Below are 57,671 nucleotides of genomic sequence, written 5' to 3'. Positions count from 1 at the left end.
AGTGTCAGCAGCAGCTCGCCACCCACGGCTGGCGCAACCGGGCGCTCTTCCCGACCGGCACGATGATCGCGCCGCTGCTGGACCGGCTCGGGCGGGCCGAGGAGGCGGTCGAGTGCATCGCGGAGGAGCACCGGCTGGCGGCCGCCTGGGGCGCGCCGGCGGCGACCGGCCGCACGCTGCGGGTCTGGGGCGAGCTCAGCCACGGCCGGCAGTCGCTGCGCCTGCTCGACGACGCCGTGGACGTGCTGGAGCACTCCGCCAACGAGCTGGAGCTGGCCCGCGCGCTGCTGGCCCGGGGCACCCGGCTGCTCGCGTCGGGGCGCAGGGGCGCCGGCGAGGATCTGCGCCGCGGCGGGCAGCTGGCGGTCGCGGCCGGACTCTCCTGGCTGATGGAGCCGGCCACCACGGCGCTCGAGGCGCACCACGAGCAGCTGGTGCCCGGGATCAGCTCGTTCACCCCGGGCGAGCGGACCGTCACGGACCTGGTCACGGCCGGGCTGACGAACCACGCCATCGCCACGCGGCTGGGCATCTCCCAGCGGGCCGTGGAGAAGCACCTGACCAACTGTTACCGAAAACTGGGGGTCACCAATAGATCCGCACTAAAGGCGGTTCTCAACCGGGTAGCGGGTAAAATGTCCGATCCACCCGCCGAATAGCTCATTCGCCTCCAAACAACGGAAGATCACCGCGGGTAATAGTCGCACCACTCAAAGCATTCATCGATACGCCTTCGCGGCCGCGAACTCTCAAGTCAATGCTCAAATTTTTCGCAAGATCGATGTCCGCCTGTACGACCTACCCGACGGTCACAACTCGGCCCGAACCGGACTTCGGTCAGGATTCCGTTGCGCTCGGTGCCCAGATCCGGCTCCCGGGGCCGTCCGCCGGCCGTCCGGACACATGTTGACCTGCATGGATGGACCACCGCCGGCACCCATACGGAAACCTTGGCCACCCTGCGTCCCCGTCCGGCCACGCCGCGCCGCCGACTACGGTCCACCACACCGAACTAGGCGCACGCCTACCACAGTCTTTGCTGCCCGATTTGCTCGCGTTGACGCTCGCGGAAAGCCGTGCAAGGCTCCCGATGCGAGTTCAAATTTGGAGCATTTGGGAGACGTGTCGATGCTTCTGGTCGGTAACTTGAAGGCAGACGTTCAAGACGCAACTCGGACCGACCCGCTCCGCAGGCAAAACAGGAGTGAAACATCGTCGGAACAGTGCTGTCCATTTCCGCAGCCCCATCCGGCGCTCGTCGGCGCGAGCGAATACGGCGAGCTGTTTCTGTCCATTGTCGAACGGACCGGGGTCGGCCTCGCCGTCCTCAATCCACAACTGCGCATCCAGCAGACAAACGCAGCATTACTGGAGCACTGCGGCCAGCCGCGCTTCGACCTGCACGGATTCGACTTCTCCGAGCTGCTGCACCCGAGTGTGCGGCAGCACATGCGCCGACAGTTCGACCGACTTCTCACCGGTCGCAGCGGACGATTCGTCGAGCATCTCGCCGCCATTTGGGCGACCCGCACCGCCTTCACCGGATCACTCACCGGAATGGCGGTGCAGGGCGACGCCGGCCAGCTGAAGACAATCGTCGTGCTGGTCGCTCCCGACAAGGGGGAGGACGATCGGCGGGTGCTCATCAGCCCCAACAAGATCTTGACAGAAATCAATGCCAAGATTCTCGAGGGAGTGGCCACCGGTGTCCCTACCGTACAACTGGCCGCAAAGCTGTATCTGAGCCGTCAGGGCATCGAGTACCACGTCAGCAACATGCTGCGGCAGTTCAAGGTGCCGAACCGGGCGGCATTGGTGTCGAAGGCCTACTCCATGGGCCTCTTCGGCGTCGGTTCGTGGCCGCCCAAGGTGCTCAACGAGTACGTGCGCCGCTGAGCGGGGCGCACCACCAGGCAGACGAACGGTGGCCGGGACGATGTCCCGGCCACCGTTCTGTGCACCCGCCACGCGTCAGGTCAGGCCGAGCTCCCGGTCGATCAGGTCGAACATCTCCTCGTCGTCGGCCTCGTCCAGGCCCTCCGCCGCCTCGGCCGCCCCGTCGTCCCAGCGGCGCAACAGGCTCCGCAGCCGGTCCGCGACCTGCCGCCGGGTCTCCGGGTCGACGTCACCGTCGGGCAGCGCCGCCGCGAGCGCGTCCAGCGCCGCCAGCGGGCCGTCGCCGGTGTCCGGGACGAGCGCCGCGTCGAGGTGCCGGGCGAGCGCGGCCGGCGTCGGGTGGTCGAACACCACCGTCACCGGCAGCCGCAGCCCCGTCAGGGCGGTGAGCTTGTTGCGCAGGTCGACGGCGGTCAGCGAGTCGAAGCCGAGCTCGCGGAACGGCCGCGACGCGGCGACCGCGTCCGGGGTCGCGTGGCCCAAGGTGCCGGCGGCGTGGCTGCGGACCAGGTGCACCAGCTCCCGCTGCCGCTCGTCGGCGGTCAGGCCGAGCAGCCGCCGTGCCGGCTCGGGCCGCTGCGACCCGGGCTCGTCCCCGGCCGGAGCCGCGTCCGGGGACGCCGGAGACCCACCGATGTGCAGCTCGTCCAGCAGCGGGCGGTGCCTCGCCATCGAGTACAGGTCCGCGAACCGGGGCCAGTCGACCCGGGCCACGACCACCGCGGCCTCGCCGTGCTCGACCGCGTCCCGCAGCGCCGCGACCGCGTGCCGCGGGTCCATGCCGAGGATCCCGTGTCCGGCGAGCCGGGCGGACTCGCTCGCGTCGACCATGCCGCCCGCCGCCCAGGCGCCCCACGCGACGCAGGTCGCGGCCTGGCCGCGGTGCCGCCGGTGCCGGGCGAGCGCCTCGAGGTAGGCGTTGCCCGCCGCGTACGCCGCCTGGCCGAGGTTGCCCCAGACGCCGGCGCCGGAGGAGAACACGACGAACGCGTCGAGCGGCACGGCGGCCAGCAGCGCGTCGAGGTGCATCGCGCCCGCCGCCTTGCCGCGCAGTACCGCGGCCATGTCCGCCAGGCCGGTCCCGGTCAGGGGCCGCTCGTCGCCGGGCACCCCGGCCGCGTGCACGACCGCGGTGAGCGGCGCGCCCGCCGGCAGGTCCGCCAGCAGCCGGCGCACCTCCTCACGGTCGCCGACGTCGCAGGCCACCACGGTCGCCTCGGCGCCGAGGGCGGCGAGCTCCGCGACGAGGTCCGCGGCGCCGGGCGCCGCCATCCCGCGCCGGCTGGTCAGCACCAGGCGGGTCGCGCCGGCGCCGGCGAGCCAGCGCGCCACGTGCCCGCCGAGCGCCCCGGTGCCGCCGGTGACCAGCACCGTCCCATGTGGACGCCACGGGCGGCGCGGGCCGTCGGCGGCGAGCGGCGCCCGGACCAGCCGGCGGCCGAAGACGCCGCCGGGGCGGATCGCGACCTGGTCCTCGTCGCCGATCCCGGCCAGCACGGCGCACAGCCGCGCGGCCGCGGCGGCGTCCACCGTGGACGGCAGGTCGACGAGGCCGCCCCAGCCGTCCGGGTCGTCGAGCCCGGCGACGATGCCCATGCCCCACACGTGCGCCTGCGCCGGGCGGTGCAGCACGTCGCCGGCGCCGACGGAGACCGCCCCGCCGGTCGCGCACCACAGCTTCGCGCCGACGCCGGTGTCGTGCAGCGCCTGCACGAGCCCGACGTTGCCGGCCAGCCCCGAGGGCAGCTCCGGCACCGTGCGGTGCGGCGTCTCGTCCCAGGCCAGCAGCGACAGCACCCCGTCGACCGGGCCGTCCGCCACGGCACGGAGCCGCTCGGCGATCCTGTCCCGGTCCGCCTCGCCCGCCGGCAGCCGCAGCAGCTGGGCCTGGGCACCGTGGGCGGCGATCGCGGCGAGCACCACGTCCGCGGGACCGTCGAGGGCGCCCCCGGCCGACTCGTCGCCGGCGGCCACGACCAGCCAGCGGCCGGTGAGCCGGGCCTCCGCCGGCGCGGCGAGCGCGTCCCACCGCACCGCGTAGCGCAGCTCGTCGACGGCGGCCCGCACCCGCGACTCGTCGTGCCAGGTCCGCAGCGCCGGCAGGACCGCGGCGAGCGCCGCCGGGTCGGCCGACGTCGCGCCGGCCAGCCCGGTCACGTCGCCGCGCCGGACCGCGTCCCAGAACCAGTCGTCGGCGGGAGCGGCCACGGCGGTGCCCGCGGGCGGCGCGTCGAGCCAGAACCGGCGCCGCTGGAACGCGTACGTCGGCAGGTCCACGACGGCGCGGCCGGCGCCGAGCAGCGGCGTGAAGTCCACCGCGCAGCCACGCACGAACAGCTCCGCGACGGAGCGCGCGAAGCGGTCCGGCCCGCCGTCGCCGCGGCGCAGCGAACCGGCCACCACGTAGGCGCTGTCGGTGGCCGCGTCTGCGATCTCCTGGATCGGCACGGTCAGCACCGGGTGCGGGCTGCACTCCACGAACACCCGGAAGCCGTCCTCGACGAGCCGCTGCACGCTGTCGGCGAAGTGGACCGTCTCGCGCAGGTTGCGGTACCAGTAGCCGGCGTCCAGCTGGGGACCCGCGAGCCACTCCCCCGTCGCGGTCGACAGCATCGGCACCGAGCCGGGCACCCCGCGGACCGGCGCGAGCGCCTCCCGCAGCACCGCCTCGATCGACTCGACCTGCTCGGAGTGCGACGCGTAGTCGACCTCGACGAGCTTCGCCCGCACCCCGTCGGCGGCACAATCGGCCACGAACCGGTGCACTGCGTCGACGTCCCCGGCGACCACGACCGCCGTGGGCCCGTTCACGACGGCGACGCTCAGGCGGCCCGGGCAGGCGGCGATGCGGTCCCGCACGACGGCGACGGGCAGCGCGACCGACGCCATCGCTCCCCCGCCGGCGAGCGCGACGATCGCCTTGCTGCGCTCGGCGACGACCCGGGCGGCGTCGGGCAGGCTGAGCATCCCGGCGACGCAGGCCGCGGCGATCTCGCCCTGCGAGTGCCCGACGACGGCGTCGGGGCGGACGCCGTACGAACGCCACAGCGCGGCCAGGGACACCATCACCGCCCACGACGCGGGCTGCACGACGTCGACCCGGTCCAGGCCGGGCGCGCCGTCCTCGCCCCGCAGGACCGCGGTCAGCGACCAGTCGACGAACGGCGCCAGGGCCTCCTCGCACGCCCGCACCGACTCGGCGAACACCGGCGCGGCGTCCAGCAGCGCGGCGCCCATGCCGGCCCACTGGGCGCCCTGGCCGGGGAAGACGAACACGACCCGCCCGTCGACGTCGGCGACGCCCTGCACGACCGTGTCGGCGCCGCCCGCGAGCGCGGCGAGCCCGCCGGCCACCTCGGCGCGGTCCGAGCCGAGGACGACGGCACGGTGCGGCAAAGCGGCCCGCGTGGTCAGCAGCGACCAGCCGACGTCGGCCAGTGCCACACCATTGGCGTCGGCGGCGTCGGTACCGTGGTGCGCCCCGCCGATCGACTCCAGCAGCCGGTCCGCCTGCGCGGCGAGTGCCTTCGCCCCGTGCGCCGAGACCACGATCGGCACCAGCCCAGCGCTGGGTGCCTCCGCAAGTGCAGGCGAGTCGTCGGTGGGCGGCGGCTCCTCCACGATCACGTGGGCGTTGGTGCCGCTGATGCCGAACGACGACACCCCGGCGCGGCGCGGCCGCCCGCCCGCCGGCCACGGGCGGGCCCGGTCCAGCAGTCGAACGGTGCCGGACGACCAGTCGACGTGCGGCGACGGCTCGTCGGCGTGCAGGGTCCGGGGCAGCAGGCCGTGCTCCATCGCCAGCACCATCTTGATCACGCCGCCGATCCCGGCCGCGGTCTGCGTGTGCCCGACGTTGGACTTCAGCGAGCCCAGCCACAGCGGGTCCGCCGGGTCGCGCCCGGCACCGTACGTGGCCAGCAGCGCCTGCGCCTCGATCGGGTCGCCGAGCAGGGTGCCGGTGCCGTGGCCCTCGACCGCGTCGACCTCGGTCGAGGCGAGTCCCGCGGCGGCGAGGGCGGTGCGGATCACCCGCTGCTGCGACGGCCCGTTGGGGGCGGTGAGGCCGTTGGAGGCGCCGTCCTGGTTCACCGCGGTCCCGCGCACGACGGCGAGGATCCGGTGGCCGTTGGCCCGGGCGTCGGAGAGCCGCTCCAGCACCACCATGCCGGCGCCCTCGGCGAGGCCGAACCCGTCGGCGCCGGCCCCGAACGCCTTGCACCGCCCGTCGCGGGCGAGGCCGCGCTGGCGGCTGAAGCCGACGAACTGGGCCGGGGTCGACATCACCATCGCGGCGCCGGCGAGGGCCAGGTCGCACTCGCCGCGGCGCAGCGACTCCACCGCCAGGTGCAGGGCGACCAGCGACGACGAGCACGCGGTGTCGACGGTGACCGCCGGTCCCTCCAGCCCCAGCACGTAGCTGATCCGTCCCGACGCGACGCTCGACGCGCCGCCGGTGACGAGGTACCCCTCGAGGCCCGATGGGCCGGAAGCGCCGGCCTGCAGCCGGGAGCCGTACGCCTGGTCGGCCATGCCGACGAACACGCCGGTCCGGCTGTCGCGCAGCGACGTCGGGGCGATCCGGGCGTGTTCGGTGGCGTCCCAGGCGACCTCGAGCAGCAGCCGCTGCTGCGGGTCCATGGCGACCGCCTCGCGGGGGCTGATCCCGAACGCCTCGGGGTCGAAGTCGGCGGCGTCGTAGAGAAAGCCGCCGTCCCGCACGTACGTGGTGCCGGCCTGGTCGGGATCGGGGTCGTAGAGGGCGGCGAGGTCCCAGCCGCGGTCCGTCGGCATCGCCCCGACGGCGTCGACCTCGCCGGCGACGACCCGCCACAGGTCCTCCGGGCTCCGTACACCGCCCGGGTACCGGCAGCCGATGCCGACGATGACGACCGGGTCGTCGCGGTCGGCGGCCGTGACCGGCGCGGCGGCCGGCGCGTCCTGGGCCTCGCCGAACAGCGACGCGCGCAGGAACCGGGCCAGGTGCGCGGGCGTGGGGTGGTCGAACACGGCGGTCGCCGGCAGCCGCAGCCCGGTCGCGGCGTTGAGCGCGTTGCGCAGCTCGACCGCCGACAGCGAGTCGAAGCCGAGCTCCATGAACGCCCGGGAGCTCTCGACGGTGGCCGCGGACGCGTGCCCGAGGACCCGGGCGACCTGACCGCGGACCAGGTCGAGCAGGACCCGGTCCCGTTCGGTGCCGCCCGCTCCGGCGAGGTCGCGGGCGAGCGTGCCACCGCCACCCGTCGCGGCCGGTGACGGGGCCGCGTCCGCTAGGCGGCGGATCTCCGGCAGCGCGCCGATGAGCGGGCTGGGCCGGGCGCTGCCGAAGACGGCGGCGAAGCGCTCCCAGTCGACGTCGGCGACGGCGACCGTGGTGTCGTCGTGGTCGAGGACCTGCTGCAGGGCGTGCATCGCCGGCTCGGGGTCGATCAGCGGCACGCCACGGCGGCGCAGCGTGTCGGCGAGGGAGTCGGCGATCATGCCGCCGCCGGCCCACGGGCCCCACGCGATCGAGTGGGCGGCGACGCCGTCGGCGCGCTGCTGCTCGGCGAGGGCGTCGAGGTGGGCGTTCGCGGCCGCGTACGCGCCGTGGTCGCCGACGCCCCAGACCGCCGCGATCGAGGAGAAGTACACGACGGCGTCGAGGGCGGCCCGGTCCAGCAGGGCGTCGAGGTGCAGCGCCCCGGCGACCTTCCCGGCGGCGACCGACGCCATCCCGTCGGCGGTCAGGTCCGGCAGCGCGGCCAGGTCGGCGACGCCGGCGGTGTGCATGACGGTGGTGATCGGCTCGCCCCGCCCGGCGCAGTCGGCGACGAGCGCGGCGACGGCGTCCCGGTCGGCGACGTCGCACGCGACGACCCTCGCCTCGGTGCCCGCGGCGGCGAGCTCGGCGACGAGGTCGGCCGCGCCGGGTGCGTCGGCGCCGCGCCGGCTGGTGAGCACGAGCCGAGGGGCGCCGCCGGCGGCGAGCCACCGGGCCACGTGCCCGCCGAGGGCGCCGGTGCCGCCGGTGACGAGGACGGTCCCGGTCGGCCGCCACGCGCGGGTGGGTGCGGTCGTGCCGGTGCCGGCGTGGACGAGGCGCCGCCCGAAGACGCCGGTGGCGCGCACCGCGACCTGGTCCTCACCACCGAGCCCACCGAGCCCGGCGAGCACCGCGCACAGCCTGGCCGCCGCGCGGGCGTCCAGCGCCGCCGGCAGGTCGACGAGGCCGCCCCAGGTCCGCGGGAACTCCAGGGCCGCGACCCGGCCGAGGCCCCACGTCTGCGCCTGCGCGGGTGCGGCGAGCCGCTCGCCGTCCACGGCCACCGCGCCACGGGTCGCGCACCACAGCGGCGCGGCGGTGCCGAGGCCGGCGAGGGCCTGCAGGAGCAGCAGGTTCCCGGCGGGCGTCGATTCGTCGGTACCGAGCAGCGACAGCACCCCGTCGACGGGCTCCGCCAGTGCGTCACGCAGCGCGTCGGGGAGGTTCGCGAGGCCGGCGGCGAGGGTGCGCACGGTCGCGCCGTGGGCGGTCAGCGCGGCCTCGACCGGAGCGGCCGGCTCCGCCTCGGGGTGCACCACCAGCCACGTGCCGGTGAGGGTGACCGCGGACGGCTCGGGCAGCGCTTCCCAGCGGATCTTGTACCGCCAGCCGTCGACCAGGCCACGGACGGCCCGCCGCTCGTGCCAGGTGCGCAGCGCGGGCAGCACGGCGCCGACCGCGCCGGCGTCGGTGGCGAGGACCCCGGCCAACTCGGCCGCGTCCGAACGTTCGACGGCTTCCCAGAACTCGGCGTCGACGGTCCCGGCCGCCCCGGCCGCCGTGTCCGTGTCCTCCAGCAGCGGCGCGTCGAGCCAGTACCGCTGCCGCTGGAACGCGTACGTGGGCAGGGCGACGGTCCGCCGGCCGGGGCCGAAGACGCCGGTCCAGTCGACGGCCGCGCCGTGCGCCCAGGCGGCGCCGAGCGAGGCGAGGAACCTGTCCCGGCCGCCGTCGTCGCGGCGCAGGGTGCCGGTGACGAACGCGTCCCCGGTGTGGCCTTCGAGGGTCTCCTGGATCCCGACGGTGAGCACCGGGTGGGCGCTGACCTCGACGAACGTGGTCACGCCCGCGTCGGCGAGGTCGCGGACGGCGGCGGCGAACTCGACGGTGTGCCGCAGGTTGCGGTACCAGTAGTCCGCGCCGCCGACGGTGACACCGTCGAGGTCGGCGCCGACGGTCGAGCGCAAAGGAACGGTGGCGGGACCTGGGGCGACCGGGGCGAGCAGCTCCAGCAGCCGGTCCCGGATCGCCTCCACCTGCACACCGTGGGAGGCGTAGTCGACGTCGACGCGCCGCGTCCGTACACCCGCCGCAGCACACACCGCGGTGAACTCGTCGAGCGCGTCGGGCTCCCCGGACACCACCGCGGAGGTGGTGCCGTTGACGGCGGCGACGCCGAGCCGGCCCGCCCACGGCTCGATCCGCTGGGCGACGTCGGCGGCGGGCAGCGCCACCGACAGCATGCCGCCCTTCCCCGCGAGGGCGGACAGCGCCTGGCTGCGCAGCACCACGACGCGGGCGGCGTCGTCGAGCGAGAGGATCCCGGCGACGTACGCGGCGGCGATCTCGCCCTGCGAGTGCCCGACGACGACGTCGGGTTCGACGCCGGCGGCCCGCCACATCCCGGCGAGGGACACCATCACCGCGAACAGCACCGGCTGGACCACGTCGACCCGGCTCAGCGGGGGCGCGTCCGGTTCGCCGCGCAGGACGGCGGTCAGCGACCAGTCCACGAACGGCGCGAACGCCGCTTCACAATGGGCGATCGACGCCGCGAAGCCCGGGTCGGTGTCGAGGAGCCGCACGGCCATGCCGGCCCACTGCGAGCCCTGGCCGGGGAACACGAACGCGACCTTGCCGCCGGGCCGGGCGACCGCGCCGGGCACTGCGCCGCCGGCGATCCGCAGCAGCTGCTCGCGGACGTCGTCGTGGTCGGCACCGACGACGACCGCCCGGTGCGGCAGGGCGGCGCGGGTGCTGGCGAGGGACCAGCCGACGGCGCCGAGGTCGGGCGCGGGGTCGGCGTCGAGGAAGCCGGCGAGGCGGCCGGCCTGGGCCCGCAGCGCCGCGTCCCCGCGCCCGGACACCACGATCGGCACCGGCCCTGACGTGGGCTCGGCGGGGTCGTCGGCGTCCTGCGGTGCCTCCAGGATCACGTGCGCGTTGGTGCCGGAGACCCCGAACGACGACACGGCGGCGCGGCGCGGCCGGCCGGTCTCCGGCCACGCGACCGCGTCGCGCAGCAGCTCGACCCGGCCCTCGGACCAGTCGACGTGGGTGGAGGGCGCCGACACGTGGAGGGTCTTCGGCAGCACGCCGTGGTGCATGGCGAGGACCATCTTGATGACGCCGCCGACGCCGGCGGCCGCCTGGGTGTGCCCGACGTTCGACTTCAGCGAGCCCAGCCAGAGCGGGTCGCCGTCGCCGCGGTCCCGGCCGTAGGTGGCGAGGATCGCCTGCGCCTCGATCGGGTCGCCGAGGGCGGTGCCGGTGCCGTGCGCCTCCACCGCGTCCACATCGGACGGTGACAGCCCGGCGTCGGCGAGCGCGGCGCGGATCACCCGCTGCTGCGACGGGCCGTTCGGGGCGGTGAGGCCGTTGGACGCGCCGTCCTGGTTGAGCGCGGAGCCGCGCACGACGGCGAGGACCCGGTGGCCGCGGGCCCGGGCGGTGGACAGCCGCTCCAGCACGAGCATGCCGGCGCCCTCACCCCAGCCGGTGCCGTCGGCGTCGTCGGAGAACGCCTTGCAGCGCCCGTCGGGCGAGAGGCCGCGCTTGCGGCTGAACTCCATCAGCACGCCCGGCGTCGACATGACGGTGACCCCGCCGACGAGCGCGAGCTCGCACTCGCCGCCGCGCAGCGCCCGCGTCGCCAGGTGCAGCGCGACGAGCGACGACGAGCAGGCGGTGTCGACGGTGACGGCCTGCCCCTCCAGCCCGAGGGTGTAGGCGACGCGGCCGGACGCGACGCTGGTGAGGCTGCCGGTCAGCAGGTAGCCGTGCATGCCGTCGGCGGGGCGGTGCAGCGCCGGGCCGTAGTGGGTGTAGGGCACGCCGACGTAGACACCGCCGGGCCGGCCGGCCACCGACAGCGGGTCGATGCGCGCGGATTCGAGGGCCTCCCAGGCGACCTCGAGCAGCAGCCGCTGCTGCGGGTCCATGCCGAGGGCCTCGCGGGGGCTGATGCCGAAGAACGCGGGGTCGAACTCGGCGGCGCCGTGCAGGAACGACCCGTGCCGGGTGCAGCACTTCCCGACCGCGTCGGGGTCCGGGTCGTAGAGGTCGGTCCGCCAGCCACGGTCGGTGGGGAACGTGCCGACGGCGTCGGAGCCGGCCGCGACGAGCCGCCAGAGGGCTTCGGGTGTGTCGACGCCGCCCGCGTACCGGCAGCTCATGCCGACGATCACGACCGGGTCGTCGGCGCCGTCGGAGGCGGCCCGCGCGAACGTCACCTGTTCCTCGGAGGTCGGGCCCAGCAGCGAGTCGCGGAGGAAACCGGCGACGGCGGCCGGGGTCGGGTAGTCGAACAGCAGGGTCGCCGGGATGCGGACGCCGGTCGCGACCGCCAGCTCCTCCCGCAGCCGGGTGCCGATCGCCCGGTACACGCCGAGCTGGCGGAACGCGAGCCCGGCGTCCACCGGCCCGGGCTTGCCGGTGGCGGCCACGACCGCGGACCGGACCACGTCGAGAAGTATCCGGTCCCGGTCGGCGTCGCCCGCGGCGAGCAGCCGGGCGAGCAGGGACGGCTGGTCGTCGAGCGCCATGAGCGGCACCGCCTTCGCAAGAGGGGGTCTGGTGGAGGAGCGCTCAGGCGCTCTGGTGTTCCATCGCGCGGCGCAGGCTCAGCGGACGCATGTCGGTCCAGACCTCGTTGACGTGGGCGAGGCACTCGTCCCGGGCACCGGTGAAGCCGGCGTCCTTCCAGCCGGCGGGGATGTCGCGGCCCTCGGCCCAGATCGAGTACTGCTCCTCGTCGTTGACCACCACGGTGTAGCGGCGGGTCTCGTCGTCGGTCATGCCACTGTCCCTTCGAAGGCGAGCGTTGCAACAGGAATGTCAGCGCAGGGCGAGCTCGTCGGCGAGCCGGCCGAGGACGAGCTCCGCGTGGCCGAGGACGGCGAAGTGGTCCCCGGGCAGGATCCGGCGGTCGAACCGGCCGGTGGTCACCGCGGCCCAGCCGTCGACGTCCTCGGCGCTGCTGACGGTGTCGCCGGCGCCGACGTACGCGCTGACGGGGCAGGTGAGCGGCGGGCCGGGTTCGGGGACGTACCCTTCGACCATCGCCATGTCGGCCCGCAGCACCGGCAGGTAGATCTCGGCGATCTGCGGGTCGTCGAGCACCTCGGCGGGGATGCCGCCGTGCCGGGCCTGCATCGCCCGGCCGAACTCGAGGTCCGGCAGGTGGCTGAGCGCCGGCATGCGGGCGGCGCCACCCGGCGGTTTCGCCCCGGCCACCACCAGGCGGGTCGGCGACGGCAGGTGGTCGCGGCGCAGGTGCCGGGCCAGCTCGTAGGCGACGAGCGCGCCCATGCTGTTGCCCAGCAGCGCGAACGGCACGTCCAGGGCGGGCAGCAGCGCCTCGGCGAGGTCGGGGACGAGGTCGACGACGCCGGTCGGCAGCGGCTCGCCGAAGCGGGACTCGCGGCCGGGCAGCTGGACCGGGCACACCTCGAGGCCGTACGGCAGGTGCTGCTGCCATGTCCGGAACGCGGACGCGGCGCCGCCGGCGTGCGGGAAGCAGAACACCCGCAGCACGGTGTCGCTCGCCCGCCGCCGGTTCGGCAGCCAGGGGTTGGGCATGAGGTCACTCACCGGCGGTCACCGTCTTCGCTGGAGCTGGAGCTGGAGCTGGAGCTGGAGCTGGAGCTGGAGCGGGAACTTGGGACTGTGGCGTCGTGGACATCGAACGGGCGGCAGCAGCGGGTGCCCGGGTCGGCGACGACCTCGGCGAGCAGCGCCGTGTACCGCTCGGCGAGCCGGGCGACGGTCGCGTCGTCGAACAGGTCGACGCTGTATTCGAGCAGCCCGTCGACGCCGAGGCAGGCGCCGCCGGGGCCGAGCCGCTCGCGCAGCATCAGGTTGAGGTCGAACTTCGCCGTCGTCGACGGGGCCGGCTCGATCCGCATCCGCAGGTCCGGCAGCTCCAGCGCGCCGCGGCCGGTGTCGTCGGCGACGATCATCACCTGGAACAGCGGGTGCCGGGCGCCGGACCTGGCCGGGTTCAGCGCCCGCACCAGGTGGTCGAAGGGCACGTCCTGGTGGGCGTAGGCGTCGAGGTCGGCGTCGCGGACCCGGGCCAGCAGGTCGGTGAAGGACGGGTCGCCGGAGGTGTCGGTGCGCAGCACGACGGTGTTGACGAAGATGCCGACGAGGTCGTCGAGGGCCGGGTCGGTCCGCCCGGCGGCGGGGGTGCCGAGCGGGATGTCGGTGCCGGCGCCGGCGCCGGTGAGCAGCGCCGCGAGGGCCGCCTGGGCGACCATGAAGACGCTGGCCCGGTGGCCGCGGGCGAGCGCCGCCATGCCGTCGTGGACCTCGGCGGGGACGGTGAAGCGGACCCCGCGGCCGGCGGACGTCGGCACGGCGGGCCGGGGCCGGTCGAACGGCAGCGCCAGCTCCGCCGGGGCCTTCGCCAGTGCGCGCCGCCAGTACGCGGTCTGCCGGGACAGCAGGCTGCGGGTGTCGCGCGGGTTGCCGAGCAGCCGCTGCTGCCACAGCGTGTAGTCGGCGTACTGGGCCGGCAGCGGCTCCCACCGGACCGGGTCGCCGGCGACCCTGGCGGCGTAGGCGCGAGCGAGGTCGGTGGCGAGCGGCACCATCGACCAGCCGTCGCAGGCGATGTGGTGCAGCACCAGGCGCAGCACGTGCTCGTCCGGGGCGGCCGTCAGCAGCCACGCGCGCAGCGGCAGGTCCTGCTCCAGGCGGAAGGTGGTGGCGAGGGCGTCGTCGAGGTCCCGGGCGCCGTCGACGACGGTCAGCTCGACGCCGGCGTCCGCCGCCGGCACGATCCGCTGGGCGGCGACGCCGTCGATCTCGACGACCGTGGTCCGCAGGCTCTCGTGCCGGGCGACGACGTCGCGCAGCGCCCCGGCGAGCGCCGCGGTGTCGAGGGCGCCGGTCAGGTGGATCGTCAGCGGCACGTTGTAGGTGGCGCTGGGGCCGGTCAGCCGGTACAGGAACCACAGCCGCTGCTGGGCGAAGGACAGCGGCACGGCATCGGGGCGCGGCGCCGGCACCAGCGGCGGGCGGGTGCTGCCGGTCGCGCCGTCGACGAAGGCGGCGAGCCCGGCCGGGGTCGGCGCCTCGAACACCGCCCGGACCGGCACCTCCACCCCGAGGTCGGCGCGGAGACGGGCAACGAGGCGGGTGGCCAGCATCGAGTGGCCGCCGAGGGCGAAGAAGTCGTCGTCGACGCCGATCCCGGGCCGGTCCAGGACCTCCTCCCAGACCCGCAGCATCGCGGCTTCGGCGGCGGTGCGCGGCGCCACGTAGGTCGCGGCGACGGGCCGCACCGGCAGCTCGGCGAGGGCCCGTTCGTCGGTCTTGCCGCTGGTCAGCTCCGGCAGCGCGGGCATGAGGACGAGGAACGCCGGCACCATGACCGCCGGCAGGACCGCCCGCAGCCGCTTGAGCAGCCCGGCGGCCTGGGGGGCCGGGGCGGCGCCGTGGGCGGCGTAGCCGACGAGCGCGGGTTCGCCGTCGACCGGCCGCACGAGGACCGCCGCGTCGAGGACGCCGGGCAGCTCCCGCAGCACCGCGGCGACCTCGCCGGGCTCGATCCGCACCCCGCGCAGCTTCACCTGGGCGTCGGCGCGGCGCACGAACAGCAGCTCGCCGTCGCCGGTCCAGCGGACGAGGTCGCCGGTGCGGTACAGCCGCCCGCCGGGCGGCCCGAACGGGTCGGGGACGAACGCGGCGGCGGTCAGGCCGGGCCGGTCCAGGTAGCCGTGGGCGAGCCCGGCACCGCCGAGGTACAGCTCGCCGGTCGCGCCCGGCGGGACCGGGCGGAGCCGCTCGTCGAGGACGTAGGCGCGGGCGCCACGGATCGGACGGCCGATCGGGACGTGGCGCGGCAGCTCACCGCGGCGGGTCCGCCAGGCGGTGGCCTCGATCGCCGTCTCCGTCGGCCCGTACAGGTTGAGCAGCTCGACGTCGAGCAGGTCCAGGCACCTGCCGGCGAGCTCGGCGGAGAGCGCCTCGCCGCCGCAGAGGACGCGGCGCAAGGTCGTACACCTGCCGGCGCCGACGACGTCGAGGAACTGCCGCAGCGTGGTCGGCACGAACTTCGCCGACGTCACCGCGAACCGCTCGATCGCGCGGACGAGGTAGTCGGGGTCGCGGTGCCCGTCGGGGTCGGCCAGGACGATGGTGGCGCCGGCGGCGAGGGTGCCGAACAGCTCCAGCAGCGCCGGGTCGAAGGTGAGCGGGGTCTTGAACAGCACCCGGTCCGACGGGGTGACGGGGGCGGCGGCGACGTACCAGCGCAGGGTGTTGACGACGGCCGCGTGCGGCACGACGACGCCCTTCGGGCGGCCGGTGGAGCCGGAGGTGTACAGCACGTACGCCTCGTCGCCGGGCAGCGCCTCCACCAGGGCCTCCATGAGGGCCGCGGGCGCGGGCGGGTCGTCGGCGCCGTCGACGAGCAGGACCGGCACGTCCGGCAGCAGGTCGCGGTGCGCCGCGTCGGTGACCACGACGGCGGGGCGGGCGTCCCGCAGCAGCCGCTCGATGCGGGCCGCCGGGGCGTCGAGGTCGACGGGCACGAACCCGGCCCCGGCCTTGCCGGCGGCGAGCGCGGCGGCGACGAGACCGGCGCCGCGGGGCAGCGCCAGGGCGACCCGCCCGTCCCGGCCCGCACCGGCCGCGCGGAGCCTGGCCGCGAGCGCGCCGGCCCGGGCGTCCAGCTCGGCGTAGGTGACCGTGCCCTCGGCACCGTCCAGCGCCACCGCGTCCGGGGTCCGCCGGACCTGCGCCTCGACGAGCGCGGGCAGCGTCGCGGGCTCCGGTGTCGCGGGCTCCGGTGACGACGGCGGTGCCGTGCCGGTCCAGCGGTGCAGCACCAGGTCCCGTTCGGCGTCGTCCATGACGTCCAGGTCGGCGCAGCGCGTGTCCGGGTCGGCGGCGGCCGCGGCCAGGACCCGCAGCAGGCGGGTGGTGAGCCGGGTGGCGTCGGCGTGGTCGAAGCGGTCGGTGCGGTAGCGCAGCTCGGCCCGGATGCCGTCGCAGCGCCCGCCGGGGCCGTGCCGCTCGCGCAGCACGAGGACCAGGTCGAACTTCGCGGTCGCCGCCGCCAGGGGCTCCTCGGTGACCCGCAGGCCGGGCAGCTCGGCGTGCACCTGCTCGGTGCCGTCGGCGACGAGCATCACCTGGAAGAACGGGTGCCGGCCGTCGACGCGGGGCGGGTTCAGGGCGAGGACTAGGTGCTCGAACGGCACGTCCTGGTGGGCGAACGCGGCGAGGTCGGTGTCGCGGACCCGGTCCAGCAGCTCCCGGAAGGTCGGGTCGCCGGAGGTGTCGGTGCGCAGGACGAGGGTGTTGACGAAGAAGCCGACGAGGTCGTCGAGGGCCTCGTCGAGGCGGCCGGCGACGGGGCTGCCGATCGGGATGTCGGTGCCGGCGCCGAGCCGGGTGAGCAATGCGGCGAGGGCCGCCTGCACGACCATGAAGACGCTGCCCCGCGCGTCCCGGGCCAGCCGGGCCAGGCCGGCGTGCAGCGCGGCGTCGACGGCGAAGCCCACGCCCGCACCCGCACTCTCGCCCGCGCCCTCGCTCACAGTGCCGGGGATGTCGAGGGCGGCCGGCGCGCCGGCCAGGACGGTCCGCCAGTGCGCGACCTGCCGGCTCAGGACGCTGTCGGGGTCGGTCTCGGCGCCGAGCAGCCGCTGCTGCCAGAGGGTGTAGTCGGCGTACTGGACCGGCAGCGGCTCCCACCGTGGCGCCGCACCGTCGCGGCGGGCGGCGTAGGCGGCGGTGAGGTCGCGGGCCAGCGGCGCCATCGACCACGCGTCGGCGGCGATGTGGTGCAGCACCGCGACGACGACGTGCTCGCCGGCGCCGAGCGCGAACAGGTGCACCCGCAGCGGCAGCTCGGCGGTGAGGTCGAACGGCCCGTCCGCGGCGGCGGCGACCGCGGCCGGCAGGTCGGCGGGGTGCACCGACGAGGTCAGGAACGGGACGCGGACCGCGGCGGCGGGCGCGACCTGCTGCACGGCGGTGCCGTCGACGGTGCGCACCGTCGTGCGCAGCGTCTCGTGCCGGGCGGCGACGTCGTGGAACGCGGCCCGCAGCGCGTCGCGGTCCAGGGGGCCGGTGAGCCGCAGCGCGAGGGGGATGTTGTACGTCGCGGCGGGCCCCTCGAACTCGTGCAGGAACCACAGCCGCTGCTGCGCCGGCGACAGCGGCACGGCCGGCGGGCGGACGGCCGCGGCGGTCAGCGCGGGCCTGACCCCGGCGACCACCCGGCCGCGGCCCGCGTCGAGGGCGGCACCGAGGGCCGCGCCGATGCCGCGGGCCAGGCCGGCGATCGTCGGCGTCTCGAACAGCGCCCGGATCGTCAGCTCCAGGCCCAGCGCGGTGCGGACCCGGCTGACCAGCCGCGTCGCCAGCAGCGAGTGCCCGCCGAGGGCGAAGAAGTCGTCCTCGACGCCGATCCGCTCGCGGCCGAACACGTCGGACCACACGCCGGCGAGCCGCTGCTCCAGGTCGGTGCGGGGGGCGACGTACTCGCGCCGGGCGACCTGGACGCCGTCGGTGCCGCGGGCCAGCAGCGCGGCCCGGTCGACCTTGCCGTTGCGGCTGGCCGGCAGCGCGTCGTGCAGCACGTAGCCGTCGGGCACCATGTACCGCGGCAGCCGCCCGCCGAGCTGCTCGTGCCAGCCGGCGAGCTGTCTGCCGGCGTCCGGGTCGCCGGTGGCGACGTGGGCGATGAGCCGGTCGTCGCCGTCGGTCTCGCCCCGGTGCGGCAGGACGACGACCTCGGTCGCGCCGGTGACCGCGCGCAGCGCCGCCTCCACCTCGCCGAGCTCGATGCGGTAGCCGCGGATCTTCACCTGGTGGTCGCGGCGGCCGAGGTACTCGATGGTGAGGCCGTCGCCGCGGCGGCGGTAGCGGGCCAGGTCGCCGGTGCGGTACAGCCGCGCGCCCGGCGTCGACGGGAACGGGTGCGGGACGAACGCCGCCGCGGTCAGGTCCGGGCGGCCGGCGTAGCCGCGGGCGAGGCCGCCGCCGACGTACAGCATGCCGGGCACGCCGACGGGGACGGGCCGCAGCTCGTCGTCGAGCACGTAGGCCTCGGCGTTGGGGTACGGCCCGCCGATGAGGCACAGCGCGCCGCCGTCCGCCGCTTGGTCGTGCACGAGGTAGGTGCTGTCGATCGTGGCCTCGGTCAGGCCGTAGGAGTTGACGACCTCCCCGCCCGGGCCGAGCAGCGCCCGCATCCTGACGAGGTCGTCGGCGTGCACCAGGTCGGAGCCGACGATGAGCAGCCGCAGGTCGGGCAGGCGCGCGCCGGTCGCGGCGGCGTGCTCGGCGAGGCGGCGGGCGACGAGCGGCACGAACTCGGCGCAGTCGACGGCCTCCCGCCGCAGCAGCTCCAGCAGCGGCTCGGGCTGCAGCAGCAGGTCGCGCGGGCACAGCACGAGCCGGGCGCCGTTGCACAGGGCGCGGGTGAGGTCGCCGACGAAGACGTCGAAGCCGAAGTTGGCCATCTGCAGCACGGAGGTGACGCGGCCCGGCAGCCGGTACGCCTGGTCCCAGCCGCGCTGCACGCCCAGCAGCGCGTCGTCGGCGACCATGACGCCCTTGGGCCGGCCCGTCGACCCGGACGTGTAGATGACGTAGGCGAGGGCACCCTCCGGCCGGCGGGCCTTCGCGGGGCTGTCCTCCGCGGTGAGGTCGTCGAGGCGGACGCTGGTGCCGTCGAACTGCGCGGCCAGGGCGGCGGTGGTGACCGCGACGCGGACCCCGGCGTCGGCGGCGACCGCGGCGCGGCGGGCGGCGGGCTGGTCCGGGTCGAGGGCGACGAACGCCGCCCCGGCCTTCCACACGCCGAGGACCGCGACGACCAGGTCGGCACCGCGGGGCAGCAGCACGCCGACGCGGTCCTCGGCCCCGACGCCTTCGCGGCGCAGCCGCCCGGCGAGCGCCCCGGCGCGCGCGTCGAGGTCCACATAGGTCAGTCGCTCGGCGCCGTGCACGACCGCGGTCGCGTCCGGGCTCGCCGCCGCCTGCCGCTCGATCAGCTCCAGGACGTTGCGGGCGGCGACCGGCGCCGTCAGCGGCCCGCGCCCGGCGGCGAGCAGTTCCCGGCGCTGCCCCGGCGGGGTCAGCTCCAGGGTGTCGACGCGGTCGCCGGGGTTGGCGGTCAGGCCGCGCAGCACGTGCTCGTACATGGCCGCGAAGCCCCGCACGGTCACCGCGTCGAACAGGGCGGTGTCGTACTCGAAGACGACGGTGAGGTCGCGCTCGACGACGAGCATGTCGACGAACAGGTCGACCTTCGCGACCGCCGCGGGCGGGGTCACGACGGAGGCGCGCAGCCCGGTCGGGTGCGGCATGACCCGGGCCCGGTCGAGGTTGAAGAACGTCCGCAGCAGCGGCGCGGGGTCGGCGCCTTCGCCGCGGAGCAGATCGATGCTGAAGTCGGGGTGGTCGTAGGCGCCGACGAGCGCCTGCTGGACGGCCCGCACCTGCTCGGCGAACGTGGCGGCGCCGTCGCGGGCCAGCCGGACCGGCAGCACCGTGTTGCAGTGCCCGACGAGCACGTCCGCGCCGGGGTGGTCGCGATGGGCGACCGGGATGCCCACGACGATGTCGTCGTCGCCGGTGAGCCGGTGCAGCAGGTGCGCGTACGCGGCGAACAGCACCGTGAACAGGGTGGTGCGCAGCTCGCGGGCCCGGGTCGCGGCGAGGCCGGCGACGGCCGGGTCCAGGGGCAGGTCGATGCGGGCCGCGCGGCCGGCACCGCGGGCGGGCCGGGGCCGGTCCAGCGGCAGCTGCAGCACGGGCCGCGGCCCGCGGAACCGTTCGGTCCAGTACGACGCCGCCGCCTGCCCGGCCGGGCCGTCACGGCGGGCCGCCTGGCGCGCGACGTGGTCGCGGTAGGCCGGGGCGGGCACCAGTCCCGCGGAGACGCCGGTGCGCAGCTGCTCGTACAGGCGCAGCAGCTCGTCGATGACGACCACGAACGACCATCCGTCCACGACGCTGTGGTGGACGAGCAGGTGCAGCTGATGGTGCTCGGGCGCGAGGCGCAGCAGCGCGGCGCGCAGCAGCGGCCCGCGCGTCAGGTCGAACGTCTCCTGGACCCGGCCGTCGAGCCACTCGGCGCGCCCGGTGCCGGCGTCCACGACGGGCAGCTCCACCGGCGCGGGCGGCAGCACCCGCTGCCAGGACCCGTCCGCGGCGAACACGGTGCGGAGGCTGTCGTGCCGCGCCACCACCGTCTCCAACGCGCGGCGCAGCGTCTCGGGGTCGAGCGGCCCGGCGAGGTCCAGCAGCACGGTCTCGTTGTAGGCCTGCGACGAGGCGTCGCCGAGCTGGTCGAGGAACCAGATCTCCCGCTGCGTCGACGACAGGGGGTAAGGCGCATCGTTCAGCGGCGGCGGCTGCTGTACGGCCACCGCCACCGCCTCAGGTGCGGCTTCGGCCGGTGCCTCACTGATCAGCGCGTACACGTGGGCCATGACGCGCGCGTGCACGTCCAGCAGCCGCTCGACCGATGCTTCCAGCTCGGTCCGTAACGTCCCGTCATCCGTCGGCCGCACAGGTCCCCCGTCTCGATGGTGCCCGCGACTGACCGTAGGCGGTGGGTATTAACAAGTTCCCTAGTCCACGTCGTGTTGCCTGTCTGCAGACGTGGCGTGCCGGCGCCCCGCGCCGCGACGGAGGGGACCCCCGATGAGCACCAGCACCAGCCCGGAGTTCCTGCCGACCGACGTGCGGACCCTGGTGGAGCAGCGGCTGGCGCGGCTCACCGCCGGCCCGCCGAAGCCGGCGATCACACCCGGCAGCGGGCCCCGCCCGGCCTCCCCCGCCCAGCAGCGCCTGCTCTTCCTCGAACAGCTCGACCCAGGCACGCCGACCTACCACGTGATCTTCACCCTGCAAATCGACGGCCCGCTCGACCCGGACGCCGTGGAGGCGTCGCTGCGCGGCATCGAGGAGCGGCACGAGGTCCTGCGCACGACGTACCGGCGCACCGGCACCGGCGAGGAGCAGGTGACCGGGCCGGTCGGGCTCCGGCTGCGCCGCCTGGACCTGCCCGGCGCCACCGAAGCGCGGCTGGACGAGCTGACCCGCGACGAATACGAGCGGCCGTTCGACCTCCGCGAGGGACCGGTGTGGCGGGCCGTGCTCGCCCGCACCGCCGAGGACCGGCACCACCTGGTGCTCACCGTGCACCACATCGCCTTCGACGGCTGGTCCGTCGACGTCTTCGCCCGGGAGCTGTCCGCCGGCTACGCCGCCGCCCTGGGCACCGGCCCGGCGGTCAAGGCCCCGGCGGTCCAGTACGCCGACTACGCCGCCTGGCAGGCGCACCGCCTCGCCACCGGCGGCTTCGACGGTCAGCTGGCGTACTGGACCGGCCGGCTCGCCGACGCCGCCCAGCGCATCGAGCTGCCGTCGCCGGGCCCCGGACCGGCCGGGAACACGGGCGGTGGCCGGCTGCGGGCCAGGGTCGGCGCCGACGTCACCGCCGCGGTCCGGGCCCTCGCCCGCGCCCACGGCGCCACCCCGCACGTGGTGCTGCTGGCGGCCCTGCACGCGCTGCTGCACCGGTACAGCGGGCAGCGCGACATCCTCGTCGGCACCCCCGTCGCCAACCGCGTCCTGCCGGAGGTCGAGCCACTCATCGGCCTGTTCGTCAACACGGTCGTGGTCCGTGCCGACGTCGCGCCGCTGCTGCCGTTCGCGGCGCTGCTGGACCAGGTCCGCGACGCGGCCGCCGCCGCGCAGGCCCACCAAGACGTGCCGTTCGAGCAGGTGGTCGCGGCGCTGCCGGTCGACCGCGACACCGGCGCGACGCCGCTGGTGCAGGTCATGTTCGACTGGAACAGCTCCGCCGCCCGGACCGGCACCACGGTGCGGCTCGGACCACCCGACCGCGCGGCCCGGATGACCCTGGTCGAGCGGTTCCGGCCGGACACCGCGAAGTTCGACCTGGTCGTCGCGGTCAGCGAGCTCGCCGACGGGCTCGAGGTCGAGCTGGAGCACCGCCGTGACGTGTGGGACGAGCCGGCGGCGCGCCGCGCGATGCGCCACTACCTGAGCCTGCTCGCCGCCGCGGCCGCCGACCCTGGGCTGCCGGTGGACCGGCTGCCGCTGCTGGACGACGCCGAGCGCGCGCTGGTGACCGCGGCGTGGCAGGGCCCGGTCAAGGCGCACGCCGACCGGCCCGACCTCACCGCCCGTATCGCCGCCCGCCGCGACAGCGACGCGGTGGCGCTGGTGCAGAGCGGCCGCCAGGTCACCTACCGGGAGCTGATGGCCCGGGTCGACCGGCTCGCCGCCCACCTGCGCGACGCCGGCGCCGCCCCGGACCGGCCCGTCGGCGTGCTGCTGCACCGCGGCATCGACCTCGTCGTCGCGATCGTCGCGATCGTGCGGGCCGGCGCGCCGTACCTGCCGCTGGACCCCGACCACCCGGCCGACCGCACCGCGACCGTCGTGCGGGACGCCGGCGCCGCCCTCGTCGTCACCGACACCACGCTCGCCGGGATCCTCGCTCCTGACGTCACGGCCGTCTGCGTCGACGCCGAGCGCGACCGGATCGCGGCCCGGCCCGACCGGTGCACCGACCCGGAGATCCTGCCCGAGCACCTCGCCTACGTCTTCTACACCTCCGGCTCCACCGGCCGGCCCAAGGGCGTCATGGTCAGTCACCGAGCCGCCCACAACCAGGTGCACTGGCAGGTCGACCGGTTCGCGCTCGGCCCCGACGCGACTGTGCTGTTCAAGACCAACGTCACGTTCGACGACTCGGTGGTGGAGATCTTCGCCGCGCTGAGCAGCGGCGCCCGGCTGGTCATCGCCGAGCCCGGCGGCCACCGCGACCCGGCCTACCTGCGCTCGCTGCTCGCCGCCGAGCAGGTCACCTACGTGCGGTTCGTGCCGACGATGCTCGCGGCGCTGCTGGCGTACGGCGGCGACACCCCGCTGCCCGCGCTGCGGGTGGTCAAGAGCGCCGGCGAGGCACTGACCCCCGACCTGCGAGCCAGGTTCCTCACGTCGCTCGGCGCTGAGCTCTACAACGCCTACGGCCCGACGGAGACCGCGGTCAACGTCACCGCCGACCGCTGCCGGCTCGACGGCGACCCGCGGGTGCCGATCGGCGCCGCCACCACCAACGTGCGCTGCTACGTGCTGGACGCCGACCTCCAGCCGCAGCCCGTCGGCGTGCCCGGCGAGCTGTGCATCGGCGGGGTGCAGCTGGCCCGCGGCTACCTCGGCCGGCCCGACCTCACCGCCGACCGGTTCGTGCCCGACCCCTTCGGTCCGCCCGGCGGCCGGCTGTACCGCACCGGCGACCTGGTCCGGTGGCGCGACGACGGCCTCATCGACTTCCTCGGCCGGCTCGACCGGCAGGTGAAGCTGCGCGGCTTCCGGGTCGAGCTCGGCGAGATCGAATCGGTGCTCACCGAACGCGTCCGGCACGCCGCCGTCGTCGCCCGCGACGACCGTCTCGTCGCGTACGTGACCCCGGGCGACACCCCGCCCGACCCCGCCGAGCTGCAGCGCTGGCTGCGGACCCGGCTGCCGGAGTACATGGTGCCCGCCGTCGTCATGGTGCTGCCGGCGCTGCCGCAGCTGTCCAGCGGCAAGGTCGACCACCGGCAGCTGCCCGACCCGCCGGACGCCGCATCCGACCCCGTCGCCTACGCCGCCCCGCGGGGCGACACCGAGGCGGCGCTCGCCGCGCTGTGGGCGGAGGTCCTCGGCCTCGAACGGGCCGGCCGCGACGACGACTTCTTCGCCCTCGGCGGGCACTCGATCCTCGCGGTGCGGCTCCTCGCCCGGGTCCAGCAGACCCTCGGCGTCGACGCGCCGCTGAAGTGGGCGTTCGACGCGCCCACCCCGGCCCGGTTTGCGGTCCTGCTGGACCGGGCGGCCGCCGCCGGCCCGCCGCTGCCCGCGGTCACCGCCGCGACCGGCCCGGTGCCGGAGCTGTCGGCGACCGAGGCCGGGATGTGGCTCGTCGACCAGCTCCACCCGGCCGACCCGTCCTACGTGGTGCCGGTCGTCAGCCGGCTCCGCGGCCCGCTCGACGCCGACGCGCTCGTGGTCGCGCTGACCGCGCTGCCGAAGCGGCACGAGGCCCTGCGGACCACGTTCACCGCCGACGGCGGCACGCCCCGCCGGGTCGTCGCCGACCGGATCGACGCCACCGTCCACCGGCACGACCTGCGGCACCTGCCGGAGCCGGACCGGGCGGCCGCGCTCGCGGCGCTCGTCGGCGACGTCACCGGCACCGGGTTCGACCTGGCGGCCGCGCCGCTGATGCGGGCGGCCCTGATCGCCGTCGCCGGCGACGAGCACGTCCTGGCGCTCGCGTTCCACCACGCGGTCGTCGACGCCTGGTCGATGAACGTCCTGCACGACGACCTCGTCGCCGCCTACGAGGCCGCCGCCGAGGGCCGGCCGCAGCCGCCGGTGCCGGCCCGCCGCACCCCCGCGGACTACGCGCGCTGGCAGCAGGGCCTCGCCGGCGGCGACCGGCTCGGCGCGGAGCTCGCGTACTGGCGGGACCGCCTGCGGGACCTGCCCGCCGGACCCGACCTGCCCGCCGACCGGCCCCGCCCGGCCGCACCCGACCCCGCCGGATCCGCGCACCGCTTCACCGTGCCCGCGCCGGTCGCGACCGCGCTGCGGGACCTCGCCGCGGCCGAGGGCGGCACCCCGTTCATGGCGCTGCTCGCCGGCTACGTGACGCTGTTGCACCGGTGGACCGGCAGCCGCGACGTCGTCCTGGCGATGCCGGTCGCCGACCGGGCCCGCCCGGAGCTGGAGCAGGTCGTCGGCGCGCTGCTCAACACCGTCCTGCTGCGGGTGCGGGTGTCCGGCGCGGGGACGTTCCGGGGGCTGCTGCGCGACGTGCGGGCCGCGGTCGTCGAGGCGTACGAGCACCGGCAGCTGCCGTTTGCCCGGCTCGTCGAGGCGCTGCGGCTGGACGCGGCGGCGCTCACCCGGTACACCGTGACCATCGACCAGGCGCCGGCCGTGGCGACCCTGGCCGGTGGGGTGACGCTGCACCCGGAGCCGTTCGTGCCGTCCGCGGCGAAGGCCGAGCTCAACCTGTCCTTCGAGGACGGGCCCGACGGGCTCGCGGGGTCGCTGGTGTACCAGACGGCCCGCTTCGACGCCGACCGCATCGCCCGCACCGCCGGGCACCTGCTGACGCTGCTCGACCGCGCCACCGCCGACCCCGACACGCCCCTGTCCCGCCTCGACCTGCTCGACCCGGCGCAGCGGGAGGCGCTCACCGGCGAGGAGCCCGCGGAGCGGCCCACGCCGACCTGCCTGCACACCCTCGTCGACGACGAGATCGCCCGCCGCCCCGATGCCGTCGCCCTGTGCACGGGCGCCGGCGCGGTCACCTACCGGCAGCTCGGCGAGCGCGCCGCCGACCTCGCGGGACGGCTGCGCGCCAACGGGGTGCGCGGCGGTCACGTCGTCGGCATCGCGCTCCCCCGCGGCGCGGACCAGGTCGTGGCCGTCCTCGCCGTGCTGCGGACCGGCGCCGCGTACGTCGCGCTCGACCTGCGCCACCCCCAGGCCCGGCGGGACGCCGTCCTGCGCGACAGCGGCGCCCACAGCCTCGTCACCGAGGGCCTCGCCGTGCGGCGCCTCGACCCCGCCGCCCCCGCCCTGTCCGGTGACGGCCGGCCGAGGCCGCGGTCGGTGGCCTACCTCGCCTACACCTCCGGGTCGACCGGGACACCGAAGGGCGTCCGCACCCCGCACGCCGCCGCGGCCGGCTACCTCACCGGCTACCTGCTGCCGACGTTCCGGCTCGGCCCCGGCGACACCGTCCTGCAGCTGCCGGCGCTCGCGTTCGACGCGTCGGTCCGGGACCTGCTCGGGCCGCTCGCCGCCGGCGCCCGCGTCGTGCTGCCCGCCGACGAGCAGGCCACCGACCCGGCCGCCATCCTCGACGCGATCGACCGCGACGGCGTCACCTGCCTGCTCAGCGTCGTGCCGACCCTGCTGCGGGCGCTGCTCGCCGAGGCCGCGTCCCGGCCCGGCACCGGGGAACGGCTGCGGCTGGTCCTCACCGCCGGGGAGGTCCTCGACCGGCACGACGCCGCCCGCACCCGGGCCCTGTTCGCCGGGCGGCCCGCGGTCGTCAACCAGTACGGGCCGACCGAGGCCACCATGACCACCACCTGGCACCCCGTCGATGCTTCGCCGGACCAGCGCGGCGGCGCCCCGATCGGCCGGCCCGCGCCCGGCGCCCGGGTGTGGCTCGTCGACGCCGCCGGTGACCTCGCCGCCACCGGCGTGCCCGGCGAGGTGTGGATCGGCGGCGACCGGCTCGCCGACGGCTACCACGGCCGGCCGGACCTGACCGCGGCGAGCTTCGTGCCCGACCCGTTCTCCGGGGTGCCGGGCGCCCGCGCGTACCGCACCGGCGACACCGCCGTCCGCGACGCCGACGGGGTGCTGCACTTCGTCGGCCGCGACGACGACCAGGTGAAGATCCGCGGCAACCGGGTCGAGCCCGGCGAGGTCGAGGCGGTCCTGCGCGGCCTGCCCGGCGTCGCCGAGGCGGCCGTCGTGGTCACCGGGTCGCCGGCCCGGCTGGCCGCCTTCGTGGCACCCGCCGGGGTCGACGCCGTCGCGCTCCGGGCCGCGCTGCGCGAGCTGCTGCCGGAGCACCTGGTGCCCGCGACCCTGCACGCCGTCGCCGCGCTGCCCCGCACCACCAACCAGAAGGTCGACCGGAAGGCCCTGGCAGCGGTGCCGCTCCCGGCCCCGGTCGCCGACCCGCCGCGGACCGAGACCGAGCGCCGGGTCGCCGCCGTGTTCCAGGAGGTGCTCGGCACCGAGCTGCCGGACCGCGGGCCGTGCGGGCGCGACGACGACTTCTTCGCCCTCGGCGGGCACTCGCTGCTCGCCGCCCGCCTCGCCGCGGCGCTGCGGGCGGCGTTCGGCCGGGACGTGCCGCTGCGGGCGGTCTTCGACCTGCGCACCGTCGCGGCGATCGCGGCCGCCGTCCCGTCCTCCTCCACTGTGGACATCCACGGTTCCACAGTGGAGGGCGGCACCGGCCGGCCGACGCCGGCACAGGAGGCCATGCTGCGGCACAGGGACAGCGGCGCGGCGTACCACATCGGCTTCGCCGCCCGGCTGCACGGCGACCTGGACGCCGTCGCCCTGGCGCGGGCCGTCGACGCCGTCGTGGCCCGGCATCCGGCGCTGCGCACCAGGTTCCCGGTCACCGGCGGGCACCTGAGCACGGTCGTCGAGCCGGTGCTGCCGGCCGAGATCACGGTCCACCAGACCGGCGACGCGGCATTGCTGGAAGCCGATCTGCGCCGCCCGTTCGACCACCACGACGGCCCCATGCTGCGGGCCACCGTCGTCCGCGGCGGCGACGGCACGCACCTGTTCGGCATCGCCGTGCACCACGCCGTCGCCGACGGATGGTCGCTGAGCGTCATCCAGCGCGACATCGTCGCGTACTACGCCCACTTCACCGGCGGCGCCCGGCCGGCGCTGCCCCCGGTCGCGGGCTTCTCCCCGCGCGTCGCCTCGGACCTCGCTTTCTGGGACGACCGAATCGGCGGGATACCCGTCGACGTGGCCGCCGCACCCGACCGGCCCCGGACCGCGACCTGGTCGCTGGCCGGCGCCACGCACCGCTTCACGCTCCCGGCCGAGCTGTCCGCGGCCGTGCGGGCGGCGGCCGACGCGACCGGCGCCACCACCTTCATGGTGCTGTTCGCCGCGGTGCAGGTGTGGCTGGCCCGGCAGTCCGGCGCCGAACGGTTCCTGGTCGCGGTGCCCGTCGCCGGCCGGGACACGGCGACGCAGGACGAGGTCGGCCCGTTCGCCGATGTCGCGCCGGTGCCGGCGGACGTCACCGGGGCACCCACGTTCCCGGAGCTCGTCGCGCGGGTCCGCGCCACGATGCTCGCGATCTGGGAGCACCAGGGGACCCCGTTCGAGGTGCTCGCCGACCGCCACGACCCGGCCGCGCGCGCCGGCGACCGGCCCCCGCTGTGCCGGTTCATGTTCGCGATGCAGAACCTGCCGCCGGGCGCGGAAGACCTGCCCGGGCTGCGGCTCGAACGGGTCGACGTGGACCGCGGCACGTGCCGCTACGACCTGCACCTGCGCTGCCGCGAGACGGCGGACGGCATCAGCGGCTGGATCGAGTACAGCACCGCCCTGTACGACGCCGCGACCGTGGCACGCCGCCTCGACGACCTGTTCGCGCTGCTCGGCGACCTGACCTCGGAAACGGAAGGTGCCTGACATGCGGCTGTTCCACGTCCTCTGGGCGGGCCAGGCCGTCTCCCTCATCGGCTCGTCGGTGACCGCGTTCTCCGCCGGCATCTGGGTGTACGACCAGACCGGCTCACCGGCGGCGTTCACGTTCATGGTCCTCGCCGCGACGCTGCCCGGGATCGTGCTGCTGCCGCTCGCCGGCGCCCTCGTCGACCGGTGGGACCGCCGCCGGGCCATGCTGCTCAGCGACGCCGGCACCGCCGCCGTCACGCTCGTCGCCCTGATCCTGGTCAGCACCGGCATGTTCGCGATCTGGATGGTGTACGTCGTCGCGGTCCTGCTGTCGGTGTTCAAGGCGATCCAGTGGCCGGCGTTCTCCGCGCTCGTCGCCGAGATCGTGCCCCGGGAGCACCTGAGCAAGGCCAACGGCCGGGTCGGGCTCGCCGAGGCCGTCGGCGAGGTCCTCGGCGCCGTCATCGCCGGCAGCCTGTACGGCGTGCTCGGGCTGCGCGGCCTGCTGCTGCTCGACGTGCTCACGTTCACGGCCGCGCTCGGCACGATGCTGTGGTCGCTGCGGCGGATGCCGCCCCCGCCGGCCCGGGAGCGCCAGGCGAAGCTCACCGGCGAGCTCAGCGCCGGGTGGCGGTACATCCGGGCCCGCCCGGGCCTGTCCGGCCTGCTGCTGTTCTTCGCGGTGCACAACTTCGGCATGCAGTGGGTGATCGTGCTGGTCCCGCCGCTGGTGCTGAGCCTCGCCGGGGCGGCCGCCTACGGGATCGTCGAGGCCGTCGGCTGGGCCGGGATGGTGCTCGGCGGCGCCGTCATCAGCGTCACCCGCGAGCCACGGCACCGGATCCGGGCCGTGCTCATCGTCGCCACAGTGCAGGCGGTCCTCGTCGTCGCCATGGGCGCCGGGCACGCCGTGTGGACCGCCGCCGCCGGCATGTTCGGCATCCTCGCCGGGTACGCCGTGACGAACGCGGTCACCGCCACCCTGTGGCAGCGCAAGACACCGCATGAGGTGCAGGGCCGGGTCTTCGCCGTCCGGCGGATGATCGCCTGGTCCGCGCAGCCGCTCGCGTACGCGACCGCGGGCCCCCTCGCGCAGTACGCGGCAACGCCGCTGGTCGACGCGGGCGGGCCCCTGCACGGGACGCTCGGGCGCGTCACCGGCGGCGGCACCGCGGGCGGGATCGCGCTCGTCTTCCTCGCCGCCGCCCCGCTGCTGCTGGGCATCGTCGCGTTCACCGCACTGCGCCCGCGGGTGCGGCTCCTCGAACGGGAGCTGCCCGACGCCCCCGCGCCGTCGCCATCGCCATCGCCGTCGCCATCGCCATCGCCGTCGCAGTCGCCATCGCCTTCGCCTTCGCCTTCGCCTTCGCCGGAGCCTTCGCCCGAGCCGCAGCCGGCGGCGGCGTGACCGGCGGCGACCCCGAGACCGGGGAAACCCCCAGACTTCGTCTGAGTGCGGCGCCGACCCGCGACGCCTGCCGCAGGATGGCAGCACGCGCTGAGGAGGCCGTCATGCACTCGACCGGACCCACCCGCGATCCGGCGCCGCACGCGGTGGTGTTCGGTGCGACCGGGTTCGTCGGGCGCAACGCGAGCGCGACGCTGCTGGACGCCGGCTGGCGGGTCACCGCCGCCGTCCGCGACCCCGGGACCGCCGGCGAACAGCTCCGACCCGGCTGCCGGCCCCTGCCCCTGGACCCGGTCCGCGACCGCCCCGAGGACCTCGCCGCCGCGCTGCGGGCGGCCGCGCCGGACCTCGTCGTCAACGCCGCCGGCGCGCTGTGGGGCGCCGACGGCCGCGACGAGCGCCGGCTCCACGACGGCAACGTGCTGCTGGTCGAGCGTCTCGTCGGCGCCCTCGCCGGACGGACGGGCGTCCGGCTGGTGCACATCGGGTCCGCGTACGAGTACGGCGACCAGCCGGCCGGCACGCCGCTCACCGAGGACCTCGCCGAGCGCCCCGTCAGCCGGTACGCGCAGACCAAGCTGGCGGGGACCCGTACCGTGGCAGCCGCCGCCGACGCGGGACGCCTCGACGCGGTCGTCCTGCGCATCTCCACCGCCATCGGCCCGTGGGCCCCCACGGACAGCCTGCTCGGCGGGATCGCGCGCCGGCTCGCCGCCGACCCCTCGGATGTCGTGCTGCCGCCGCTGGCTGGGCACCGCGACTTCGTCGACGTCCGCGACGTCGGCGACGCCGTCCTGTGCGCCGCCACGGCCAGCCGGGTGCCGTCCGTCGTCAACGTCGGCGGCGGGCGGCTGACCGCCGTCACCGACCTCGTGGACCTGCTGCTGCGGTGCGCCGGGGGCACCGCCCGGGCCGCAGGTCCGGCCGCGCCGGGCGAACGCCGGGACGCGGGCATCACCGCACAGCCGCTCGACCTCCGCACCGCCCGGCGCGCCCTGTGCTGGGAGCCGACCCGGCCGCTCGCTGACGCCGTCGCCGCACTGTGGCTGCAGGCGCGGGCGCACGCGACCGCCTTCCATTGAAGCTCTGCACCGAACGGAGATCCCACGCATGGCTGACGAGGTCAAGCAGCTCATCCTGGAGCAGACCCGCAAGCTCCACCGCGACCGGGCGGCGGCCGATCAGGGCTTCGTGCCGGGCGTCACCCACATCATGCCGTCCGGCGCGGTCCTCGACGAGGACGACCGGGCCGCGCTGGTCGAGCAGGCGCTGGAGATGCGCATCGCCTCCGGCGCGACCGCGCTGCGCTTCGAGCGGCTCTTCGCCCGCACGATCGGCGTGCGCAAGGCGCACCTGACGAACTCCGGCTCCTCGGCCAACCTCCTCGCCGTCGCGTCGCTGGCCGCACCGGAGCTCGGCGACCGGCGACTGCGGCCCGGCGACGAGGTCATCACCGTCGCGGCCAGCTTCCCGACGACCGTGAACCCGCTGCTGCAGCACGGTCTCGTCCCCGTCTTCGTCGACGTCGACCTCGGCACCTACAACACCACCGTCGAGCGGGTCGAGGCGGCGCTGAGCCCGAAGACCCGCATGGTGATGATGGCGCACACGATGGGCAACCCGTTCCCCGTCGCGGAGATCCGGCAGCTGTGCAAGGACCGGGGCCTGTTCCTCGTCGAGGACAACTGCGACGCGGTCCTGTCCACCTACCAGGGGCAGACCACCGGCACGTTCGGCGACTACTCGACGGTCAGCTTCTACCCCGCGCACCACCTGACGATGGGCGAGGGCGGCTGCATCCTGACCGACAGCCTGGAGCTGGCGCGGATCACCGAGTCGATGCGCGACTGGGGCCGGGACTGCTGGTGCGAGCCGGGGCAGGACAACAAGTGCCTCAAGCGGTTCGACTACCAGATGGGTGACCTGCCGTACGGCTACGACCACAAGTACATCTTCTCCCACGTCGGCTACAACCTGAAGGCCACCGACATCCAGGCCGCGCTGGGCCTGACCCAGCTCACCAAGCTCGAGGACTTCGTGGCCGCCCGCCGGCGCAACTGGCAGCGGCTGCGCGACGGCCTCGACGGCACGCCGGGCCTGCTGCTGCCGGAGGCGACGCCGGGCAGCGACCCGAGCTGGTTCGGGTTCGTCATCACCCTCACCGCCGACGCGGGCTTCGAGCGGCGGGCGCTGGTGGACTTCCTGCAGTCGCGCAACATCGGCACCCGGCTGCTGTTCGCCGGCAACCTGGCCCGGCAGCCCGCATACCGCGACGAGCCCTACCGCGTCAGCGGCACCCTGGAGAACAGCGACGTCATCACCGAGCGCACCTTCTGGATCGGCGTCTTCCCGGGCGTCACCGCCGAGATGATCGACTACATGGTCGCCTCGATCCGCGAGTTCGCCGAGCGCCGCCACTGACAGGCTTTAACCGCTTGCGCGGTGGCCGGTCCCCGGGATACCACCGTCGCCGTGGACACGACGTGGGAGACGCGACTGGGCTGGACCGCCGGCCTGGTCGCCGACGACCCCGTCGTCCGCACCCGGGCGCGCCGCCGGCTCGTGGCCATGCGGCGGCTCATGCACACCGCGCTGCGGCGGTACAACGAGGTGTGGAGCCGGCAGGACGACCCCGAGCGGCAGTCCCGCTGGGAGCACTACCGGCTGCGGCAGAGCTTCTCCTTCCCCGAGGGCCTGGGCCTGAAGGAGCCGCTCGGCACGTGGCCGGGTCTGCCCTACCTGATCCGGTACCTGGAGTGGGAGGTCCGCTACCCCGACGAGTGGTTCGCGACCGCGAAGAACTGGACGGCCAAGGAGGTGCTGCTGCGCCACCTCACGCGCGAGTTCGCGGACCTGCCGGTGGCGGCCAAGCGCCATCTCGTCGAGCTGATCGTGCTGGTGATCCGCCGCGACTACCACGTCGAGGACGTCAGCTGGGCGCGGCTGGCCAGGGCCGTGGACCTGCCGGACTTCCGGCAGCGGCTCGCCGGCGTCGACGACGGCTCCTCGTCGATCCCGGCGAAGCGGGCCCGGTTCCTGCTCTGGCTGCTCGACCACCCCGAGGCGCCGCAGCTGCGGCGCACCCACTGGCACCACGGCCGCTATCCCCAGCCGCGCAGGCACAGACGGCGCTAGTGCGGTGTCCACGAAACGTTGACCGGACTTTCTGTCGTACCCCTGTGCTTGAGTGTTCGCATGCCTCGCCGTCGTGATCCTGCTGCTGCTCGGGTGGTGCGTCGCGCACCTGCCGGGTCGGGTTGCGGACCACCCGTGGTCAGCGGGAGCGGTGTGGGCCGAGGTCACCGCCGAAGTCCCCGTCACCGTGCACCCGGCAGGCGACGGTCCGGACCCGGCCCGGGTCGCCGGCGTCGACCTCGGCGTCATCCCTCCTACGCCGTCGGCGGGCCCGACGGGCACGGGCTACTGGTGTCCGGGCGAGCAGTCCGCGCCGAACACCGCATGCACCTCACCGACACAGAACGCCGCCGCCGCGCGACCGCCGCCCAGGCGCCGAACCCGGGCAGCGTGGATCGCGACGGTGGCGCAAGACCCGCCGCCGGGCCCGCCTCGTCGAGGGCCGGCATCACCGTCCACCTCGTCGACGAACGGGGTACCTCCTAAACCTGCCCCACCTGCCGCAGCAAGGTCACCAAACCGGCCGGGCGGACCATGCCCTGCCGGCACTGCAACCTGTTCGCGGCCGCCACCATCACCACCCACCCCCTGGACACACCGGGACTGCCGTGGGCGACGGCACCAGCACCCCGACAGCAGCGGTGCCGCCGCAGGTGCTCACGCACCGTCGAGCAGGACGACACCTCCCCGGTGCCGGACTGTCCCGGCGTGACCCCGCCAACCCCCACCACACTGTCACGCCGCCACACCCGGCGACGCGACGGTGAACACGATGGGAGGGGCGACAGGGCCCGTTGGCCGACTGAGGCCCGCCCCACCAGCACGGTGGGGCGTCGCTCGACGCGGCAACGCGGCGAGGAACCACAACACCACCTACCCCGGTGAACGTAGTGGTCACCGCGCTAGCCGGCGGCCAGCTTCTCCAGGCGGGGCAGCAGTTCGACGGGGGTCGGGCGGTTGACGGCTGACCGGCGCAGGGCGGCCGCGGCCCGGTGGTGGCGCTCGTCGTCCAGCAGCGCGGCCACGGCGGCGCGGATCGTCGCCACTGTGGCGGTGTGGCCCGGCAGGTGCAGGCCGGCGCCGGAGGCGGCGATCCGGGTGGCGAGGCAGGCCTGTTCGCTGGCGAACGTGATGGCCAGCTGCGGGGTGCCGCTCACCATCGCGGTCATGGCGCTGCCGGCCCCGCCGTGGTGGACGACCGCGTCGCAGTCGGGCAGCAGCGCGTACAGGGGGCACCGCTCCAGCAGGCGTACGCCCGGCGGGACGGGGCCGAGCGCCTCGGCGTCCTCCCTGGTGGCTGTCAGCACCGTTTCCACGCCCAGGGTGCTCAGCGCCTCGACGATCGCCGGCAGTGCGTACGAGCGCGGGCCTGTCATCGTGCTCAGCGCCGTGGACCAGGTGACGCACACGCGCTTGCGTGAACCGCGCGGCAGCCGGAGCGGTGGGACGCCGGGGCCGTTGTAGGGCACGAACCGCACCGGGAGCCGCTCGCCGCCGACCGGTGGGGCCACCTCGTCGGGGCACGGGTCGAGCACGTGGCGGATCAGGTCGGGGCCGAACGGGTCGAAGCCGTGGCGGGCGAACGAGTCGCCGAGGTCGTCGGGCAGGATGCGGACCGGCGGCGCCTCGTGCGTGCCGACCGGGCCCCAGAGGGCGAGGATCGCCGGTACACCGGCCGCCAACGCCGCGAGAAGGCCCTCGGTGCTGACCGGGTCGTGGACGACGAGGTCCGGGCGCCACTCGCGGGCGAACGCGACGGCGGCGTCGTGGCCGGCCGCGGACGCCTCGGCGAACCGGGCGCCGTCGGTGCGCGCGTAGGCCTCCGCGTCGAAACCGTCCAGTGTGGACATCTGCGCGCCGGTGACCGGGTGCAGGGGCGTCCACGGGTACGGCCACTGACCGGCGAGCGCCTCCCGCACGTAGGACAGTCGATTGTGGACGGCGACCTCCATCCCGCCCAGCAGCGGCACCGGCGGCAGCCCGGCCCCGGCCACCGCCGCGGTCTGCGACGGCGCGCATAGCACCCGCAGCTCGTGCCCGGCGGCCTGCAACGCCCAGCCGAGGGGCACCATCGACGAGTAGTGCGTGGGCCACGACGACACGGAGAACAGCACGCGCATCCGCCCAGGATGCCGCAGGGTCTGGTCACGGGCCGGACACGACGCAAGAACCCGGGAAACCCCCAGACTTCGGGTGGATCGAGGGACCTGGGCCTGGCCGGTGCTGGATAGTGACCGTCGTCCGCGGGTGCCTTCCCAACGCTCGAACGGCAGGAGTCGCGATGCCTGAACCGACCGGCACGCTCACGTACCCCGGCGGGATCGCACCGGCCGGGTGGCGCCGACCCGTGCGGCCGCGCGTCGGGCACATCGAGTTCCTCAACTGCGTGCCGCTGTTCTGGGGGCTCGCCCGCACCGGCAGCTTGCTCGACCTCGACCTGTGCCGGGACAGCCCGGACGGGCTCAGCGACGCGCTCACCGCCGGCACGCTCGACATCGGGCCGATCAGCCTGATGGAGTTTCTGAAGCATGCCGGGGACCTGGTCGCGCTGCCCGACATCGCGGTGGGCAGCGACGGGCCGGTCATGTCGTGCCTCATCGTGAGCAGGGTGCCGCTCGACCAGCTCGACGGCGCGCCGGTGGCGCTCGGCTCGACCAGCCGCACGTCGGTCCGGCTGGCCGCGCTGCTGCTCAGCGACCTCGTCGGGGTGCGGCCGCGGTACTTCACGGCCCCGCCGGACCTGGACGTCATGCTCCGCGACGCGCCGGCGGCGGTGGTCATCGGCGACGTCGCGCTGCGGGCCGCGCTCGCCGACGCGCAGCGGCTCAACCTGCACGTCTACGACCTCGGCGAGATGTGGCGGGAGTGGACCGGCCTGCCGTTCGTCTTCGCGGTGTTCGCCGCCCGCCGCGACTTCGTGGCCCGCGAACCCGAGACCGTCCAGCGGGTGCACCGGGCGTTCCTGGCGTCGCGGGACCTGTCGCTGCTCGAGGTCGACGCCGTGTGCGAGCAGGCGGCCCGCTGGGAGCCGTTCGACGCGGCGGTCCTTCGCCGCTACTACATGACGGCGCTCGACTTCAGCCTCGGCGCGCGGCAGCTGGCCGGGATCGCCGAGTTCGCCCGCCGGGTCGGCGGGCCGGACGCCGGCTTCCCGCCGGACGTCGAGGTGCGCCTGCTGTCAACGCCGTGACCCACTTCATGAAAGGCTCTGCCATGCTCCGATCTGCCAGCGCGGTGCTCGACCGAGCCGCCGCGGGCGAACGCATCACCCCCGAGGAGGCGCTGGAGCTGTACCGCTCGGCGCCGCTGCACGCCCTCGGCGCCGCGGCCGACACGGTGCGCCGCCGCCGGTACGCCGGTGTCGAGCACATCGCCACGTACATCATCGAACGCAACATCAACTACACCAACGTCTGCGTGACGGCGTGCAAGTTCTGCGCCTTCTACGCCCCGCCGAAGAGCGACAAGACGTGGGAGCGCGACCTCACCGACATCCTGCGCCGCTGCGCGGAGACCGTCGAGCTCGGCGGGACCCAGATCATGTTCCAGGGCGGGCACCACCCGGAGTACGGCGTCGAGTACTACGAGGGCATGTTCAAGGCCATCAAGGACGCCTACCCGTCGCTGGTCATCCACTCCCTCGGCGCGTCCGAGGTGCAGCACATGGCGAAGGTGTCCGGGGTCAGCCCGGAGGAGGCGATCCTGCGGATCAAGGCCGCCGGCCTCGACTCGTTCGCCGGTGCGGGCGCGGAGCTGCTGCCGGCCCGGGCCCGCACGGCGATCGCCCCGCTGAAGGAGAGCGGCGAGCGCTGGCTGGAGATCATGGAGATCGCGCACGGTCTCGGCGTCGAGTCGACCTGCACGATGCTCATGGGCACCGGCGAGACCAACGCGGAGCGCATCGAGCACCTGCGGATGGTCCGCGACGTGCAGGACCGCACCGGCGGGTTCCGGGCGTTCATCCCCTACACGTACCAGCCGGAGAACAACAAGCTGCAGGGCCAGACGCAGGCGACCTCCCTGGAGTACCTGCGGATGATCGCCATCGCCCGGCTGTTCTTCGACAACGTCGCGCACATCCAGGGCTCGTGGCTGACCACCGGCAAGGAGATCGGCCAGCTGTCGCTGCACTACGGCGCCGACGACCTCGGCTCAGTGATGCTGGAGGAGAACGTGGTCTCCTCGGCGGGCGCGAAGCACCGCTCCAACCTGCTGGAGATGATCCACCTGATCCGCGCGTCTGGCCGTGTCCCCGCCCAGCGCAGCACCACGTACGAGCACCTGCGGGTGCTGGAGGACCCGGCCGACGACCCGGTCGACGACCGCGTGGTCTCGCACCTGTCCTCGACCGCGGTCGACGGTGGCGGCATCGGCGCGATCGCGCCCCAGCGGCTGTTGAAGGTGACACCGGTCGGATGAGCCGCTCGGGTGGCTGTCGCGGCGCCGGCAACCCGCCGGCGCCGACCCGGTCGGGAGGGTGACATGCAGATCATCGGCAACGGCTTCCTGGCCAAGAACCTCACCGCGGCGTTCGGCGACCGGTTCCCGGACGTGACGGCGCTCGCGGTGGGCGTGTCGAGCACGTCCGTCACCGACCCGGCCGAGTTCGACCGGGAGGCCGAGGCGCTCTACGCCGCCGTGCGCAGGTGCGCCGCGCACGACCGGACCCTGCTGTACTTCTCGACCGCGTCGTTCGCCATGTACGGCCACACCACCGCCCCGGCGACCGAGGACGGCCCGCTCTTCCCGCCGTCGGTGTACGGCCGGCACAAGCTCGCCCTGGAGGCCTGCGTCCGGGCCTCCGGCGTGCGCCACGTCGTGCTGCGGCTCAGCCACGTGGTCGGCCCGCACCAGCGCCCGCACCAGCTCCTGCCGGCCATCGTGCGCCAGGTCGCCAGCGGCACCGTCACCGTGTACCGCGGCGCCCACCGCGACCTGCTCGACGCCCGCGACCTGATGCACGCCATCGACGGCCTGCTGACCGCCGACGCGGGCGACGTGGTCGTCAACGTCGCCTCCGGCCGTCCCCTCCCGGTCGAGGACATCGTCGACGGCGTCTCCCAGCGCCTCGGCGTCTCCCCCGACCGGGTGTACTCGACGGGTCCGTTCTCCCGCACCGAGGTGTCCCTGGACCGGCTCCGCGCCTTCGTGCCCTCGTTCGGCACGGCCGGCCCCGGCTACCTCGACATGCTGCTGGACCGCTACCTGGACCGCACGGTGCCCGCCCCGACGCGCTGAACCCCGAGTCCGCGGGCCGGCCCCAGGGAAGGGGTGCCGGCCCGCACCCTGTCGCATTCATGCAGGCCGGCCGGAGAGCATGCGGCAGCTGACGGCCAGGACCCAGAGCGGGAATGCCAGCTCTGACCAGGGCACTCGGGTGACGACGACGAGCAGGATCGCGCCGGTGAGGTGGCCCAGCCCCACCAGCCAGCGCGGGAACAGGTGCAGGCGGTGCCCGATCGTGGTCGTCGCGAAGGTGAAGACGGCAGCCATGCGCATGCAGTAGCTCGACAGCAGCGTGTACGTGAGGTGGTGGCTGTAGCGCCACAGCTCGGGTGGCGGTCCGCCTGGCGACGCGTCAGCGACTGAGCGCATGCTGTCGGCGGCCGTGGCCAGCGCGAACAGCATCGCGACGAACAGCAGCCCGCCGCCGAGGAACACGGTGGCGAAGAACTTGTCCTCCCGCCCGCCGATGAAGGCCCGCAGCGCACCCATGAACCACAGGAAGGAGATGCCGGCGAACGGCAGCAGCGCCAGCGCCACCCGCAGGACGGTGCGGCCGGACGTGCTCGTGTGCCACTGGTCCGCGGTGGGCGGCAGCTCCGGGAACACGATGCGGATGCCGACGATCACGGCGGCGCACAGCACGGCGAAGACGATGCCCGCGACCCCCGCCGCCCGGGGCGACCGGGGCGGCTGGTCGGACTGCCCCGTCCCCGCTGGCACAGCCACCAGGCCAGTGTGGCGGGTGATCAGCGTCCGTCCCTCGCCGATTTCGGGTGATGCGCCCTCGTCGCCCTGCTCATGGGGCCGCAAGGTCGGCCCCGACCGAGACACGGTCTAAGGTTCTGCGTGCTCGATGAGGTGGAACACCTCCGTCACCACCTGGTCAGGGTCAGCGTGGTGAGGCCCGTAGACCTCCCAGCGCGGCCCCGCGAGCCGGAGTCGCCGCAGCGAGCACCACGTCACGACGGCCTCGTGTGCGGCGGCCAGGCCGGTGGACGGGCCACGGTGGACGGTCGTCGCGACCGGGCCCGGCCGGCAGCGTGGACAGCACGACCTCGCCGCTGAGCGGGCACGGCGTCGTCAGTTCGACGCCCACCTCGACCCGCGGGGTGTCGTCGAGGTACAGCATGACGTTGCGACACCCGCAGGTGATGCCGTACGTGTTGAGGCAGGCCCAGACCTGGTCGAGCATCGGCTTCCACCGGCCCGGGAACTCCTGCCAGGTGGTCTGGGTCTTGACGACCGCGGTCCGCCGCGCCGGCGTGGTGGTGAGCACGACGTTGTGCGCCATGCACCGGTGCTACCACGCCAGCGCGGATTCCCGACCGCGGGTCAGCCCGTGGGTGCGGTGAGGAGGCGTTCGATGACGTCGGCGCCTTCGGAGGGGCCGCCGCCGGCCTGCATGGCCGCGCTCATGGCGGCGACGCGGGCGAGGACGTCCGGGTCGGTGGTGAGCTCGTCGACGGCGGCGCGAAGGGTGGCCGGGTCGAGGTTGGAGGCGGGCAGGTAGCGGCCGATGCCGAGCTCGTGCACGCGCTTGGCGTTGACGGTGTTCTCCGGGGTGTGCGGCACGACGACGCACGGGCAGCCGTGGTACAGGGCCTCCACGAGGCTGCCCATGCCGCCGTGGGTCACGAAGACCGAGGCGCGCGGCAGGACCGCGAGGTGTGGCATCCACTCGTGGGCCTCGACGTTGACCGCGGACACGCCGTCGTCCAGGGCGTTGCCGCGGCCGAGGGTCATGACCACGTGCCAGGTCTTGTCGGCGAAGGCGTCAGCGCAGAGCTGGAACATGCCGGTGCGCTCGTTGGACTCGGTGCCCATGGAGATGAGGGCCACCGGTACATCATCGGAAGGCGCGGTCCAAGAGACCGGCGGTGGCGTCGACGGCAGGCAGTGGCCGAGGAACGTGAACTTCTCGTCGAAGGTCTCGCCGTGCGGCTGGAGCGCGCGGGGCAGGAAGACGAGGTTGTGCTCGTCGGCCACGGCCATCATCGCCCACATCTTCGCCGGGTCCGGCTCGACCTCGGCGAGGATCTCCAGGATGGCTTCGACCCCCTTGTGCACGTAGTCGGAGTCGCGGTCCATCGTCTCGGCGTGCAACGAGAAGTGGTCGTTGGACGCCGTGTACGGGAAGTACTGCAGGGTCTTCGTGCCCCACTCCCGGGCCAGGATCCGGGCCGGGACGAAGCTCTCGAAGTCGTAGACGATCAGATCCGGCCGGTCGTCGGTGAAAGCGGCACGGGCGGCCGGGATGACGCGGGTGTTGGCGTCGGCGAGGATGTCCAGACCGAGCTCGGCGATCTCGGCGCTCTCGACGTGGCTGGCCGTGCTGAGCCGGCGCCGGACGGAGGTGTAGCCGGCCAGGGCCGCGCCGACCGAGGACACCGCCGCCGAATACATCGAGTCGACGACGTAGGTGACCCGGTGCCCGCGCTCGACCAGGTGCTTGGCGATCGGCAGCGTCGGGTTGAAGTGCCCGAAGTCCGGGAAGACGAAGATGGCGACGTGGCCGCTCATGAGACCCGCCGGGGCGGGAGCACGACGCCGTTGTCGAAGATGGCGGCCATCAGTTCGGGCAGGTCGGCGGGCGACTCGACGTGCACGATCGGGAACGGGAAGGCGATCCAGCCGCGCGGCAGCGACGGGCCGAGGACCAGCCCGACGCGGGTCTTGTGCCGGTGCATCCCGGCGCTCATGTCGTCGATGCGGATCGTCTCGACGGCGTTGCGGCTGAACATGTCGGCGACCTCGGCCGCCGTCGTCAGCGTCCGCGGCTCCAGCGCCGAGCACAGCGGCAGGACCGGGTCGCCGAGGCCGGCCCCGGCGGCGATGGCGGCGATCGAGTCGGCGACCGCTTGCCGCAGCGGCGTGTGTACGGCCACCGAGTTGGCCTCCTGCACCTGGACCTGACCCAGCCCGCCGGACGCGGCGGTCTCCTCGGCGAGCCGCTCCAGGGCCTCGCGGTAGCCGCTGAGCAGCAGGATGCGGAACGTGCCGGTGGGGTGGGTGCCGAAGTCGCCGGCGAGCCAGACGCCGTCGCGTTTCGGCTCGACCAGCAGCGCCTCGTCCTCGCCGACAGGCAGGAACGCGACCGCGACGCCCTCGGCGGGTCCGGAAGGGTCGCGGGGGCCGACGTGGTCCATCCGCATCAGCAGGTCGAAGAGGCGCTCCCGGGGCAGCGCGCCGGCCAGGGAGGAGCTGACCATCGAACCGAGGCTGAGGCCGCCGACCGCGGCCGGGTGGATGCCCTGCGCGGCGAGGACGTCGTGGATGCCGACCATGGCGGCCGCGAGGGCGACCGAGCCGTGCCGCGACCGGGCCTCCAGGTCCTCCTCGTCGTCCTCCCGGCGCCGCAGCAGCCGGTCCAGGTCCAGCCCGGTCCAGGTGCTGACCTTGTCGTACACCTTCTGCATGGCCGGGTAGGCGTCGTGGAACTCCATGACGCCCCGCGGGTCGTAGTTGAGCAGGTTCGTTCCGAAGATGAACGCGAGGCTCATGCCGGCAGCCTTCCTGGGGTCACGTGGGGAGGAGCACGTCGTGCTCGCGGACGGCGGCGACGACCTGGTCGATGTCGTCCGGGGCGTCGACGTACACGACGGGGAACGGGAACTCGAACCCGTCCCGGGGCAGGGTCGGGCCGAGGATGACGCCGAGCCGCGCGCCGAGGCGGCGCATCTGGCCGGTGAGGTGGTCGGCGCGGATCGGCTCGACGACGTTGCGGCTGAACTCGCTGCGGACCTGGTCGGCGCCGTGCAGCACCCGAGGCTCCAGCGACGAGCACATCGGCACCGCCGGGTCGGTGAACTCGATGTCCGCGGCGATGCGGGCGAGCACGTCGCGGGCGCGGTGCCGCAGCGGGCTGTGCACCGCGACGGTCTCCTCGCTGAACACGAAGTACTCCGGCGGGTAGCCGGCGGCCAGCTCGTCGAGGGCGTCGCGGTAGCCGCTGAGCAGCAGCATCCGGAACGCGCCGCTGGTGTGCATGCCGAAGTCGCCGGCGAACCAGACCCCGGGCCGGGTGCCGTAGAACGACTCGTAGGTCTGCCCGAGCGGCAGGACCGCGGCGACGCACCCCTCGGGCAGCTCGGCCCGGTCGGGGCGCTGGTCGCCGTCGGTGTGGCCGAGCAGCCCGATGACGTCCTCACGGGCCACCGCGCCGCTCAGCGCCCCGGACACCATCGCGCCGAGGCTGATCCCGCCGGCCATCGCCGGGTGTACGCCGTGCTCGCCGAGCAGGTCGGCGATGCCGAGCATGGCCGCGGCCAGCCCGATCGACGTGGTCCGGGAGCGCTGCGTCGGGTCGTCGGCGGTCCGCAGCAGCAGGGCAACGTCGATGCCGGTCCACTGCGCCGCCCGGTCGTAGGAGTCCCGGACGGCCTGGTGCCGCTCGTACAGTGCGATGAGGCCGGTCGGGTCGTAGGCGAGGTTCTTCTGTCCCAGGATGAACGCCAGACTCATGCCGCCACCTCCGCGAACCGTTCGAGCTCGGTGACGACCTGGGCGGGAGTGGGCCGGTCGAGAGCCTCGTCGCGCAGGGTCGCGGCGTTGGCGGCGAACCCGGGCTCCGACACCAGGCGAGCGACCGCGTCGCGGATCTCCTGTGGCCCGGCCTGCACATGCGGCAGGAACAGGCCCGCGCCGGCCTGGTGCAGGCCGGTGCCGCGCAGGGTCTGGTCGGCGACCGCGGTGGAGACGCACAGCTGCGGCACCCCGTGCACGAGGGCCGTGGCGTAGCTGCCGAAGCCGCCGTGGTGGATCAGCGCGGCGCAGCTGGGCAGCAGCGCGTGCAGCGGCACCGACTCGACGACCCGGGCGTTGTCCGGCACCCGGTCGAGCTCCTGCACCTGTACCGGCAGCAGCGCGGCGACGACCTCCACGTCGAGGTCGGCGAGGGCCTCGAGGATCGCGGCCTTCGACACGTAGTCGCCGCCGTAGCGTTCGGTGTTGGCGGCGCCGAGGCTCAGACACACGCGGGGGCGGGTGGGCGGCTCGGCGAGCCAGTCCGGGACGACGGCCGGGCCGTTGTAGGGCACGAACCGCACGGGGAGCCGGCGGACGTCCGACGGCACCGACAGCCGTGACGGCAGCGGGTCGAGGGTGAGCTGCCCGGTGATGAGCTCCTCGGTGAACGCGCCGCCGAGCGCCTCGGCGTGCCCGCCCAGCCACTCCGCCATCGGGTCCTGGCGCCGGTCGGCCGGCTGTTCGTCGCGCAGCTTCAGGAACAGCTGCCGCTTCATCGCCCACACGTCGGTGAAGCACATCGAGCGCACGTGGGCGGCACCGACGGCGGTGGCGGCGAGCGGTCCGGCGTAGGTGAGCGGATCCCACACGACGAGGTCGGGCCGCCAGTGCCGGGCGAACGCGACGAGGTCACCGATCATCGGCTCGTTGTAGTAGGCGAAGCCCCAGGCGCCCATCTGCGCCCGCTCCAGCTCCCGCTCCCAGGTGAGCTTCGCCGGGTCGAGCTCGCTCCAGTCGACGGACTCGACCTCCTGCGACTCGCGGTGCTGCGCCATCGCGGAGCTGATGTTGCTGTTGTCGCCGACGCCGACCGCGGTCATGCCGGTGCGGGCGATGACGTCGGTGAACGCCGGTGAGCTGGCGACGCGGACCTCGTGGCCGGCGGCGCGGGCGGCCCACGCGATCGGTGTCATGCAGAACAGGTGGGACTTCTCCGGCAGGGTGACGAACAGGACCCGCATCGGTCTGGCTCCCTTCAGCCGGTGGTGGCGGGCGCGAGCGACCCGCTGACGACGGCGAGGACGGCGGCCTGGTGCCGGGTGAGGAAGAAGTGGCCGCCGTCGTACACGTGCAGCACCGTCGGCCCGGTCGTGTGGGAGCGCCAGGCGTCGGCCTCCTCGACGCTGGCCTTCGGGTCGTCGTGGCCGGTGAACACCGTGACCGGGCACCGCAGCGGCTCGCCCGCGGTGTACGCGTAGGTCTCGGCGGCCTTGTAGTCGTTGCGGACGATCCGCAGAAGTTCGCGCAGCAGGTCCTCCTCGTCGAAGATCCTGGTGTCGGTGCCGCTGAGCGACTTCATCTCGGCGATGATGCCGGCGTCGTCGCGGCGGTGGACCTGCTCGTCGCGGGTGCGCGACGGGGCTCGGCGGCCGGACACGAAGAGGTGGACCGGTTCGAGGGACTTGGCGGTGAGCCGCCGCGCCACCTCGAATGCGACGGTGGCGCCCATGCTGTGCCCGAAGAGCGCGAACGGCCGGTCCAGCCACGGCAGCACCGCGTCGGTGCACTGCGCGGCGAGCGTGTCGAGGTCGTCGACGAGCCGCTCGTTGCGCCGTTCCTGCCGGCCCGGGTACTGCAGGGACAGCACCTCCACGCCGGGCCCGGCGTTCGCGGAGACCGGCACGTAGAACGGCGCCGAGCTGCCGGCGTGCGGGAAGCACACCAGCCGCACCGGGGCGTCCGGCCGGGGGTGGTACCGGCGGACCCACAAGTCACTGGTCATCGTGAACCTCTCAGATCGTCGACCCACAGCCGCACCGCCTGGGCGGTCGAGCCGGCGTGGTGCTCCATCATCGTGAAGTGGTTGCCGGGCACGTCGAGCGTCGTGTCCGCGCCCTGCCAGGAGGTCTGCCACTCGTGCCGGGCGTAGGGCCCGTCGGGGCCGGCGGCGACGATCGGCTCCGAGGAGCGCAGCAGCAGCGTCGGCGTGCGCAGGTCGCGGGGACGCCAGCCGCCGAACAGGTCGAAGTACCAGCTCATCGCGGTCAGCCGGGCCGAGTCGAGGGTGGTGAAGAGGCCCTGCCGGTCGAACATGCCGTCGATGAGCTCCGCCTGGAACTTCGCCAGCGGCGAGTCCTCGGTCGCCGGGTAGGTGTCCAGCAGCACCACCCCGGCGGCGGGGGCGCCGAGGTCCTGCAGCCGGGTCGCGGCGGCGTGGGCGAGCAGCCCGCCGCCGGACGAGCCGAGCAGCACCGCGGGGCGGTCGCCGGCGCATTCGCGGACGAGCTCGGCCTGCATGTCGGTGACGGTCTCCCACGTGGCGGGGAGCCGCTCGTCGGTGAGGAAGCCCGGCACCGACAGCGCCCACACGTCGTGGGTGTCCCGGAAGTTGGCGGCGAGCCTGGCGTACTGGTGGACCCCGGCGAGCGCGACGAACGAGCTGAAGCAGATCAGCACCGGACGGGCCGGGCCCGACGCCAGCTTGACGGGTTGCAGCTCGCGGCCGAAGTCGGCGCGGGCCTTGAACGTGGGGCGCAACGCGGCGGCGGCGCGCAGCAGCGCGTAGCCCTGGTCGACCTGCCCGTTGCGGCAGGCGTCGCGGAACATCGCCCCGATGCCATCCTCCCGGCTCTCCTGGACCGGCTCCGCCTTGCGCACCACCACGCTGCCCAGCTGCTGCAGCAGGTGCGTGGTGAGCGCGGCCGGGGTCGGGTGGTCGAAGACGAGCGTCGGGGGCAGCCGCAGCGCGGTGGCGGCGCCGATCCGGTTGCGCAGCTCGACGGCGGTGAGCGAGTCGAAGCCCGCCTCCAGCAGGCTCTGTCCCGGCGGGACGGCGTCGGGGGTGGTGAACCCGAGCACCGCGGCGACCTGGGCGCGGACGAAGTCGAGGACCAGGGTCTCGCGGCCTTCCGCGGTCTCGGCGGCGAGCCGCTCGGTCAGCGACACCCCGGCCGTGGTCCCCCGCCCGGCCGCCTTCCTCGCCGGCCCGCGCACGAGCCCGCGCAGCAGCGGCGCGACGGCGTCGCCCTTCAGCGCTTGCAGGTCCAGCAGCATCGGCACGGCGAGCGGTTCGGCGCGGCGCACGGCGGCGTCGAACAGAGCGAGACCGCGGGCCGGGTCGAGGGGCCGCAGGCCGCCGCGGGACATGCGGCGCACGTCGGCGTCCGTCAGGTCGCTGGTCATGCCGCTCGCGGTGATCCAGGGACCCCAGGCGAGCGCGGTCGCGGGCAGGCCGCGGCCGGCGCGGCGCTGCGCCCACGCGTCGAGGTAGGCGTTCGCGGCGGCGTAGTTGCCCTGCCCGGCGCCACCGATGAGCCCGGACACCGACGAGTACACCGCGAACACGGCCAGGTCGTGCACGGCGGTCAGCTCGTCGAGGTGCGTGACGGCGTCGACCTTCGGCCGCAGCACCGCGGCCAGGCGAGCCGCGTCGAGACCGCCGACGGTGGCGTCGTCGAGGATGCCGGCGGTGTGCACGACCGCGGTCAGCGGCCGGTCGGCGGGCACCGACGCGATGAGCGCGGCGACCGCGTCCCGGTCGGCGACGTCGCAGGCGGCGATGGTCACGTCGGCGCCGAGCGCGGCGAGTTCGGCGCGCAGCTCGGCGGCGCCGGCGGCCTGTTCACCGCTGCGGCTGGCCAGCAGCAGGTGCCGGATCCCGCTGGTCGCCAGGTGCCGGGCGACCTGCGCGCCGAGCCCGCCGGTCCCGCCGGTGACGAGCGCGGTGTGCTCGCCGCGCAGCGGGGCCGGGAAGGTGAGGACGACCTTCCCGATGTGCCGGGTCTGGCTGATGTACCGGAACGCGTCCCTGGCCCGGCGGACGTCCCAGGCGGTGACCGGCAGCGGCGTGAGGACCCCCTGCTCGAACATGGCGACGAGGTCGCGGAGCATCACGCCGATCCGGTCGGGGCCGGCCTCGATGAGGTCGAAGGCGCGGTAGTGCACGCCCGGGTGCGCGGCGGCGACCGCGTCGGCGTCGCGGACGTCGGTCTTGCCCATCTCCAGGAACCGGCCGCCGCGCGGCAGCAGCCGCAGCGACGCGTCGACGAACTCGCGGGCGAGTGCGTTGAGGACGACATCGGCGCCGGCGCCGCCGGTCAGCTCCAGGAACTGCGGCTCGAAGGCCAGGGTCCGCGACGAGGCGAGGTGGGTGCCGTCGACGCCGAGCCCTCGCACGACCGGCCACTTGCCGGTGCTCGCGGTGGCGATGACGTCGGCGCCGAGGTGCCGGGCGAGCTGGACGGCGGCCATGCCGACCCCGCCGGCGGCGGCGTGCACGAGGACCCGCTCCCCCGGGCGGAGACCGCCGAGGTCGACGAGGGCGTAGTACGCGGTGAGGAACACCAGCGGCACCGACGCCGCCTGCGCGTAGGACCAGCCGGCCGGGACGCCGACGATCATGCGGTGGTCGGCGACGGCGACGGGCCCGAACGCGCCGGGGAACATGCCCATGACCCGGTCCCCGACGGCGAACCCGGTGACGCCGGGCCCGACCTCGGTGACGACGCCGGCGCCTTCCTGACCGAGGGAGCCGGCCTCGCCCGGGTACATGCCGAGGGCGTTGAGCACGTCGCGGAAGTTGACGCCACCGGCCCGCACGGCGATGCGGACCTGGCCGGCGCGCAGCTCCCCGGCGGCCTCGCGGGCATGCTCGACGGTGAGGCCTTCGAGGGTGCCGTCCTCGCCGGGGATGAGCCGCCACGGGCCGTCCGGCGGGTTGAGCTCCTCGGTGCCGTTGACGGTGGCGAGGCGCGGGATCCTGGCCGTGCCGCCCTGCAGGAGCAGCGCGGGTTCGCCGCTGTCGAGGGCGGCGGGCAGCGCCGCCATGGAGTCGGCGGAGGTGTCGAGGTCGACGAGGACGAAGTGTCCGGGGTTCTCCGACTGCGCGGACCGGACCAGGCCGTGCACGGCCGCGGCGGCGGGGTCGCGGACGTCGTCGCCGACGGCGTCTCGGGTGAGGAACACCAGCCGCGACGCCCCGAACGCCGGGTTCTCGAGCCATTCCTGCACGTCCGCCAGCGCCCGCGCGGTCAGCGCGTGGGCGGCGGCGACGGTGTCGGGGGTGCCGGCGCTGACGTGGAAGACGGTCGCGGGGATGCGGGCACCGTTGTCGGCGGCGGCCGCGAGGGAGGCGAGGTCGGCGTAGGACTCCAGGTGCACGCCCGAGGCGTCCGCCGCGGCGCCGAAGCCCAGGCGGTCCTCGCCGACGACGGCCCAGCGCAGCGCCTGGGGTTCGGCGGCTGCCAGCCGTAGCGGCTGCCAGTCCAGGCGGAGCAGACCGTCCACGTTGGAGTGCGCGGGCGCGGTCGCGGCCAGTTCCCGCAGGGTCAGGGAGGCCACGGTCGCGACGGGGGCGCCGGCCGGATCGGCGACGGTCACCGACACCGCGTCGGCGCCGAGGGTCTGCAGCCGCACCCGCAGCCGGGTCGCGCCGGCGGCGTAGACGGTGACGCCGGTCCACGCGAACGGGAGCCGCCCGCGGTCGGTGCGGCCGAGTCCGGTGAACGCGACCGCGTGCAGGGCCGCGTCGAGCAGCGCCGGGTGGACGGTGAACCGGTCGGCGTCCCCGGCGGCGGCGCCGGGCAGCGCGACCTCGGCGAAGACGTCGTCGCCGACCCGCCACGCCGCTTCGAGGCCCTGGAAGACCGGGCCGTAGCGGAACCCGGCGACGGCGAGCCCGGCGTAGAACCCGTCCAGGTCGACCGGCTCCGCAGCGGCCGGTGGCCATTGCGCCGCCGTCGTGGCGGCGTCCGGCTGACCGGTCGTGAGCACACCGGTGGCGTGCAGGGTCCACGGGTGGCCGCCGTCGGCGGGCCGCGCGTGGATCGTGACGGGCCGGGCGTCTGCGTCGCCTTCGGCCGGGTCGACCCGGACCTGCAGCTCCACCGCGCCGCGGTCGGGCAGGGTCAGCGGCGCGGCGAGGGTGAGCTCGTCGACGACCGGGCAGCCGACCTCGTCGCCGGCGCGCAGCGCGAGTTCGAGCAGCGCGGTGCCGGGGACGATGACCGCGCCGGACTGTCCCGCGCCATGCAAGGCGTGGTCGGCGAGCCACGGGTGGGTGCGGGTCGACAGCCGGCCGGTGAGCACGACGGTGCCGGTGTCGGCGAGGGTGACGGCGGCGCCGAGCAGCGGGTGGTCGGCGGTCGCCAGGCCGGCGCCGGCGAGCCCGGCGGAGACGCCGGTGCCGGGGCGCGGCCAGAAGCGGGTGCGCTGGAACGCGTACGTGGGCAGGGCGGCGGGCACCGCGCCCGGGACCGTGAACGCGGCGGCGCGGTCGAGGGCGACCCCTGCGGTGACGAGTTGTGCGGCGCCGCGCAGGAACGCCTCGGTCTCCGGCTTGTCCCGGCGGGACAGCGCCACGCAGGTGGCGTCCTGCGGCAGGCCGTCCTGGGCCATGGCGGTCAGGACCGCGTCGGGGCCGACCTCGACGAAGCGGGTGTACCCGGCGGCGTGCAGGGCGGCGATCCCGTCGGCGAAGCGGACCGCGTCGCGGACGTGCCGGACCCAGTACCCGGGCTCGGTCAGGTCTCCGGCGGCGGCGAACGTGCCGGTCAGGTTGCTGATCACCGGCAGCCGTGGCGCGCTGTAGGTGACCGTGGCGGCGACCCGGGCGAACTCGGCGAGCATGCCGTCCATCCGGGGCGAATGGAACGCGTGCGACACCCGCAGCCGCCGGGTGCGCCGGCCGGCCCCGGCGAAGTGGGCGGCGATGCGTTCGGCGGCGGTCTCGTCGCCGGAGACGACGACGGCGCGCGGGCCGTTGACGGCGGCGATCCCGATGGTGTCGTCGAGCAGCGGCAGCACCTCGTCCTCGGTGGCCTGCAGCGCCACCATGGCGCCGCCGGCGGGCAGGGCCTGCATGAGCCCGGCGCGGGCGGCGACGAGGCGGCAGGCGTCGTCGAGGTCGAACACCCCGGCGACGTGCGCGGCGACGATCTCGCCGATGGAGTGGCCGATGAGCGCGTCGGCGCTCAGCCCGGCGGATTCCGCGAGGCGGTACATGGCCAGCTCGAACGCGAACAGGGCCGGTTGCGTGTAGCCGGTGCGGTCGAGGGCGTCGCCGCCGGTGAACGCGAGGTCCTGCAGCGGCCGGTCCAGGGCCAGGTCGAAGCGGGAGCAGGCGTCGTCGAACGCGGCAGCGAACACCGGGTAGGTGGCGTAGAGGTCCGCGCCCATGCCGTTGCGCTGGGCGCCCTGGCCCGTGAAGAGGATCGCGGTGCGACCGGGACGCGCGGTCGCGGCACGCACGACGGCCGGGTGTCCCGTCCCGGCGGCGAGGGCCTGCAGTGCGGCGATGAGGGTTTCGGCGTCGGTACCGACGACGGCGGCACGGTCGGTCAGCAGTGCCCTGCCGATGGCGAGGGTGGCGGCGACGTCGGCCGGGCGCAGGTGCGGGTGCCGGTCGAGATGGTCGGCGAGCTGCCCCGCCTGTCCTGTGAGGGCGTCCTCGCCACGCGCCGACAGCAGCAGCGCGACCGGGCCGGCGGGCGGTGCCGGTACACCTGCCGCGGCCGCGACCTGTGGGGCCTCTTCGAGGATGAGGTGGCCGTTGGTGCCGCTGATCCCGAACGCGGACACGCCGGCTCGGCGGGGTCCCTGGGCGGACTGCCAGTCGGCGGTCTCGGTGAGCAGGCGGACGGCGCCGGCGGTCCAGTCGACGTGGCTGGACGGTGTCGCGGCGTGCAGGGTCGGCGGCAGGGTCCGGTGCCGCAGCGCCTGGACGGCCTTGATGACCCCGGCGACGCCGGCGGCGGCCTGGGTGTGGCCGATGTTGGACTTGACGCTGCCGAGCCACAGTGGACGGTCCGCGGGCCGGTCCTGGCCGTAGGTCGCCAGCAGCGCCTGCGCCTCGATCGGGTCGCCGAGGCTGGTGCCGGTGCCGTGCGCCTCGAGCAGGTCGACGTCGGCGGGGCGCAGCCCGGCGGTGGCGAGGACCTGCCGGATGAGCCGCTGCTGGGCGGGACCGTTCGGGGCGGTGAGCCCGTTGGAGGCGCCGTCCTGGTTGATCCCGGCGGCGCGGATGACGGCGAGGACGGTGTGGCCGTTGCGTTGCGCGTCGGAGAGCCGTTCGAGCAGAACCATGCCGGCGCCCTCGCCCCAGTTGGTGCCGTCGGCGTCGTCGGAGAACGCCTTGCACCGCCCGTCGGTGGCGAGCCCGCGCTGGCGGCTGAACGCGATGAACGACCCGGGTGTGGTCATGACGGTGACGCCGCCGGCGAGGGCGAGCTCGCATTCGCCGTTGCGCAGCGCCTGCGCGGCCCAGTGCATCGCGACGAGCGACGAGGAGCAGGCCGTGTCGACGGTGACGGCGGGGCCTTCGAGGCCGAGCGTGTAGGAGATCCGGCCGGACATGACGGCGGCGGTGTTGCCGGTGCCGACGTAGCCTTCGTCGAACGCCGACGCTGCGGCGAGGGTCGCGATGTAGTCCTGGCCGTTGGTGCCGGCGAACACGCCGACCCGTTCGCCGCGGACGGACAGCGGGTCGATGCCGGCGCGTTCGAACGCTTCCCACGCGACCTCGAGCAGCAGCCGCTGCTGGGGGTCCATGGTGAGCGCCTCGCGGGGGGAGATGCCGAAGAACTGCGGGTCGAATTCGGCGACGCCGTCCAGGAAGCCGCCTTCGCGGACGTAGGAGGTGCCGGCGTGGTCGGGGTCCGGGTCGTAGATCCCGTCGAGGTCCCAGCCACGGTCGGCGGGGAATCCGCTGACGGCGTCGCCGCCGCTGACGACGAGGTCCCACAGCGCTTCGGGGGTGCTGACACCGCCGGGGAAGCGGCAGCTCATGCTCACGATCGCGATGGGTTCGTCGGTGTACGCCGTGACTTCCTGCTTCGCCGCGACCGTGGTGCCGCCGAGCTCGGTCGCCAGGTGCGCGGCGAGCGCGGTCGCGGTCGGGTGGTCGAAGAGCAGGGTCGCCGGCAGCTTGAGTCCGGTGGCGGCGTTGAGCCGGTTGCGCAGCTCGACGGCGGTGAGCGAGTCGAAGCCGAGGTCGCGGAACGCCTGCTCCGCGTCGACGGCGTCGGCGCCGCTGTGCCCGAGCGCGGCGGCCGCCTCGGCGCGGACGATGCCGAGCAGCGTGGCGTGCCGGTCGGCGGGGCTCATCGCGGCGAGCTCGTCGCGGAAGGTGCCGTCCACGGGCGCGTCGGCACTGTCCAGCGCCGCGACCTCGGGCAGGTCGCCGAGCAGTGGGCTGGGCCGCGAGCCGGTGAAGCCCGGCGCGAAGCGGGCCCAGTCGACGTCGGCGACGGTCAGCGTGGTCTCGTCGGCGTCCAGCGCCCCCTGCAGGGCGCTGACGGCGAGCTGCGGGTCGAGGACGTGCAGGCCGCGGCGGCGCAGGAACTCCTCCGTGCCTTCCTCGGCGGTGACCATGCCGCCGCCGCCCCACGGGCCCCACGCGATCGCGGTGGCGGCGCGGCCGCGGGCGCGGCGGTGCTGGGCGATGCCGTCCAGCACCGCGTTGGCGGCGGCGTAGGCGGCCTGGCCGCCGCTGCCCCAGGTCGCGGAGATCGACGAGAACAGCACGAACGCGTCGAGGTCGCGGCCGTCGGTCAGCTCGTCGAGGTGGGCGGCGCCGCCGGCCTTGGGCGCGTGGATGGTGTCGAAGTCGGCCCTGGTCATGCCGTCCAGGACCTGCGACTGCGGCACACCCGCGGCGTGCACGACGACCCGCAGGTCCGGCAGCGTTTCCAGGAGCGCGGCGACGGCGGCGCGGTCGGAGACGTCGCAGGCGGGGATGGTGACGCGGGCGCCGAGGGCTTCGAGTTCGGCGCGCAGCTCGGCGGCGCCGGGGGTGGCGTCGCCGCGGCGGCTGGTGAGCACGAGGTGGTCGGCGCCGCTCTTGGCGAGCCAGCGGGCGATGTGCGAGCCGAGCGCGCCGGTGCCGCCGGTGACGAGCGCGGTGCCGCGCGGCTTCCAGGTGGGCGCGCCGGCGGGCCGCTGCGGTGCGGGGGCGTGCGTGAGCCGGCGGGTGAAGACGCCGGAGCCGCGGACGGCGACCTGGTCCTCGTCGCCCGCCCCGGCCAGGACGGCGGCGAGGCGCTGGACGGTGCGGTCGTCGACGGTCTCAGGCAGGTCGATGAGGCCGCCCCAGCGCTGCGGGTATTCGAGGGCGGCGGCGCGGCCGAGGCCCCAGACGCCGGTGTGGACCGGGTCGCGCAGCGGGTCGGACGCGCCGATGGACACGGCGCCGCTGGTGAGCACCCACAGCTTCGCGTCGCCGCTCGTGCGGAGCAGCTCCGTCGTCCACTGGATGTCGTCGCCCTGCAGCGCGACGATGCCGGCGAACGTGCCGTCGGGGATCTCGGTGACCGGCTGTGCGGTGGCGCCGGCGGCGGTGAGGCCTGCGGCGATCCGGCCGGCGAGGGCCTCGGCGCCGTTGTGCAGGACCAGCCAGCTGCCGTCGAGGGCGGCGGTCTGGTCGAGGGCGGCGGGGCGCCAGCGGATCTGGTAGCGCCAGGTGTCCACGGTGGAGTGTTCGTCCTTGCGGCGCCGCCACGCGGCGAGTGCCGGGACGAGCGGCTCGGCGTCGACACCGAGCAGGTCGCTGAGGTCGCCGGCTTCGACGGCGGCCCAGAACGCGTCGTCGGCGTGCCCGGTCGCGGTGCCGGCCTTGGGCAGTTCGATGGTCGGCCAGTACTGCTTGTGCTGGAACGCGTAGGTGGGCACGGCCGTCTTGCGGCCGCCGTGCAGGATCTTGGTCCAGTCGGGTGACCAGCCGGTGACGTGCGCCTGCGCGACGGCGGTGAGCAGGGTGGTGGCCTCGTCGCGGCCCTTGCGCATCGCGGGGATGCCGTCGACCAGGGCGGACAGCACGCCGTCGGGGCCGACCTCCAGGAACCTCGTGACTGTTTTCAGCGATGCCGCGGCATCGGCGAACCGGACCGTGCCGCGGACCTGCTGGACCCAGTACTCCGGGTCGGTGACGTCACCGGTGGAGGTGGTGGCGATCGGGATGACCGGCGGGTTGAACGTCACGCCCCGCAGGACCTCGCGGAACGCATCCAGCATCCCGTCCATCCGCGCGGAGTGGAACGCGTGGCTGACCCGCAGCCGCTTCGTCTTCTCGAACTTCCCGGCCACCGCTTCGACGGCGGTCTCGTCACCGGAGATGACGACCGCGTCGGGGCCGTTGACGGCGGCGATCTCGACACCGTCGACCAGCTGGTTGAGGACGTCCTGCTCGGACGCTTGGATCGCGACCATCGCGCCGCCCCTCGGCAGCGCGCCCATCAGTTTTCCGCGGGCCTCGACCACCTTGCAGGCGTCCTCCAGGGACCACACCCCCGCCACGTGAGCGGCGGCGAGCTCGCCGATCGAGTGCCCGAGGAGGAAGTCGGGCTTGAGCCCCCAGGATTCCAGCAGCCGGTACACGGCGACCTCGACCGCGAAGAGCGCAGGCTGCGTCCACCGGGTCTCGTCGAGCTCGGCCCCGTCCACGTCGCGCAGGCCCTCGATGTGCGCGCAGACCGCGTCATAGGCCTCCGCGAAGACCGGGAAGGCGGCGTGGAGGCCGCGACCCATCCCCGGCCGTTGCGCGCCCTGGCCGGTGAAGAGCATCGCGTTGCCGCCGCCGGCGGCGGCCTTGCCGCGGATCACGGCGTCGCCGAGCACGACGGCCCGGTGGTCGAACGTGGACCTGCCCGTCGCCAGGGAGAATCCAACGTCGGTTGGATTACCGGTGATTCCGCGCAGCCTGGCGACCTGGCCGTCGAGCGCGTCAGCGGTCCGCGCCGACACCGGCCACGGCACCACCGGCAGCGTCGCCGCCGGGGCTGCCACCTCGGCAGGAGGCGCTTCCTCGAGGATGACGTGGGCGTTGGTGCCGCTCATCCCGAACGACGACACGCCCGCGCGGCGGGGGCGCTCGGCCTCCGGCCACGGCCGGGCCTCGGTCAGCAGCTCGACGTTGCCGGCGGTCCAGTCGACGTGCGGGGACGGCTCGGTGACGTGCAGGGTCCGCGGCAGCGTCCCGTGCCGCAGCGCCTGGACCATCTTGATGACGCCGCCGACGCCGGCCGCCGCCTGCGGGTGGCCGATGTTCGACTTCAGCGAGCCGAGCCACAGTGGACGGTCGGCGGCCCGGTCCTGGCCGTAGGTGGCCAGGAGCGCCTGCGCCTCGATCGGGTCGCCGAGCGGGGTGCCGGTGCCGTGCGCCTCGACCGCGTCGACGTCGGCGGGCGCGAGTCGGGCGCTGGCGAGGGCGCGGCGGATGACCCGTTGCTGCGCGGGGCCGTTCGGGGCCGTCAGACCGTTGGAGGCGCCGTCCTGGTTGACGGCGCTGCCGCGGATGACGGCGAGGACGGTGTGCCCGTTGCGCCGCGCGTCGCTGAGCCGTTCGAGGAGCACCATGCCGGCACCCTCGGACCAGCTGGCGCCGTCGGCGGCGGCGGAGAACGGCTTGCACCGCCCGTCGGGGGCGAGGGCCCGCTGCCGGCTGTAGTCGATGAGCGACACGGGTGTCGACATGACGGTGACGCCGCCGGCGAGGGCGAGGGTGCAGTCGCCGGCGCGCAGCGACTGGATCGCCCAGTGCAGCGCGACCAGCGACGACGAGCAGGCGGTGTCCACCGACACGGCGGGTCCTTCGAGCCCGAACGTGTACGCGATCCGGCCGGACAGGACGCTGAACGAGTTGCCGCTGCCGATCAGGCCCTCCGCGGACTCCTTCGCGAGCATCAGCAGGCCGACGTAGTCCTGGTAGGTGACGCCGGCGAACACGCCGGTCTGGCTGCCGCGCAGCGACACGGGGTCGATGCCGGCGTGCTCGACGGCCTCCCACGAGGTCTCCAGCAGCAGCCGGTGCTGCGGGTCCATGGCGAGCGCCTCGCGGGGCGAGATGCCGAAGAACGCGGGGTCGAAGTCGCCGGCGTCGTGCAGGAACCCGCCGCCCTGCGCGTAGCAGGTGCCGGGCGCGTCGGGGTCTGGGTTGTAGAGCGCCTCGACGTCCCAGCCGCGGTTCGTCGGGAACGGGGTGATGGCGTCGCCGCCGGCCACGACGAGGTTCCACAGGTCGTCGGCGCTGTTGACGTCGCCCGGGTAGCGGCACGCCATGCCGACGATCGCGATCGGCTCGTCGACCGTCGCGGACACCGTCTCCGGCTCGGCGACCTCGTCCGGCAGGCCGAGCAGCTCCTGCCGCAGGTGCGCGGCGACGGCGGCCGGGGTCGGCTGGTCGAAGACGAGCGTGGCGGGCAGCCGGACCCCGCTGGCCTCGGTGAGGGCGTTGCGCAGTTCGACGGCGGTGAGGGAGTTGACGCCGAGGTTCTTGAACGGCTGGTCGGCCTCGACGGCGCTCGCGTCGGCGTGGCCGAGGACGGTGGCGGTGCGCTCGCGGACCAGGTCGGTGAGGAGCGTGCGCTGGTCGGCCTCGGTGAGGCCGGCGAGCCGTTGCCCGAGGGCGTTCCCGGCCGGCGCCGTGGCGGCCGTCCTTCTGCGGGCCGCGGCCGCTCCTGTTCGCTGTTGCGGCGTCGGTACCGCCACCGCCGGCTCGACGGTCGCCACCTCGACGGTCGGGGCCGTGCCGATCGCCGCCTCGACCGTCGGGGTCTGGCCGGTCGGGGCCTCGACCGTCGGGGCCTTGCCGGTCGGGGCCTTGCCGGTCGGCCGCATCACGAGCGCGTCGACGGAGACGACCGGGGCGCCGGTCGGGTCGGCGGCCAGGATGGTGACGGCGCCCGGGCGACCCGTCGGGGTGAGGCGCACCCGCAGCCGCTGGGCTCCGGTGGCGTGGAGCGTGAACCCGTTCCACGCGAACGGCAGCAGGTCACCGTCGAGACCCGGCAGGACGCCGAGGGCGAGACCGTGCAGGGCCGCGTCGAGCAGCGCGGGGCGCAGCCAGAACTCGTCGTCGCCGGGTTGCGGCTCGACGTCGACCTCGGCGTAGAGGCTGTCTCCGGACCGCCACGCGGCGCGAAGCCCCTGGAACGCCGGCCCGTAGGCGAATCCCGCCTCCTCCCAACGCTCGTACAGCGACTCCACGGCGACGGGTTCCGCGCCCGCCGGCGGCCACTGCGCCAGCTGCTCTCCCGCGGGCGCCGAGCCGGTGGAGGCACTGCCGTGGGCGTGCCTGGTCCAGGGCCCGTCGGCGGCGCGGCTGAACACCGTGACCGGCCGGGAGCCGAGCCGGTCGAGGTCGCCGACCGCGACCTGCAGCTCCACCGTCCCGGACGCGGGGACCGGCAGGGACGCCTCGAGGACGAGCTCGTCGAGGCGGTCGCAGCCGGCCTCGTCGGCGGCGCGCACGGCGAGGTCGACGAGGACGGCGCCGGGCACGTACGCGACGCCGTGGACGACGTGCTGGGCCAGCCACGGGTGCCGGTGGACGGAGGCCTTGCCGGTGACGAGGACCCCGTCGCCGCCCGCGACCGGGACGACCGTCGTCAGCAGCGGGTGCCCGATGCCGGGCCCGCCCCGCTCGGGGGTGTCGAGCCAGTACCGCTGCCGCTGGAACGCGTACGTGGGCAGGTCGACGCGGCGCCCGCCGGCCAGGAGCCGCGTCCAGTCCGGCGACCAGCCGGTGACGTGGGCGCGAGCGACGGCGGTCATGAGGGTGACGACCTCGTCGCGGTCCTTCCGCATCGCGGGGATCCCGTCGACCATCGCCGACAGCACCCCGTCCGGGCCGACCTCCAAGAACCTGGTCACGCCCTTCGCCTTCAGGCTGTCGGCGGCGTCGGCGAAGCGGACCGTGCCGCGGACCTGCGCGACCCAGTACTCCGGGTCGGTCACGTCGCCGGTGGACGTGGTCGCGATCGGAATCCAAGGCTTGTTGAATTTCACGGTGGCGAGGACCTCGCGGAACGCGTCGAGCATCCCGTCCATGCGTGCCGAGTGGAACGC

General features: G+C 75.0%; 23 protein-coding genes and 2 pseudogenes (1 of these 25 running past the window's edge). 11 read left to right on the top strand and 14 right to left on the bottom strand.

Annotated features, from left to right (window positions below):
* Both AB0I21_RS27995 and AB0I21_RS27990 read left to right on the top strand, forming a co-directional pair.
* On the top strand, positions 1–659 hold the 3' end of the coding sequence (locus tag AB0I21_RS27995) for a LuxR C-terminal-related transcriptional regulator (protein ID WP_360565526.1). The gene continues 2,671 nt to the left of window position 1, outside the view; 659 of the gene's 3,330 nt are visible here — the last part of the coding sequence; its start codon lies off the left edge, out of view; the stop codon is at positions 657–659.
* Positions 660–1,128: 469 nt separating this feature from the next.
* The gene (locus AB0I21_RS27990) at positions 1,129–1,896 is read left to right on the top strand and encodes a LuxR C-terminal-related transcriptional regulator (RefSeq protein WP_344506688.1); all 768 of its coding nucleotides are present in this window, start codon (positions 1,129–1,131) and stop codon (positions 1,894–1,896) included.
* 75 nt (positions 1,897–1,971) lie between these two features.
* On the opposite strand, the gene AB0I21_RS27985 is transcribed toward AB0I21_RS27990, so the two are convergent.
* From AB0I21_RS27985 to AB0I21_RS27970, 4 genes are read right to left on the bottom strand one after another with little or no spacing between them, the layout of a single operon-like run.
* On the bottom strand, positions 1,972–11,685 hold the full coding sequence (locus tag AB0I21_RS27985) for a type I polyketide synthase (protein WP_360565524.1): 9,714 nt from the start codon (positions 11,683–11,685) through the stop codon (positions 1,972–1,974).
* A gap of 43 nt (positions 11,686–11,728) precedes the next feature.
* A complete protein-coding gene (locus AB0I21_RS27980) occupies positions 11,729–11,938 on the bottom strand; it encodes an MbtH family NRPS accessory protein (protein ID WP_344506573.1) in 210 nt (69 codons plus the stop codon).
* Positions 11,939–11,977: 39 nt separating this feature from the next.
* On the bottom strand, positions 11,978–12,733 hold the full coding sequence (locus tag AB0I21_RS27975) for an alpha/beta fold hydrolase (RefSeq protein ID WP_360565521.1): 756 nt from the start codon (positions 12,731–12,733) through the stop codon (positions 11,978–11,980).
* Positions 12,730–20,682, bottom strand: a complete 7,953-nt coding sequence (locus tag AB0I21_RS27970; RefSeq protein ID WP_360565520.1) for an amino acid adenylation domain-containing protein — start codon at positions 20,680–20,682, stop codon at positions 12,730–12,732. Before AB0I21_RS27970 ends, AB0I21_RS27975 begins: the two co-directional genes overlap by 4 nt.
* 133 nt (positions 20,683–20,815) lie before the next feature.
* Between AB0I21_RS27970 and AB0I21_RS27965 the strand changes: the two genes are divergently transcribed.
* From AB0I21_RS27965 to AB0I21_RS27945, 5 genes are all read left to right on the top strand, one after another.
* Positions 20,816–28,396: an amino acid adenylation domain-containing protein gene (locus AB0I21_RS27965; protein ID WP_360565518.1), complete on the top strand. Its 7,581-nt coding sequence runs from the start codon at positions 20,816–20,818 to the stop codon at positions 28,394–28,396.
* 1 nt (position 28,397) lies between these two features.
* On the top strand, positions 28,398–29,789 hold the full coding sequence (locus AB0I21_RS27960) for an MFS transporter (RefSeq protein ID WP_360565516.1): 1,392 nt from the start codon (positions 28,398–28,400) through the stop codon (positions 29,787–29,789).
* 104 nt (positions 29,790–29,893) lie between these two features.
* A complete protein-coding gene (locus AB0I21_RS27955) occupies positions 29,894–30,871 on the top strand; it encodes an NAD(P)-dependent oxidoreductase (RefSeq protein ID WP_360565514.1) in 978 nt (325 codons plus the stop codon).
* Positions 30,872–30,899: 28 nt separating this feature from the next.
* The gene (gene rfbH, locus AB0I21_RS27950) at positions 30,900–32,210 is read left to right on the top strand and encodes a lipopolysaccharide biosynthesis protein RfbH (protein ID WP_360565513.1); all 1,311 of its coding nucleotides are present in this window, start codon (positions 30,900–30,902) and stop codon (positions 32,208–32,210) included.
* Between the two features lie 51 nt (positions 32,211–32,261).
* Positions 32,262–32,924 carry a hypothetical protein gene (locus AB0I21_RS27945; protein ID WP_360565511.1) on the top strand — a complete coding sequence of 221 codons (663 nt, stop codon included), beginning with the start codon at positions 32,262–32,264 and terminating at the stop codon, positions 32,922–32,924.
* Positions 32,925–33,826: 902 nt separating this feature from the next.
* Here AB0I21_RS27945 and AB0I21_RS27940 read toward each other — a convergent pair.
* Positions 33,827–35,044 carry a nucleotide disphospho-sugar-binding domain-containing protein gene (locus AB0I21_RS27940; protein WP_360565510.1) on the bottom strand — a complete coding sequence of 406 codons (1,218 nt, stop codon included), beginning with the start codon at positions 35,042–35,044 and terminating at the stop codon, positions 33,827–33,829.
* Positions 35,045–35,205: 161 nt separating this feature from the next.
* Here AB0I21_RS27940 and AB0I21_RS27935 point away from each other — a divergent pair, with 161 nt between their 5' ends.
* From AB0I21_RS27935 to AB0I21_RS27925, 3 genes are all read left to right on the top strand, one after another.
* Positions 35,206–36,114 (top strand): menaquinone biosynthesis protein, encoded by a 909-nt coding sequence (locus tag AB0I21_RS27935; RefSeq protein ID WP_360565508.1) that lies wholly within the window; start codon positions 35,206–35,208, stop codon positions 36,112–36,114.
* Between the two features lie 23 nt (positions 36,115–36,137).
* A complete protein-coding gene (gene mqnC, locus AB0I21_RS27930) occupies positions 36,138–37,343 on the top strand; it encodes a cyclic dehypoxanthinyl futalosine synthase (RefSeq protein WP_354903561.1) in 1,206 nt (401 codons plus the stop codon).
* A gap of 63 nt (positions 37,344–37,406) precedes the next feature.
* On the top strand, positions 37,407–38,162 hold the full coding sequence (locus AB0I21_RS27925) for an NAD-dependent epimerase/dehydratase family protein (protein ID WP_360565506.1): 756 nt from the start codon (positions 37,407–37,409) through the stop codon (positions 38,160–38,162).
* Between the two features lie 57 nt (positions 38,163–38,219).
* On the opposite strand, the gene AB0I21_RS27920 is transcribed toward AB0I21_RS27925, so the two are convergent.
* The 8 genes and pseudogenes from AB0I21_RS27920 to AB0I21_RS27885 form a co-directional block, all read right to left on the bottom strand.
* Entirely contained in the window at positions 38,220–38,876 is a 657-nt protein-coding gene (locus AB0I21_RS27920; protein WP_360565504.1) for a hypothetical protein, read from the bottom strand.
* Positions 38,877–39,039: 163 nt separating this feature from the next.
* Positions 39,040–39,441 carry an AraC family transcriptional regulator gene (locus tag AB0I21_RS27915; protein ID WP_360565502.1) on the bottom strand — a complete coding sequence of 134 codons (402 nt, stop codon included), beginning with the start codon at positions 39,439–39,441 and terminating at the stop codon, positions 39,040–39,042.
* A gap of 41 nt (positions 39,442–39,482) precedes the next feature.
* Entirely contained in the window at positions 39,483–40,670 is a 1,188-nt protein-coding gene (locus AB0I21_RS27910) for a macrolide family glycosyltransferase (RefSeq protein ID WP_360565500.1), read from the bottom strand.
* The gene (locus AB0I21_RS27905; protein WP_360565498.1) at positions 40,667–41,650 is read right to left on the bottom strand and encodes a hypothetical protein; all 984 of its coding nucleotides are present in this window, start codon (positions 41,648–41,650) and stop codon (positions 40,667–40,669) included. Before AB0I21_RS27905 ends, AB0I21_RS27910 begins: the two co-directional genes overlap by 4 nt.
* 19 nt (positions 41,651–41,669) lie before the next feature.
* Entirely contained in the window at positions 41,670–42,611 is a 942-nt protein-coding gene (locus tag AB0I21_RS27900) for a hypothetical protein (RefSeq protein WP_360565497.1), read from the bottom strand.
* Complete coding sequence (locus AB0I21_RS27895; RefSeq protein WP_360565495.1) at positions 42,608–43,855, bottom strand: activator-dependent family glycosyltransferase; 1,248 nt, start codon at positions 43,853–43,855, stop codon at positions 42,608–42,610. The genes AB0I21_RS27900 and AB0I21_RS27895 overlap by 4 nt, the downstream gene beginning before the upstream one ends.
* A 14-nt stretch (positions 43,856–43,869) precedes the next feature.
* Positions 43,870–44,616 carry an alpha/beta fold hydrolase gene (locus AB0I21_RS27890; RefSeq protein ID WP_360565493.1) on the bottom strand — a complete coding sequence of 249 codons (747 nt, stop codon included), beginning with the start codon at positions 44,614–44,616 and terminating at the stop codon, positions 43,870–43,872.
* Positions 44,613–47,438 (bottom strand): annotated as a pseudogene (locus AB0I21_RS27885) (SDR family NAD(P)-dependent oxidoreductase); the annotation flags it as partial. The gene AB0I21_RS27890 and the pseudogene AB0I21_RS27885, both read right to left, overlap by 4 nt.
* On the opposite strand from AB0I21_RS27885, the gene AB0I21_RS27880 reads away from it, so the two are divergent.
* A complete protein-coding gene (locus AB0I21_RS27880; protein ID WP_360565582.1) occupies positions 47,383–47,979 on the top strand; it encodes a S8 family serine peptidase in 597 nt (198 codons plus the stop codon). The pseudogene AB0I21_RS27885 and the gene AB0I21_RS27880 sit on opposite strands and share 56 nt — an antisense overlap.
* A gap of 164 nt (positions 47,980–48,143) precedes the next feature.
* On the opposite strand, the pseudogene AB0I21_RS27875 reads toward AB0I21_RS27880, so the two are convergent.
* Positions 48,144–57,377: pseudogene (locus AB0I21_RS27875) on the bottom strand (type I polyketide synthase); the annotation flags it as partial.
* Positions 57,378–57,671: the final 294 nt, after the last annotated feature.

The organism is Dactylosporangium sp. NPDC050588, from assembly GCF_040654975.1.
In the GTDB taxonomy this organism is placed as follows: Bacteria; Actinomycetota; Actinomycetes; order Mycobacteriales; family Micromonosporaceae; genus Dactylosporangium; species Dactylosporangium maewongense.
The sequence above is the reverse complement of the archived record's forward strand: the minus strand, read 5'-3'. Positions and strand labels throughout refer to the sequence as shown.

Excerpts from the sequence above, each read along its gene's own strand:
- AB0I21_RS27940 (WP_360565510.1), bottom strand. The coding sequence starts at position 35,044 with ATGCGCGTGCTGTTCTCCGTGTCGTCGTGGCCCACGCACTACTCGTCG.
- AB0I21_RS27990 (WP_344506688.1), top strand. The coding sequence starts at position 1,129 with ATGCTTCTGGTCGGTAACTTGAAGGCAGACGTTCAAGACGCAACTCGG.
- AB0I21_RS27980 (WP_344506573.1), bottom strand. The coding sequence starts at position 11,938 with ATGACCGACGACGAGACCCGCCGCTACACCGTGGTGGTCAACGACGAG.
- AB0I21_RS27965 (WP_360565518.1), top strand. The coding sequence starts at position 20,816 with ATGAGCACCAGCACCAGCCCGGAGTTCCTGCCGACCGACGTGCGGACC.
- rfbH (WP_360565513.1), top strand. The coding sequence starts at position 30,900 with ATGGCTGACGAGGTCAAGCAGCTCATCCTGGAGCAGACCCGCAAGCTC.
- AB0I21_RS27890 (WP_360565493.1), bottom strand. The coding sequence starts at position 44,616 with ATGACCAGTGACTTGTGGGTCCGCCGGTACCACCCCCGGCCGGACGCC.
- AB0I21_RS27910 (WP_360565500.1), bottom strand. The coding sequence starts at position 40,670 with ATGAGCGGCCACGTCGCCATCTTCGTCTTCCCGGACTTCGGGCACTTC.
- AB0I21_RS27955 (WP_360565514.1), top strand. The coding sequence starts at position 29,894 with ATGCACTCGACCGGACCCACCCGCGATCCGGCGCCGCACGCGGTGGTG.
- AB0I21_RS27905 (WP_360565498.1), bottom strand. The coding sequence starts at position 41,650 with ATGAGCCTCGCGTTCATCTTCGGAACGAACCTGCTCAACTACGACCCG.
- AB0I21_RS27900 (WP_360565497.1), bottom strand. The coding sequence starts at position 42,611 with ATGAGTCTGGCGTTCATCCTGGGACAGAAGAACCTCGCCTACGACCCG.
- AB0I21_RS27985 (WP_360565524.1), bottom strand. The coding sequence starts at position 11,685 with ATGGCGCTCGACGACCAGCCGTCCCTGCTCGCCCGGCTGCTCGCCGCG.
- AB0I21_RS27960 (WP_360565516.1), top strand. The coding sequence starts at position 28,398 with ATGCGGCTGTTCCACGTCCTCTGGGCGGGCCAGGCCGTCTCCCTCATC.
- AB0I21_RS27925 (WP_360565506.1), top strand. The coding sequence starts at position 37,407 with ATGCAGATCATCGGCAACGGCTTCCTGGCCAAGAACCTCACCGCGGCG.
- AB0I21_RS27935 (WP_360565508.1), top strand. The coding sequence starts at position 35,206 with ATGCCTGAACCGACCGGCACGCTCACGTACCCCGGCGGGATCGCACCG.
- AB0I21_RS27915 (WP_360565502.1), bottom strand. The coding sequence starts at position 39,441 with ATGGCGCACAACGTCGTGCTCACCACCACGCCGGCGCGGCGGACCGCG.
- AB0I21_RS27880 (WP_360565582.1), top strand. The coding sequence starts at position 47,383 with ATGCCGAGGGCGTTGAGCACGTCGCGGAAGTTGACGCCACCGGCCCGC.
- mqnC (WP_354903561.1), top strand. The coding sequence starts at position 36,138 with ATGCTCCGATCTGCCAGCGCGGTGCTCGACCGAGCCGCCGCGGGCGAA.
- AB0I21_RS27895 (WP_360565495.1), bottom strand. The coding sequence starts at position 43,855 with ATGCGGGTCCTGTTCGTCACCCTGCCGGAGAAGTCCCACCTGTTCTGC.